Origin of the sequence: Alloalcanivorax marinus, from assembly GCF_016906305.1 — a bacterium.
In the GTDB taxonomy this organism is placed as follows: Bacteria; Pseudomonadota; Gammaproteobacteria; order Pseudomonadales; family Alcanivoracaceae; genus Alloalcanivorax; species Alloalcanivorax marinus.
Genome location: NZ_JADDOL010000011.1, coordinates 57255 through 113364 on the forward strand (window position 1 = coordinate 57255; position 56110 = coordinate 113364).

53 protein-coding genes and 2 tRNA genes (2 of these 55 only partly in view) are annotated in these 56110 nt (G+C 67.5%); 42 read left to right on the plus strand and 13 right to left on the minus strand.

The annotated features are described in order from the left end of the window. The 3 genes from IM760_RS10995 to IM760_RS11005 form a co-directional block, all read right to left on the minus strand. A protein-coding gene (locus IM760_RS10995) for an acyl-CoA carboxylase subunit beta (RefSeq protein WP_204429159.1) crosses the window boundary here: on the minus strand, positions 1 to 48 show its beginning. Its footprint begins 1563 nt before the window's first position; 48 of the gene's 1611 nt are visible here — the first part of the coding sequence; the start codon lies at positions 46 to 48; the stop codon falls past the left edge of the window. 16 nt (positions 49 to 64) lie between these two features. Further along, positions 65 to 934 carry an SDR family oxidoreductase gene (locus IM760_RS11000; protein ID WP_204429161.1) on the minus strand — a complete coding sequence of 290 codons (870 nt, stop codon included), beginning with the start codon at positions 932 to 934 and terminating at the stop codon, positions 65 to 67. A gap of 101 nt (positions 935 to 1035) precedes the next feature. Continuing rightward, positions 1036 to 2829, minus strand: a complete 1794-nt coding sequence (locus IM760_RS11005; RefSeq protein WP_204429162.1) for an acyclic terpene utilization AtuA family protein — start codon at positions 2827 to 2829, stop codon at positions 1036 to 1038. A 133-nt stretch (positions 2830 to 2962) separates the two neighbouring features. On the opposite strand from IM760_RS11005, the gene IM760_RS11010 reads away from it, so the two are divergent. The 10 genes from IM760_RS11010 (at position 2963) to IM760_RS11055 (ending at position 12481) form a co-directional block, all read left to right on the plus strand. After that, positions 2963 to 3553, plus strand: coding sequence for a TetR/AcrR family transcriptional regulator (locus tag IM760_RS11010; RefSeq protein ID WP_204429164.1), 591 nt, complete (start codon positions 2963 to 2965; stop codon positions 3551 to 3553). Further along, positions 3550 to 3753, plus strand: coding sequence for a hypothetical protein (locus IM760_RS11015; RefSeq protein WP_204429166.1), 204 nt, complete (start codon positions 3550 to 3552; stop codon positions 3751 to 3753). The genes IM760_RS11010 and IM760_RS11015 overlap by 4 nt, the downstream gene beginning before the upstream one ends. Positions 3754 to 3840: 87 nt before the next feature. Next, positions 3841 to 3916: transfer RNA gene (locus tag IM760_RS11020), tRNA-Val, on the plus strand. A 36-nt stretch (positions 3917 to 3952) separates the two neighbouring features. Then, positions 3953 to 4029: transfer RNA gene (locus IM760_RS11025), tRNA-Asp, on the plus strand. Positions 4030 to 4702: 673 nt separating this feature from the next. Continuing rightward, a complete protein-coding gene (locus IM760_RS11030; protein WP_204429168.1) occupies positions 4703 to 6076 on the plus strand; it encodes a hypothetical protein in 1374 nt (457 codons plus the stop codon). 156 nt (positions 6077 to 6232) lie between these two features. Continuing rightward, on the plus strand, positions 6233 to 7303 hold the full coding sequence (locus IM760_RS11035) for a cyclic nucleotide-binding domain-containing protein (protein WP_204429170.1): 1071 nt from the start codon (positions 6233 to 6235) through the stop codon (positions 7301 to 7303). A gap of 46 nt (positions 7304 to 7349) precedes the next feature. Further along, positions 7350 to 8240, plus strand: a complete 891-nt coding sequence (locus tag IM760_RS11040; protein WP_204429172.1) for an NAD(+) kinase — start codon at positions 7350 to 7352, stop codon at positions 8238 to 8240. A gap of 149 nt (positions 8241 to 8389) precedes the next feature. Continuing rightward, the gene (locus IM760_RS11045; RefSeq protein ID WP_204429173.1) at positions 8390 to 8674 is read left to right on the plus strand and encodes a DUF1315 family protein; all 285 of its coding nucleotides are present in this window, start codon (positions 8390 to 8392) and stop codon (positions 8672 to 8674) included. Next, on the plus strand, positions 8674 to 11307 hold the full coding sequence (gene pepN, locus IM760_RS11050) for an aminopeptidase N (RefSeq protein ID WP_204429174.1): 2634 nt from the start codon (positions 8674 to 8676) through the stop codon (positions 11305 to 11307). Before IM760_RS11045 ends, pepN begins: the two co-directional genes overlap by 1 nt. Before the next feature lie 169 nt (positions 11308 to 11476). Continuing rightward, the gene (locus tag IM760_RS11055) at positions 11477 to 12481 is read left to right on the plus strand and encodes a quinone-dependent dihydroorotate dehydrogenase (protein WP_204429175.1); all 1005 of its coding nucleotides are present in this window, start codon (positions 11477 to 11479) and stop codon (positions 12479 to 12481) included. Between the two features lie 115 nt (positions 12482 to 12596). Here the strand turns inward: IM760_RS11055 and rmf are convergent, their stop codons facing one another. Continuing rightward, the gene (gene rmf / locus IM760_RS11060) at positions 12597 to 12797 is read right to left on the minus strand and encodes a ribosome modulation factor (RefSeq protein WP_138771230.1); all 201 of its coding nucleotides are present in this window, start codon (positions 12795 to 12797) and stop codon (positions 12597 to 12599) included. A gap of 237 nt (positions 12798 to 13034) precedes the next feature. On the opposite strand from rmf, the gene rlmKL reads away from it, so the two are divergent. The 3 genes from rlmKL to IM760_RS11075 are packed head-to-tail and all read left to right on the plus strand — an operon-like array spanning position 13035 to position 15740. Continuing rightward, complete coding sequence (rlmKL, locus tag IM760_RS11065; protein WP_204429178.1) at positions 13035 to 15149, plus strand: bifunctional 23S rRNA (guanine(2069)-N(7))-methyltransferase RlmK/23S rRNA (guanine(2445)-N(2))-methyltransferase RlmL; 2115 nt, start codon at positions 13035 to 13037, stop codon at positions 15147 to 15149. Then, positions 15136 to 15381 (plus strand): glutaredoxin family protein, encoded by a 246-nt coding sequence (locus tag IM760_RS11070; RefSeq protein WP_204429180.1) that lies wholly within the window; start codon positions 15136 to 15138, stop codon positions 15379 to 15381. Before rlmKL ends, IM760_RS11070 begins: the two co-directional genes overlap by 14 nt. 50 nt (positions 15382 to 15431) lie before the next feature. Then, complete coding sequence (locus tag IM760_RS11075; RefSeq protein WP_204429182.1) at positions 15432 to 15740, plus strand: DUF6482 family protein; 309 nt, start codon at positions 15432 to 15434, stop codon at positions 15738 to 15740. Positions 15741 to 15802: 62 nt separating this feature from the next. Here the strand turns inward: IM760_RS11075 and IM760_RS11080 are convergent, their stop codons facing one another. From IM760_RS11080 to lexA, 3 genes are all read right to left on the minus strand, one after another. Then, complete coding sequence (locus tag IM760_RS11080) at positions 15803 to 16639, minus strand: TatD family hydrolase (protein WP_204429184.1); 837 nt, start codon at positions 16637 to 16639, stop codon at positions 15803 to 15805. Continuing rightward, a complete protein-coding gene (locus IM760_RS11085) occupies positions 16636 to 17022 on the minus strand; it encodes a DUF1499 domain-containing protein (RefSeq protein ID WP_204429186.1) in 387 nt (128 codons plus the stop codon). Before IM760_RS11085 ends, IM760_RS11080 begins: the two co-directional genes overlap by 4 nt. 127 nt (positions 17023 to 17149) lie before the next feature. After that, positions 17150 to 17764, minus strand: coding sequence for a transcriptional repressor LexA (lexA, locus tag IM760_RS11090; RefSeq protein ID WP_204429188.1), 615 nt, complete (start codon positions 17762 to 17764; stop codon positions 17150 to 17152). A gap of 103 nt (positions 17765 to 17867) precedes the next feature. Here lexA and IM760_RS11095 point away from each other — a divergent pair, with 103 nt between their 5' ends. Beyond that, positions 17868 to 18521 carry a cyclic nucleotide-binding domain-containing protein gene (locus IM760_RS11095; RefSeq protein WP_204429190.1) on the plus strand — a complete coding sequence of 218 codons (654 nt, stop codon included), beginning with the start codon at positions 17868 to 17870 and terminating at the stop codon, positions 18519 to 18521. Positions 18522 to 18644: 123 nt separating this feature from the next. Here IM760_RS11095 and IM760_RS11100 read toward each other — a convergent pair whose 3' ends face one another. Next, a complete protein-coding gene (locus IM760_RS11100; protein ID WP_204429192.1) occupies positions 18645 to 19094 on the minus strand; it encodes a universal stress protein in 450 nt (149 codons plus the stop codon). Positions 19095 to 19435: 341 nt separating this feature from the next. Between IM760_RS11100 and topA the strand changes: the two genes are divergently transcribed. The 13 genes from topA to IM760_RS11165 all read left to right on the plus strand — a co-directional run bounded on the left by topA (position 19436) and on the right by IM760_RS11165 (position 34587). Continuing rightward, positions 19436 to 22168, plus strand: coding sequence for a type I DNA topoisomerase (topA, locus tag IM760_RS11105; RefSeq protein WP_204429194.1), 2733 nt, complete (start codon positions 19436 to 19438; stop codon positions 22166 to 22168). Positions 22169 to 22178: 10 nt separating this feature from the next. Next, a complete protein-coding gene (locus tag IM760_RS11110) occupies positions 22179 to 22706 on the plus strand; it encodes a hypothetical protein (protein ID WP_204429196.1) in 528 nt (175 codons plus the stop codon). Positions 22707 to 22757: 51 nt separating this feature from the next. Then, positions 22758 to 23783, plus strand: coding sequence for a CNNM domain-containing protein (locus IM760_RS11115; protein ID WP_204429206.1), 1026 nt, complete (start codon positions 22758 to 22760; stop codon positions 23781 to 23783). Positions 23784 to 23863: 80 nt separating this feature from the next. After that, positions 23864 to 24484: a TetR/AcrR family transcriptional regulator gene (locus IM760_RS11120; protein ID WP_204429208.1), complete on the plus strand. Its 621-nt coding sequence runs from the start codon at positions 23864 to 23866 to the stop codon at positions 24482 to 24484. Between the two features lie 48 nt (positions 24485 to 24532). Next, positions 24533 to 25006, plus strand: coding sequence for a L,D-transpeptidase (locus IM760_RS11125; RefSeq protein WP_204429282.1), 474 nt, complete (start codon positions 24533 to 24535; stop codon positions 25004 to 25006). An 11-nt stretch (positions 25007 to 25017) separates the two neighbouring features. Then, positions 25018 to 26040, plus strand: coding sequence for a beta-N-acetylhexosaminidase (gene nagZ / locus IM760_RS11130; RefSeq protein WP_204429210.1), 1023 nt, complete (start codon positions 25018 to 25020; stop codon positions 26038 to 26040). Further along, complete coding sequence (locus tag IM760_RS11135; RefSeq protein ID WP_204429212.1) at positions 26037 to 27299, plus strand: mechanosensitive ion channel family protein; 1263 nt, start codon at positions 26037 to 26039, stop codon at positions 27297 to 27299. Before nagZ ends, IM760_RS11135 begins: the two co-directional genes overlap by 4 nt. Continuing rightward, the gene (locus IM760_RS11140; protein ID WP_204429214.1) at positions 27283 to 27855 is read left to right on the plus strand and encodes a hypoxanthine-guanine phosphoribosyltransferase; all 573 of its coding nucleotides are present in this window, start codon (positions 27283 to 27285) and stop codon (positions 27853 to 27855) included. The genes IM760_RS11135 and IM760_RS11140 overlap by 17 nt, the downstream gene beginning before the upstream one ends. Before the next feature lies 1 nt (position 27856). Next, the gene (locus IM760_RS11145; RefSeq protein WP_204429216.1) at positions 27857 to 28594 is read left to right on the plus strand and encodes an S-methyl-5'-thioinosine phosphorylase; all 738 of its coding nucleotides are present in this window, start codon (positions 27857 to 27859) and stop codon (positions 28592 to 28594) included. Further along, positions 28591 to 29838 (plus strand): BaiN/RdsA family NAD(P)/FAD-dependent oxidoreductase, encoded by a 1248-nt coding sequence (locus IM760_RS11150; RefSeq protein ID WP_204429218.1) that lies wholly within the window; start codon positions 28591 to 28593, stop codon positions 29836 to 29838. Before IM760_RS11145 ends, IM760_RS11150 begins: the two co-directional genes overlap by 4 nt. Positions 29839 to 29953: 115 nt before the next feature. Further along, positions 29954 to 30763: an enhanced serine sensitivity protein SseB C-terminal domain-containing protein gene (locus IM760_RS11155; protein WP_204429226.1), complete on the plus strand. Its 810-nt coding sequence runs from the start codon at positions 29954 to 29956 to the stop codon at positions 30761 to 30763. Between the two features lie 357 nt (positions 30764 to 31120). Beyond that, the gene (locus IM760_RS11160) at positions 31121 to 33589 is read left to right on the plus strand and encodes a galactose oxidase early set domain-containing protein (protein ID WP_204429228.1); all 2469 of its coding nucleotides are present in this window, start codon (positions 31121 to 31123) and stop codon (positions 33587 to 33589) included. A gap of 26 nt (positions 33590 to 33615) precedes the next feature. Beyond that, complete coding sequence (locus tag IM760_RS11165) at positions 33616 to 34587, plus strand: hypothetical protein (RefSeq protein WP_204429230.1); 972 nt, start codon at positions 33616 to 33618, stop codon at positions 34585 to 34587. 79 nt (positions 34588 to 34666) lie between these two features. On the opposite strand, the gene mfd is transcribed toward IM760_RS11165, so the two are convergent. Next, positions 34667 to 38134, minus strand: a complete 3468-nt coding sequence (gene mfd / locus IM760_RS11170; RefSeq protein WP_204429232.1) for a transcription-repair coupling factor — start codon at positions 38132 to 38134, stop codon at positions 34667 to 34669. 137 nt (positions 38135 to 38271) lie between these two features. On the opposite strand from mfd, the gene tesB reads away from it, so the two are divergent. From tesB to IM760_RS11225, 11 genes are all read left to right on the plus strand, one after another. Next, the gene (tesB, locus tag IM760_RS11175) at positions 38272 to 39147 is read left to right on the plus strand and encodes an acyl-CoA thioesterase II (RefSeq protein WP_204429234.1); all 876 of its coding nucleotides are present in this window, start codon (positions 38272 to 38274) and stop codon (positions 39145 to 39147) included. 126 nt (positions 39148 to 39273) lie between these two features. Next, positions 39274 to 40728, plus strand: a complete 1455-nt coding sequence (locus IM760_RS11180) for a glyceraldehyde-3-phosphate dehydrogenase (RefSeq protein WP_204429236.1) — start codon at positions 39274 to 39276, stop codon at positions 40726 to 40728. 275 nt (positions 40729 to 41003) lie between these two features. Then, a complete protein-coding gene (locus IM760_RS11185; RefSeq protein WP_204429238.1) occupies positions 41004 to 42350 on the plus strand; it encodes a Na(+)-translocating NADH-quinone reductase subunit A in 1347 nt (448 codons plus the stop codon). Between the two features lies 1 nt (position 42351). Next, positions 42352 to 43611: an NADH:ubiquinone reductase (Na(+)-transporting) subunit B gene (locus IM760_RS11190; RefSeq protein ID WP_204429240.1), complete on the plus strand. Its 1260-nt coding sequence runs from the start codon at positions 42352 to 42354 to the stop codon at positions 43609 to 43611. Further along, positions 43611 to 44423 carry a Na(+)-translocating NADH-quinone reductase subunit C gene (locus IM760_RS11195; RefSeq protein ID WP_204429241.1) on the plus strand — a complete coding sequence of 271 codons (813 nt, stop codon included), beginning with the start codon at positions 43611 to 43613 and terminating at the stop codon, positions 44421 to 44423. Before IM760_RS11190 ends, IM760_RS11195 begins: the two co-directional genes overlap by 1 nt. Next, a complete protein-coding gene (locus IM760_RS11200) occupies positions 44423 to 45088 on the plus strand; it encodes an NADH:ubiquinone reductase (Na(+)-transporting) subunit D (protein WP_204429242.1) in 666 nt (221 codons plus the stop codon). Before IM760_RS11195 ends, IM760_RS11200 begins: the two co-directional genes overlap by 1 nt. 21 nt (positions 45089 to 45109) lie before the next feature. Beyond that, positions 45110 to 45730 (plus strand): NADH:ubiquinone reductase (Na(+)-transporting) subunit E, encoded by a 621-nt coding sequence (nqrE, locus tag IM760_RS11205; RefSeq protein ID WP_204429243.1) that lies wholly within the window; start codon positions 45110 to 45112, stop codon positions 45728 to 45730. 15 nt (positions 45731 to 45745) lie between these two features. After that, positions 45746 to 46975, plus strand: coding sequence for an NADH:ubiquinone reductase (Na(+)-transporting) subunit F (gene nqrF / locus IM760_RS11210; RefSeq protein ID WP_204429247.1), 1230 nt, complete (start codon positions 45746 to 45748; stop codon positions 46973 to 46975). 120 nt (positions 46976 to 47095) lie between these two features. Beyond that, complete coding sequence (locus tag IM760_RS11215) at positions 47096 to 48124, plus strand: FAD:protein FMN transferase (RefSeq protein ID WP_204429249.1); 1029 nt, start codon at positions 47096 to 47098, stop codon at positions 48122 to 48124. 1 nt (position 48125) lies between these two features. After that, on the plus strand, positions 48126 to 48362 hold the full coding sequence (gene nqrM / locus IM760_RS11220; protein ID WP_204429252.1) for a (Na+)-NQR maturation NqrM: 237 nt from the start codon (positions 48126 to 48128) through the stop codon (positions 48360 to 48362). A gap of 239 nt (positions 48363 to 48601) precedes the next feature. Continuing rightward, positions 48602 to 49078: an REP-associated tyrosine transposase gene (locus tag IM760_RS11225; RefSeq protein ID WP_204429259.1), complete on the plus strand. Its 477-nt coding sequence runs from the start codon at positions 48602 to 48604 to the stop codon at positions 49076 to 49078. An 81-nt stretch (positions 49079 to 49159) separates the two neighbouring features. On the opposite strand, the gene IM760_RS11230 is transcribed toward IM760_RS11225, so the two are convergent. Then, entirely contained in the window at positions 49160 to 50263 is a 1104-nt protein-coding gene (locus IM760_RS11230; protein WP_239549759.1) for a GNAT family N-acetyltransferase/peptidase C39 family protein, read from the minus strand. 108 nt (positions 50264 to 50371) lie between these two features. Here IM760_RS11230 and IM760_RS11235 point away from each other — a divergent pair, with 108 nt between their 5' ends. After that, entirely contained in the window at positions 50372 to 51511 is a 1140-nt protein-coding gene (locus tag IM760_RS11235; protein ID WP_204429263.1) for a patatin-like phospholipase family protein, read from the plus strand. A gap of 64 nt (positions 51512 to 51575) precedes the next feature. Here the strand turns inward: IM760_RS11235 and IM760_RS11240 are convergent, their stop codons facing one another. Beyond that, positions 51576 to 52316 carry a glycerophosphodiester phosphodiesterase gene (locus tag IM760_RS11240; protein ID WP_204429265.1) on the minus strand — a complete coding sequence of 247 codons (741 nt, stop codon included), beginning with the start codon at positions 52314 to 52316 and terminating at the stop codon, positions 51576 to 51578. Between the two features lie 149 nt (positions 52317 to 52465). Here IM760_RS11240 and IM760_RS11245 point away from each other — a divergent pair, with 149 nt between their 5' ends. From IM760_RS11245 to IM760_RS11255, 3 genes are all read left to right on the plus strand, one after another. Next, complete coding sequence (locus IM760_RS11245; RefSeq protein ID WP_204429267.1) at positions 52466 to 53632, plus strand: sulfotransferase family protein; 1167 nt, start codon at positions 52466 to 52468, stop codon at positions 53630 to 53632. A 70-nt stretch (positions 53633 to 53702) separates the two neighbouring features. Then, positions 53703 to 54860, plus strand: a complete 1158-nt coding sequence (locus IM760_RS11250; RefSeq protein WP_338021393.1) for a glycosyltransferase — start codon at positions 53703 to 53705, stop codon at positions 54858 to 54860. 1 nt (position 54861) lies between these two features. After that, on the plus strand, positions 54862 to 55572 hold the full coding sequence (locus IM760_RS11255; RefSeq protein WP_338021394.1) for a polysaccharide deacetylase family protein: 711 nt from the start codon (positions 54862 to 54864) through the stop codon (positions 55570 to 55572). Here IM760_RS11255 and IM760_RS11260 read toward each other — a convergent pair. Beyond that, positions 55569 to 55739 carry a hypothetical protein gene (locus IM760_RS11260; protein ID WP_204429269.1) on the minus strand — a complete coding sequence of 57 codons (171 nt, stop codon included), beginning with the start codon at positions 55737 to 55739 and terminating at the stop codon, positions 55569 to 55571. The genes IM760_RS11255 and IM760_RS11260 overlap by 4 nt on opposite strands. Positions 55740 to 55867: 128 nt before the next feature. Then, on the minus strand, positions 55868 to 56110 hold the end of the coding sequence (locus IM760_RS11265; protein ID WP_204429270.1) for a LysR family transcriptional regulator. 663 nt of this gene lie beyond the right edge of the window; the window shows 243 of its 906 coding nt (coding positions 664-906); its start codon lies off the right edge, out of view; its stop codon occupies positions 55868 to 55870.

Sequence of the window (56110 nt, forward strand, 5' to 3'; positions counted from 1 at the left end):
TTGATAGGCCTCGCCGTTGGGATCGAGGACGGAGTCGAGCACGGTCATGGCGTGTCCTTGTGGTTCAGTCTTTCAGCACGGCGGGCGTCACGGCCCGGTGGAAGCCGTCGTAGGGCCGCGAATTGCGATGGTCGGGCAGCGGGAACATGGCCACGTTGCCCTGGCTGGCGGCGCCGTCGATGCGCAGCGTATCGCCGCTGATAAAGGCGGCCCCTTCGCAAAGCAAAAAGCAGATCGCCGAGGACACTTCCGCTTCCAGGCCCAGGCGTTTCAGCGGTACCGCGTCGCGCAGGGTCTTGATGGTGCGCTGCATGCTTTCCGGATAGGTGTCCATGCCGGACGAAGCGATCCAGCCCGGCGCCACCGCGTTCACGCGCACGCCACAGCAGGCCCATTCCAGGGCGGCGGTCTTGGTGAAGTTGTCCATGCCGGCGCGGGCGGCGCCGGAATGGCCCATGCCGGGCATGCCACCCCACATGTCGGCGACGATGTTGACGATGCTGCCGCCGCTCTGATTCATGCCCTGGGTGAACACTTCCCGGGCCATCAGGAAACCGCCGGTCAGGTTGGTGCGGATCACCGTTTCCCAGCCTTTCTGGCTGATCAACGCCACCGGCGAGGGGAACTGGCCGCCGGCGTTGTTGACCAGGCCGTCCACCCGGCCCACCGCCTGATAGACGGCGGCCACGGTGTCGCGCACCGTCTCTTCGTCGCGGATGTCGCAGGCGAAGGGCAGCGCCTCGCGGCCGGTGTCCTCGCGGATTTCGTCGGCCACCGCCTGCAGTTTTTCCGGCTTGCGGCCGATCAGCACCACCCGGGCGCCCAGCGCCGCCAGCTCATGGGCGGTGCAGCGGCCGATGCCGGAGCCGCCGCCGGTGACGATCACGGTTTTGTCGGCGAACAGGTCCGGGTGAAACACGGAGCGATAGGGCATTCGGAATATCCTCACTGCAATCGTTCGTTGGGTGGCGTTCGCTGTAGGAGCGGCTTCAGCCGCGATCAAGCGCCTGATCGCGGCTGAAGCCGCTCCTACCACTACTGCGTATTTTTCTCGACCTCTTGGGCGATCTCTTCGCTCACCGGAACCGGAAAGTCCAGCAACTGCTGGGCGAACGCCTTGCCCTGGGGGTCGATGCGCAGGCTGGCGATGCCGCCGCCGCCCAGGGCATGGCGCAGCAGAAAGTTGAAGGCCTGGAAGCCGGGCAGTTCCCAATGGCTGACGCTGCCGGTCTGCGGATCCAGCACATGCTGCATGTAGTCGGCCACGGCGCCGTCGCTGAGCGCGGCGCGCAGGTAGGGCACGTATTCCGGGCGGCGCGCCATCACGCCGATGTTGGCGTGGTCGCCCTTGTCGCCGGAGCGCGCCCAGGCCAGCTTCACCAGCGGCACGCTGACCGGGCCGCCGGCGGTGTCGGTGCCCTGGCTGAAGGGCAGGGTGGTGGGGTCCAGCGGTTCGCCCACCGGCACGCCCACCTCCACCGGCTTTCCTTCCAGGTCCACGGTGGCGGTCACGTCCACCTTCGGCACCAGGGTGGAGAACAGGCGGATGCGCGGCACCGGCTTGGGCCGGCCGCCGACCAGCCCGGACAGGCCCGGCGCCATGCCGGTGGCGGCCTGGGCGATTTCCCGGGCAAACAGGCCCAGCGCCTTGCGGTCATCGTGCAGGGCGGCGATTTTCACCACCACCTCGCGGGTGTCCTCCCGGCGGGCGTGGGCGCCGTAGGTGGCTTCGCTGCCGAGAATTTCCACGCTGGTATCACGGAACGGGGCCAGCCCCAGCTGTTCGAACAGGCGACCGGTTTTGCGCAGGATCGCCTCGGCCACCACCCGGCCCTTGGCGGGGGCGTCCAGCCCGGCCATCAGGAACGACACGGTGATGCGCTGGCCGTCGGGCCAGGTGGCGGACACCTTGTAGGTGTCGGTGGGCGGCCGGCCGCGGGCGCCGCTCACGCGCACCCGGTTGTCGCCGTCCTGCTCCAGGGTCACGCCGGTGAAGTCGCACACCACGTCGGGAAGAATATAGGCACGGGGGTCCCCGATTTCGTACAACACCTGTTCGCCCACCGTGGCCCGGGTGACCAGGCCGCCGGTGCCCGGCGGTTTGGTGACCACGAAGCTGCCGTCGGCGTGGCACTCGGCGATCGGGAAACCCATGTCGTGGAAATCCGGCACCTGGCGCCAGTCGGTGAAGTTACCGCCGGTGCACTGGGCGCCGCATTCGATCACATGGCCGCACAGGGAGCCCTGGGCGAGCTTGTCGTAATCGTCGTCGGCCCATTGGAATTCGTGCATCAGCGGCCCCAGGGCCAGGGCGGAATCGGCGATGCGTCCGGTCAGCACCAGGTCGGCGCCGGCGTCCAGGGCCGCCTTGATCGGCAGCGCCCCCAGGTAGGCGTTCATGGTCACGGTCAGGGGCGGCAGCGGCGCGCCGCTGTCCAGCTCCTTGCAGGCGGCGAACTGGTCGCGCCGGCCGTTCAGATCGTCGCCTTCCACCAGGGCGATTTTCAGGTCCACGCCGGCGGCCTCGAACACCTTGCGCAGGGCGTCGCGGCAGGCCCGCGGATTGACCCCGCCGGCGTTGCTGATCACCTTGATCTTCCGGTCGCGGATATCCCGGGCCAGGGGGGCCATGACCTGATCCACGAAATCGTGGGCGTAGCCGGCGTTCGGGTCCTTCATGCGGGCCCCGGCCATGATCGAGAGCGTGACCTCCGCCAGATAGTCGAACACCAGATAGTCGATGTCCCCCTGGCGCACCAATTGAAAGGCGGCACTGTTGGTGTCGCCCCAGAAGCCGGCGGCGCAGCCGATGCGAACGGGTTCGGTCATGGAAAAGGATCCTGATTGCCGTGGTTCGGATGTTTCCGTAAGCTACCAAGCAAGCGCTTGGTTTGGCAAGCGCCGCGCTTGCAGCCGGTTGGACGCGGCGATTTAATGCGCCCCTGAGTAAGGAGCCCCCACCATGCCCGACAACCCGTCCATTCACGGTATCGACGATTCGCCCCGCGGGCGCCTGCTGAGCGCCGCCGCCCAGCTGTTCCGCGAGAAGGGCTTCGACCGCACCACGGTGCGCGACATCGCCGCCGCGGTGGGCATCCAGAGCGGCTCCATCTTTCATCACTTCAAGAGCAAGGAGGACATCCTCTACTCGGTGATGGAGGAAGTCATCCGCTTCAATACCGAGCGGCTGCGCCAGGCGGTGGCCGCCGCCGACACGCCCCGGGAGCAGCTGCGTCATCTGATCAGCGCGGAGCTCACCGCCACCGTGGGCGATACCCGCGAAGCGATGACGGTGATGGTTCAGGAGTGGCGCTGCCTCAGCGAGGACAACCAGCGCCGGGCGCTGGCCCTGCGCGATGTCTACGAGCGCCTTTGGCTGGATGTGCTGGAGCGGCTGCACGAGCAGGGCGCCTTCCGGGCCGACCCGTTCATCCTGCGGCGGCTGCTCACCGGCATGATCGGCTGGACGCCGAACTGGTTCAGCACCAACCGCCGGCTGTCGGTGGACGACCTGGCCACCCTCATTCTCGAGCGGGTGGTGGGCGAGTCATGATCGGCAACGGCTTCGCCTGGGGCAATGGCTACACCATCATGGAGGAGGGCGAGCTGGACCGGGATACCTGGCAGCTGCGCGTGAGCCATTATCTGGTGGCCGGCCCCGACGGCCGGCCGCTGCCGGGCCGCTTCGCCAGCCTGGAGGCCGCCAAAGCCTTTATCGACGGGCGGGAAGAGGGCGGTCCGGGCAATTTATGAACGAACGGTGTCCGCGGGGTAAAAAAGCCGTTGACACCCGGGGCCCAATCCCTAAAATGGCGCCCACTTCGCAACGCGAAGCCCAGAGGGTGGTTAGCTCAGCTGGGAGAGCATCTGCCTTACAAGCAGAGGGTCGGCGGTTCGATCCCGTCACCACCCACCAGTTTCCCAAGTCGGGCCCAGGCCCGCGGGGAGAGTCGGAGCGGTAGTTCAGTTGGTTAGAATACCGGCCTGTCACGCCGGGGGTCGCGGGTTCGAGTCCCGTCCGCTCCGCCACTTCTTCATGATCTTTTCTCCTTGATAGACATTTTGCAGTGATTTTGGCGCCGGCTGTCTCAGCCGGCGCTTTTTGTTTGTCCGGTGCCCGCCGGGAACTCTTCGCCCCCCGCCCCCTCTAAAACCCCAAGCGGCCAGTGGAACGGCCGTGTTCATCAAACCGTCACGAGCCCGCTTTTAGAATCCCCGGCGAGTAACGGATGAAAAAGAAACAGTGAAAGAGAAAGAAAAGGAGTCCCACCATGGACGAATATCTGGAAGACCAAATCGAAGAGAAGCTGTGGCTGGAAAGCCTCGATGAACTGGACGACGACCTGTGCGACGACGGCGTGGAGCTGTGAGCTCCTGCCCCCGTCGCCTCTGATTTTCCCCTCCGCTTCACCCTTCTCCCCACCCCGTTCCTGAACCGACCTCCACCGAACCGCCGCCGCGCCCCCCGGCGCCGCCACGCGCTTTGCGTTTGGTGATCCGCTTCCTTGTTTTGCCGGCCCGGCGCTGTCTATGCTGCGCCCATCCGCAACGCCGTTCGAACCGACCCGGCCGTGGCGGACCCGCCCCCCGCCAGAAGGGGGAGCGCCGAACAGGGGACTGACCGAAATCGGCAGGGAGTGACATCGGGCGTCACTTCTTCCAATAAAAAACGGCAACCGACAACAGGGAAAGGGAAGGCGTTATGGGGGGCTCGTCCGTCACTTCCGAAGCGATTCTGTTTTTCGAGCGGGACGGCATCGGCAAAAGCATGCTGTTCGCCGATTTCGAAGCGATCCTCGACGGCATGGTGGGGGTGCCTGAATACGCCGGCCGCGAAATGCGTGGCGCCTACTGCGTGGTCAACGGACGCCTGAAGGTCAAGGCCCTGGTGCTGTTTCTGATTGATTTCGATGCCGACGGCATGGCCGATCACACCTGGAATATGCCCTTGCGGCACCTGGCCGAACACGGCGGGCCCGGGCCGGATATGGGCGCCGGACCGATCCGTCTGGCGTGCCGCAGCCAGTGCCCGGTGGCCTGGCACCAGGACCAGCTCTGGGACCCCTCCATGAAACCCGGCGCCAACGACTTCGTGGCGGCCCGGGATCTGCTGCGCCGCCGCGGCGCCAAGATGGGCCTGGAAGTGGACGAGGATCTGCCGCCGGACGGCGAGGTGCCGACCCTGGCCGGCGAGGTCCCCACGGTCCGGCCGGTGCGCGAGGAGGGCGACCCGGAGCGGGTGCGTCTGGCGCGGACCATCAAGGAACTGCGGCTGCGTATCCATACCCTGGAGACCGGGCACAAGGAAGCGCTGGCGCAGTTGCGCTACGCCCGCCAGCAGAAGGAGGAAATCCTCAGCGCCCAGCTGGAAAAAGTGCTCACCCAGTTCAAGACCCTGAAATCCCAGAACACCGCCCTGCGCGAGCAGAACGACTCGCTCAAGGCCCAGGCCGAGGCCCTGCGGAGCAGTCTGGAGGAACAGGCGCGCAGCCTGGAGGAACAGGCCGGCCGCGACGCCGAGCAGGGCAGCCGGCTGGAGCGCCTCGCCGAACAGTACAACCTCAATCTGGAGCAGCGCCTGGACGAGGAGCGCGCCCGGCTGGCCGGCGAGATCCACAGCCGCGAAATGGACGTGCTGAACCGCGACGAGGTGATTGGACAGCTGCGCGCCGAGATCGCCGCGCTCAAGCGGGACCATCTGCAGGTGGCTCACTCCGGTGCCCGCCAGATGCTGGATAAGCTGGAAGACCTGGGTCTCAGCTTTATCGCCTTCCATCCCGGCGCCGGCCATGTGTCGGTGGGTGCCGACCAGATCGCCGATTACATGAACAACCCCCAGGCGTTCGCCGCGCGCAAGTGCCTGGTCACCGAGGACCATTACCGGGCCTGGCTGGCGCACTACGAGAACCCGGTGTGTCAGGTTCCGGTGGGGCCGGAGCAGACCCCGTGCGGCAAGCGGGTGATCCGCGTGGACGTGCCCAACCAGTTCAAGCCCGGCGTGTCCGATTGCAACTCCAACCGGTGCCCGCATTGCCGCTCGGACTCGTCCATCGACAATGTTTTGCGGTTTCGGTAAGGGGTTTTGCGGTTTCGGTAAGGGGTTCTGCGGTTTCGGCAAGAGCCGCCCGCGAGTCCGCCGTGAGGGATTGGTAAGTTTTTTGCAGGGTACGCGGTGAAGCGTATCGAAAAAGAATCCGAAAACAGCCTTTGAAACAGAGGGGAAGGGGTGGTCATGGCCCAATCCATCGACAAGCGCCTGCTGCAGACTTTCGTGCCGGTGAACGCCCTGTCCGGCGATCAGCTCGACTGGCTGCTCGATCAGCAGGAGGTGCGCCGCTACGAAGCCGGCGACATCCTGTTCCGTCAGGGCGACCGGGACAACACCACCATCTACCTGCTCAGCGGCCAGGTGGAGCTGTTCAGCGAGCGCGGCGAACGCAGCGTGGTGAGCGCCGGCGACGGCGCCTCCTGGCACCCGCTCGGCCATTTCCAGCCCCGTCGCGACGATTGCCGGGCACTCACCGAGGTGAGCGTGGTGCGCTTCGACAGCTTCCGCCTGGACACCATCCTGTCCTGGGACCAGTCCGCCGGTTACGTGATTCTCGACATCAACGCCAACGCCGCCTACCAGCACGACCGGGAATGGATGATCCGGCTGCTCAAGTCGAACCTGTTCCACCGGGTGCCGCCCACCAACATTCTGGAGATTTTCCGGCGCCTGCACGCCCGCCGCTGCAAGGAGGGCGAGGCCATTATCCGCCAGGGCGAAGAGGCGGACTGCTGCTACATCATCAAGGAAGGCGTGTGCGAGGTGGCCATCGCCCTGGGTGACGGCAACGCGCCCACCCCGGTGGCGATGCTGGAGGAGGGCCAGTGGTTCGGCGAGGAGGCGCTGCTTTCCGGCAAGCCCCGCAACGCCACCGTCTCCATGGCCACCGACGGCGTGCTGATGCGCCTGGACCGCCAGGACTTCGACGCCCTGCTGCGCGAGCCGGTGGTGCACACGGTCAGCGCCGGGGAGGCGCGCGCCCGCATCGCCGCCGGCGGCCGCTGGCTGGACGTGCGCACCGGCGATGAGTTCGATCAGCAGCACCTGGCCGCCGCCGCCAACATGCCGCTGGGCGCCCTGCGCCTGAAATCCCGGCTGCTCGACCCGGGCCGGGCCTATGTGGCCTACTGCGACACCGGCCGGCGTAGCGCCACGGCGGCATTTTTGTTAAAAAACGCCGGTCTGGACGTGTTCGTGCTGGATGGCGGCCTGAACGCCAATACTGATACCCTGCACGAATACCTCACCGAATAGCCGTTCCCGCACCGCCGGGGCCGGCGCTGGCAACAGGCCCCGGAACGTGACCCAAGAGAAATTCCGCCTGATCGGGCTGATCGCCCGCTCGGAAAGCGAACAGGCGCTGTACTCCATGCGCCAGCTGATCCATTTTCTGCATGGCCGGGATTGCACCGTGATCCTGGAGAAGGGCATCGCCGACAGCCTGCCGGAAATGGGGCTGCAGGCCGCCAGTGCCGCGCAGATGGGCGACAGCTGCGACCTGGTGATCGTGATCGGTGGTGACGGCAGCCTGCTGGGCGCCGCCCGGGCCCTGGCCCGCTACGACATTCCGGTGCTGGGCATCAACCGGGGCCACCTGGGCTTTCTCACCGATATCCTGCCCTCGGAAATCGAATCCCGGGTGGGGCAGGTGCTGGACGGCGACTACACCACCGAGCGGCGCTTCCTGCTCGACATGGAGGTGCGCCGGGGCAAGACCGTGATGGGGCAGGGCAGCGCCCTCAACGACGTGGTGCTGCTGTCCGGTGACAGCGTGCACATGATCGATTTCGAGCTCAATATCGACGGGCACTTCGTTTACGCCCAGCGCTCCGACGGCCTGATCGTGTCCACCCCCACCGGTTCCACCGCCTACGCCCTGTCCGGCGGCGGCCCGATCATGCACCCGCGCCTCAACGCCATGGTGATGGTGCCGCTCAACCCGCACACCCTGACCAGCCGCCCGCTGGTGGTGGACGGCGACAGCGAGATCAAGATCAAGATCACCACCGAGAAGGTGAACCCGCTGGTCAGTTGCGACGGCACCGCCGGCGTCCGCCTCAAGGTGGACGACGTCATCGCCATCCGCAAGAAACCCCATCGGCTGCAGCTCATCCACCCGCCGGGCCACGACTTCTACCAGGCCTGCCGCTCCAAGCTGGGCTGGAGCACGCGCCCGGGCGACGGCCACTGAACCCCCATCGCGACTGAAATCGCTCCCACACCGGAGCAAAGTCGTAGGAGCGGCTTCAGCCGCGATCGGGCCGGCGCGCAAGCCGCGGGCCCTTGCATCCTGTATCCTTACCCCCATCCATAACGCACCGTTTTCGACAGGTATCCGCGATGTCTTCCGCCCCTTCCTTTGACCAGATGATCGATGCCATGACCCTGGAGGTCTGGCACAACATGCGTACCGCGGTGGAAACCGGCCGCTGGCCGGACGGTCGCCAGGTCAGCGACGAGCAGCGTCAGCTTTGCCTGCAGGCGGTGATCGCCTGGGAGGCGCGCAACCTGCCGGAGGAAGAGCGCACCGGCTACGTGCCCAGCCATTGCAAGAGCCAGGACGACGCCGAAACGTCCGAGCAGCCGGTCTCCCTGCGCCCGGCCGGCCGGAAAGGAGAGCACTGATGAGAGATGGACAACCCAACCCGGTCACCCGCCTGGCGGACTACCAGCCGCCGGCGTTTCTGGTGCCCGATACCCGCCTGGACGTGGACCTGCGTGACGGCGAGACCCGGGTCACCGCCCACCTGAAGCTGGAGCGCAACCCGGCCCGGGCCGACCGCCCCGACGAGCTGGTGCTGGACGGCGATCACCTGGACCTGCGCTCGGTGGTGCTGGACGGCCGCGAGCTGGCCCCCGGCGACGACTATCGCCTGGACGGCCCGCGACTGATCATTCCCGGTGTGCCGGAGGCGTTCTCGCTGACCACCGAGGTGCGTATCGAGCCGGAGAAGAACACCGCCCTGGAAGGCCTGTACCGCTCCAACGGCATGTACTGCACCCAGTGCGAGGCGGAGGGTTTCCGCCGCATCACCTTCTTCCCGGACCGGCCGGACGTGCTCAGCCGCTTCACCACCACCATCCACGCGGACAAGGGCGCCTACCCGCTGCTGCTGTCCAACGGCAACCCGGTGGACGCCGGCGACGAGGCGGACGGCCGCCACTTCGCCACCTGGGAGGACCCCTTTCCCAAGCCCTGTTATCTGTTCGCCCTGGTGGCCGGTGATCTGGCCTGCCTGGCGGACACCTTCACCACCGCCTCCGGCCGCGACGTGGCCCTGCGTCTGTACGCCGAGCACCGCGATCTGGACAAGCTGGACCACGCCATGGATTCGCTGAAACGCTCCATGGCCTGGGACGAGAAGGTGTTCGGCCGTGAGTACGACCTGGACATCTTCCAGATCGTGGCGGTGAGCCATTTCAATATGGGCGCCATGGAGAACAAGGGCCTCAACATTTTCAACACCTCCTGCGTGCTGGCCCACCCGGCCACCACCACCGACGCCGGTTTCGAGCGCGTGGAGTCGGTGGTGGCCCACGAATACTTCCACAACTGGAGCGGCAACCGGGTGACCTGCCGGGACTGGTTCCAGCTCAGCCTCAAGGAAGGCTTCACCGTGTTCCGGGACCAGGAATTCTCCTCGGACATGAACTCCCGGGCGGTGGTGCGGGTGGAAAACGTGGATTTCCTGGTCAATCACCAGTTCCCGGAGGACCAGGGCCCCATGGCGCACCCGGTGCGGCCCGCCGAGTACCAGAAGATCGACAACTTCTACACCCTGACGGTGTACGAGAAAGGCGCCGAGATCGTGCGCATGCAGAGCCAGTTGCTGGGCGCCGAGGACTTCCGCCGGGCCACCGACCTGTACTTCGAGCGGTTCGACGGCCAGGCGGTCACCTGCGACGACTTCGTGGCCTGCATGGAGCAGGTCTCCGGTCTCGATCTGGCGCAATTCAAGCGCTGGTACGCCCAGGCCGGCACGCCGGTGCTCACCGTCGAGGACGAGTATGTGGACGGCGAGTACCGGCTCACCTTCGAGCAGCACACGCCGCCCACCCCCGGCCAGCCGGACAAGGCGCCGCTGATGGTGCCGGTGAAGCTGGCGCTGCTGGACGGCGAGGGCCGGGCCCTGCCGCTGGACGACCAGGGCCGCACGGAAACCGTGGTGATCCTGCGCGAGGCCCGTGAGACCCGCGCCTTCCCGGTCCCGGCCCGGCCCACGCCGTCGCTGCTGCGGGGTTTTTCGGCGCCGGTGTCCCTGCGTTACGACTTCGACGAACGCCAGCTCAACACCCTGCTGGCCCACGACAGCGACGGCTTCTGCCGCTGGGACGCGGCCCAGCGCCTCTACTTCGCCGCCCTGGCGCGGGTGGTCGACGGCGGCGAGACGCCGGCGGACCAGGTGGCCCGGCTGACGCCGGTGATCGAACAGGTGATCGCCCGCGCCGACGAGGACCCGGCCCAGGCGGCGCTGCTGTTGACCCTGCCCACTGAGAACGCGGTGGGCGACCGGCATACGCCGCTGCACCCGCAGCGGGTGCACGCCGCGGTGAGCGGCCTGCGGGCGGCGCTGGGCGAGGCCCTGGCGGACGCCTGGTGGCGGCTGGCCGAGGGGCTCCGGGAAAGCGACTACCAGGGCGACGGCGCGGCCATGGGCCGGCGCCGCCTGCGCCAGGTGGCGCTGGGCTACCTGGCGGCCGCCGCCGGCGCCGGCCAGGTGGATCCGGAACCGCTGGTGGCGCATCTCAGCGCCACCCTGGCGGCGCCCACCTGCATGACCGAGGAACTGGGCGCCCTGCGGGCCCTGGTGCACAATCGGCTGCCCGGCCACGACGCCGCCCTCAAGGCGTTTGGCGAACGCTGGAAGGACGAGCCCCTGGTGATGGACCAATGGTTCGGCGTCCAGGCCACGGTACCCGGCGCGGACACCGTGGACCGGGCGGAGGCGCTGCTGGCCCACCCGGCCTTCGAGTGGACCCTGCCCAACCGGGTGCGGGCGGTGATCGCCACCCTGGTGAACGCCAACCCCTCGGCGTTCCATGCCCCGGACGGGAGCGGTTACCGGCTGTTCGCCCGGGCCCTGAAAAAGCTGGACGGCATCAACCCGCAGATCGCCGCCCGGCTGGCCAACGGCGGCGCCCGCCTCAAGCGGCTGGAGCCGGGGCTGGCGCAACAGCTCGGTGACGCCCTGCGCGACCTGCGCCCGGGGGCCTCCGCCAACCTGGCCGAGGTGCTGGATCGCATCCTGGACGCCTGACGGCGCCCTCGCCGTCGGACGACCGCTCCTACATCTGGCTACTGCGCCGTAGGAGCGGTGGTTCCACCGCGATCCGGCGATCGATTCCGGTGGCGGGCCTTTCCACGGCCTGTATCGTGACCGCCGGGCGCCGTATACTCCCCGCGCCGATTCGTCTGGAGCCGCCCCCGTGCTGTACCGCCTAGCCCGCCCTCTGCTGTTTTCCCTGTCCGCCGAACAGGCCCATGACCTGACCCTGGATCTGCTGCGCCGGGGCGCCGGTCGCGCCTGGCCGGCCCGGGTGCCGGCGCGGCCGGTGACGGTGATGGGGCTGTCGTTCCCCAATCCGGTGGGGCTGGCCGCCGGGCTCGACAAGAACGGTGACTGCATCGACGGGCTGGCGGAACTGGGTTTCGGCTTTCTGGAAGTGGGCACCGTGACCCCGCGGCCCCAGCCGGGCAATCCCAAGCCGCGCCTGTTCCGCCTGCCCGAGGCCAACGCCATCATCAACCGCATGGGCTTCAACAACCACGGCGTGGACGCCCTGGTGGCCAATGTGCGCGCCAGCCGCTACCAGGGCGTGCTGGGCATCAATATCGGCAAGAACAAGGACACCCCGGTGGAAAACGCCGTGGACGACTATCTGCTCTGCCAGGAAAAGGTCCACGCCCTGGCGAGCTATCTGGTGGTCAATGTGTCATCGCCGAACACCCCGGGCCTGCGCAGCCTGCAGCACGGCGAGGCCCTGGATGCGCTGCTCGGCACCCTGCGCGAGGCGCAGACCCGACTGGACCAGCAAAACGGCAAGCGCGTGCCCCTGGTGATCAAGATCGCCCCGGACAACAGCGAGGACGAGCTGGCGGCCATGGCGGAGGCGTTCGTGCGCCACGGCATCGACGGGGTGTGCGTGGGCAACACCACCCTGGAGCGGCCCGGTGTGGAGCGGCTGCGCCACGGAGGCGAGGCCGGCGGCCTGAGCGGCGCGCCCCTGCGTCCCATCGCCGACCGGGCCCTGGACACCATGCGCCGGGCCCTGGACGGTCGGCTGCCGATCATCGGCGTGGGCGGCATCCAGAGCGGCGACGACGCCCGCGAGAAGCGGCGCCTGGGCGCGGAGTTGGTGCAGGTTTATTCAGGATTGATTTATCAAGGCCCCGCATTGGTCCGGGAGATTGTGCGGGCGTGGCCCCATTAAAAAGGGCCCTGGAGGGGCCCTGTGGGGTCGACGCGCGAAGCGCCGGCGCTGATCGGTGATCGGGTTTTGTCAGGTCGGTTCCTTTTGTTGCCGGGGGGCGGTCGCTTGAAAGCGTTTAAACCCTGAGAGTGTGTATGCCGGCCACGCCGACCATGCCCTGAATCTGGTCGGTGCGGCCTTCACGCCATCCGCGCATCCAGTTACCGCGAGCCTCCAGTGCGCCGAAAGGGCAGAATTCCCTGGGTCTTCCTCTGAAGCCCGCCTGATAGCCCCGGCTGTAGGCCCGCTCGTCACGGTTGCGTTTTTGTCGCTTCATAGACACTGTCCTCTTTTTCGTCGATCGCAGTGAAAGAACCTGCGCTCGCCGGGACAAACCGCCGTCCCGACCGGCACGTTCTCGAAAGCCTCACCTTGAGTATCCGAGAGCCGAGAGCGCCTGTCGAATAACAACTGGCCATAATGAAAGCGCGTGTTAAGCGCATGACGCATAATGGACACTTTGATGAAATGGGCTGAAAAATCAGCGCCATCAAGCACTTAAAAGGCAAAATCGATGGATTTCGTGATCACCTGTCTGCCCGGGCTGGCCCCGCTGCTCGCCGATGAGCTCGCCGAACTGGGCATGACGGTAACGGACCAGGGCCAGGCCCACGTCGGCATCAGCGGCCGCCAACAGGACGCCCTGCGGGTGTGCCTGTGGTCGCGGCTGGCGGAGCGGGTGTTGCTGCCCCTGGCGGAGCTGTCGGTGCCGCCGGAAGAGGCCCCGGAGAAGCTGGCCGCGGCGGTGGACTGGCGGGCGCTGGTGGCCCCCGGCGGGGCGGTGCACCTGAGCCTGGACCACGCCAAGGGCGTGCGCGGTGACAGCCGCGTCAGCGGCAAGCGCCTGCTGCGGGCGCTGCCGCCGGACATCACGGTCAGCCCCCGGGAGAGCGGCGCCAGCGCCCTGCGCGCGCGGCTGGACACGGACACCGCCCGGCTGTGGCTGGACCTGGCCGGCCAGCCTCTGCACCGGCGCGGTTACCGGCTGGCCGGGGGGCGCGCGCCGCTGCGGGAAAACCTGGCGGCGGCGCTGCTGCGCGCCGGCGACTGGCACCGTGAGGCGCGCCCGGAACTGCTGATGGATCCGTTCTGCGGCAGCGGCACGGTGCTGATCGAAGCGGCCTGGATGGCCGCCGGCGTGGCCCCGGGCGCCCTGCGCAAGGACTACGGCTTCCTCAACTGGCGGGGCTGCCGCCAGGCGCTGGCCGAGGAGGCGCTGCGCGAGGCCGCCGCCAGCCTGGAAAACAAGGCGCGGCTGCCGGCCCTGAAAGGTTTCGACGCGGACCCGGACGCCCTCAAATACGCCCGCCATAACGCGGAGCGCGCCGGGGTGGAGAGCGCCATTCATCTGGAGCGGCGGGAGCTGGGGGCCCTGCGGGCGCGGGATTTCGCCAGCCGCGAAGGCCTGCTGGTGACCAACCCGCCCTGGGGCGAGCGTCTGGATCAGCAGGAACAGGCCGGCTGGCTGTACGCGGGCCTGGGCCGCCTGCTGGGCGAGAAGGCCCCGGCCTGGCGGGCGGTGCTGCTGGGTGCCGAGGTCACCGCCCTGGACCGGGCCGGCATGGACCTGGAGGCGCAGTGGAAAGTGCGCAACGGCGCGCTCACCAACTTTATCCGCCTCAGCCGGCCCCGGGCGCCGCTGCCCCAGGCGCCGCTGCAGGTGGGCGACACGCCCGGTTTCGAACTGCCGGAGCCGGCCTTGCCCTTGTTCAACCGGCTGCGCAAGAACGGCAAGCATCTGCGCCGCTGGATCGACCGGGAAGACATTCAGGCCTACCGGCTCTATGACCGGGACCTGCCGGAATTCAACGTGGCGGTGGACGTGTACGGCGACCAGGTACTGGTGCAGGAGTTCAAGGCGCCGTCCACGGTGGACCCGGACAAGGCCGCCCAGCGCCGCCAGTGGGCGGTAAGCGCCACCCGCGCCGCCCTGGGCGTGCACCGCGAGCAGGTGCACCTGCGCACCCGGGAGCGCCAGAAGGGCCGCAACCAGTACCAGAAACAGGCCACCCAGGGCCGCTTCCGGGTGGTCCGCGAGGGCCAGGCCCGGTTGCTGGTGAACCTGGAGGAGTACCTGGACACCGGTCTGTTCCTGGACCACCGGCCCATGCGCCTGCGCATCGCCGAGGAAAGCGCCGGCAAGCGCTTTCTCAATCTTTTCGCCTACACCGGCGCGGCCACCGTGCAGGCCCTGGTGGGCGGCGCCCGCCGGGCGGTCACCGTGGACACCTCGCGGCGCTATCTGGACTGGGCCGGCTGCAACCTGGCCCTGAACGGTTTCGCCACCGACCGCCACCCGACGGTGCGCGCCGATGCCATGGCCTGGCTGGAGACCTGCCACGAACAGTTCGACATCGTGTTCTGCGACCCGCCCACCTTTTCCAACAACAAGGACCGGGACGACTTCGTGGTTCAGGACCAGCACGGCGAACTGATCCGCCGCATCATGAAACGGCTGGAGCCCGGCGGCGTGCTGTATTTTTCCTGCAATTATCGCCGCTTCGAGCTGGAAGAAAGCCTGCGCCGCTGGTACGCGGTGGAGGACCTGACCGCCTGGAGCCTGCCGGAGGACTTCCGGCGCGGCGGTGCCATTCACCACTGCTTCGCGATCCGCCATGCCCAGGACTGACCCCCCGGAACTGACCCTCTATACCACCCTCGGCTGCCACCTGTGCGAGCAGGCCGAGGAGTTAGTGCGCACGGTGCGTCCGGACGCCCGGCTTCACGCGGTGGACATCGCCGAGGACGATACCCTGATCGCGGAATACGGCGAGCGCATTCCGGTGCTGCGCCGGGGCGAGCGGGAACTGGGCTGGCCGTTTGGATTGCTGGACGTGAGCGCGCTGCTCGCCGACCCCTGATCCGGCGGGCGCGGCGCGGTGACGGCAGCGACTGCTTTTTTGGAGTGAACATGGAAAAGATCACGGTCAAGAAACTGACCAACCGTCATGTGGACAAGGTGATTCTGCGCTCGGTGGTGATTTCCATCTGCATCGTGCAGGTGGAGATCGACGGGGTGCGGTATCAGGTGGTGGACGAAAAAGGCCAGATCGTGCGGTTCAACGGCCCGGAACACGCCAACAACGTGCTCGGCCGCATGACCACCGACCGGGCGGTGCTGCTGCACCAGTCGCCCTACGCGGAGATGGCCGGCCAGCCGGAAGGCGAACCGACGCCGCCCCTGGAAGTGGACTTCAACTGGCGGGCGGACCGCGCCTGAAGAAGGATCGCGACTGAAGTCGCTCCTACGGTCGCTCCTGCGATCACCCGGTAGGAGCGACTTCAGTCGCGATCCGGCGCTGGCAGGTTCAAAAAGCGGCAGGTATTGGCCAGGGTGCGCGCCGCCAGTTCCGCTTCGTCCTCACCGCGCAGCGCCGCCAGCCGGCGGCCGATCCAGGGCAGGTGGCAGGGCTCGTTGCGCCGCTTCACCGCCGGTGTTTCCGGCAGATCCCGGGGCAGCAGATAGGGTGCGTCCGTCTCCACCAGCAGCCGGTCGGCGGGAATGTCCGGCACCAGCGCCGCCAGTTCCTTGCCGCGCCGCTCGTCGCACACCCAGCCGGTGATGCCGATGTAGCAGTCCAGATCCAGATAATCGTAGAGCGGCCGGCGCTGGTCGGTGAAACAATGCACCACGGCGGCGGGCAGCCGGTCGCGCCAGGCGCGCAGCAGGGGCAGAAAGCGCGGGTGGGCATCGCGCTGATGCAGAAACACCGGCAGCTGCTTTTCCGCCGCCAGGGCCAGCTGGCTCTCGAAGGCCTTCTCCTGGTCCGGGCGCGGCGAAAAATCCCGGTTGAAATCCAGGCCCATTTCGCCGGCGGCGGCCACTTCCGGCTGGTCCAGCAGCCCGGCCAGTTCCGCCCGGGCATCGTCGTCGAAGCTGCGCGCGTTGTGCGGGTGCACGCCGGCGGTGGCCAGCAGCCCCCGGTCGGGAAAGTCCCGGCACAGGGCCAGGGCCTGCCGGGATTCCGCCACGCTGGTGCCGGTCAGCAGCATCAATTCGACGCCGGCCTGGCGGGCGCGCTCCAGCACCGCCTCGGCGTCGTCACGAAACTGCCGGTCGCCCAGGTTGACGCCGATGTCCGCCCAGCGGGCGGCCGGGGTGCCTTCCTCGATACTCATGAAGCGGGGCGGGGCGTGGGCTGCAGCCGGGCCTCGAGCTGCTCGCGCAGGTCTTCCACGCGGCGCCGGTTGGCGCCCAGATCCCAGTAGCCGATGCGCGAGGCGGAGCGGACTTCGATCACGCCGTCCTCGTGCACATAGAAGGTGACGTCATCCACGAACCGCAGGATGCGGGTGGTGAACCGGGCCTCCACCCGGGCGGGGCCCACCGCCCGGTGGCTGACCCGGGGCCAGTCCCGCAACACCGCGTCGAGCAGCGCCAGGCTGTCGGCGCGGTTGCCGGCGCCGGGCAGGGGCGCCACCTTGTGGCGGTCGTCATCCGCCAGGCTGGACACGCAATTCGGCGACGACGGACAGGGGGCAAGCAAACGGGTGTCCGACATAGTCGGTCTCTCCACTGACCTTTCAGTATTCTCGGTGCGGGCGTCCTCTGGGGCGCCCCGGCAGCCGGCCACGACCACCATGGCCAGTATCAGCCCGGCCATGCAAAGGGCGGCGGCCCGGTTGTGTCTAGTGACGGTTCGGATCACGGATCAGTCCCACGAAAACGCCCTCGATCATCAGTTCGTCCGCCGGCACCCGGATCGGCTCGTAGGCCTCGTTGGCCGGCAGCAGGGTGGCGTTGGACTTGTTGAGTTTAAGGGTTTTCACCGTGACCTCGTCGTCAATGCGCGCCACCACGATCTCGCCGGACAGGGCGGTCTGGCTCTTGCGCACGGCGATCAGGTCGCCGTCGAAGATGCCGGCGTCGATCATGCTGTCGCCCTGCACCTTGAGCAGGTAGGTGGGGCGCTGCCGGAACAGGCCCTGGGGCACCGGCACGGTACGCTCCACGTTTTCGATGGCCTCGATGGGCGTGCCCGCGGCCACCTTGCCCACCACCGGCAGCTCGTCCTCGTGCTCCAGCGCCGCCTCCAGCAGCTGGATGCCGCGGGAGCGGTCGCTGTGCAGGCGGATGTAGCCCTTGCGTTCCAGTGCCCGCAGGTGATCGGAGGCGGCGTTCTTGGACTGGAAGCCCATGCGCTCGGCGATTTCCGCCCGGGTGGGGGCCATGCCGGTTTCCAGCCGCGAGTCGCGGATGCAGTCCAGCACCTGCTGCTGGCGTGCGGTTAGCGTGCTGCTCATAAGGTTCTCCTGGAGTGTCTCGGACACTGATAATATGAACAGTATTATATGTCCAGTGTTTTTGGAAGTACCATGAGCAGGATTGAGGGGGAGAAAGGGATCAATGCGACAGGCGAACTGGCAGCAAACGGACCGGTCACGGGTGGAAACGCTGCTCGCCGGTGTGCCGTTTTTCAATGAGGTGGCCCGGGACGATCCGGCCCAGCGGTCGCGCTTGCTGGCGCGCACCGCGCTGATCGAGGCGGCCCCCGGCGACACCGTGATCCGCGCCGGCGAGGTGGAGTCCAGTCTGTATTTTTTGCTGCGCGGCCAACTGGTGGTGCTGGACGACACGCCGCCGCACGCGGTGCTTTATTACGTGTCGCCGGGGGAGGTGTTCGGCACCCTGTCGTTGCTGCTGCGGCGTGCCCGCAGCGCCACCATCCAGGTGGCGGACGCGGCCCGGGAGGCGGTGCTGGCCAGGTTGGATTTCAATGATTTCGACGACGATCGCGGCACGCCCTATACCCTGGCCACGCGATTGGCGTTTTTTCACATGCTGGTGCACCAGATTCGCTGGGCGGTGGAGGTGCGGCGCATGCAGAGCCCGGACCCGGCTCTGGCCGCCGACCTGCGCAAGGTGCCGGTGTTCACCGGCGCGCGGGACAGCGCGGCGGAACTGGCCTCGCTGCGGGACCAGGCCCGGGCCCTGGCGGATTTGCTGTACCGGTGGAATCACCGCCCGCCGGGCACCACCGGCAACGCCCAGCTGACCTGAGTGCGGTATCGCGGCTGAAGCCGCTCCTACATCCGTCCGCCCACCGTAGGAGCGACTTCAGTCGCGATGGCTCTCCTCGCCCCACCAACCGGGAAAGGCGGCTTCGGCCCGCGTTGCGGCTTGCTATTCCTTCTTCTTGCGGTCCATTTTCACCGCCAGCACGTCGCAGTGGGCGCCGGGCACCAGACCACGGGCGGTGGAGCCCAGCAGCAGGGCCAGGCCGCTGCGCGTGTGGCTGCCCACCACGATCAGATCGGCGTCCAGGCCGTCGGCCTTGTCGACGATGGTCTTCTCGATGGAGCCCAGCTCCACATGCACCCGTTCCTTGGGCACCTGATACTGGCGCGCGTAGTTGCAGGCGGTTTCCCGCGCCTGCTTGACCAGGCCGCTTTGCAGGTCGGTCACGTCCATGGGCACGTCGGCGCCGTAGGCCAGCGCCAGCGGCTCGATCACATGGATCAGATGCAGTTCGCCCTCGGTGCCGGCGATCACGCCGGCGGCGCGGGCCAGCACTTCCGCGGACTCGTCGCTGCAGTCGATGGCCACCAGGACCTTGCGATAGGGTGCGGACACGATGTTTCTCCAGTGGCTCGGTGTCGTTTCCGAGTATAACTTGCCCGGCGCCCGCCGCCAGCCCGTCGTTGGAAGGCCCCCGGCGAGGGCGGCAAAGCCTTGTCTGGCGCGGCTTCGGCGGCTCCGTCGGCGGCCGCCGACGGCCACCCCGGCGGGGCCCGCCGGGCGGTCCGCGCTTGACCGGACAATACCGGCGCTGTCTAAATAGGCGCCCGCCGGGGCCGTGAAGGCCGCCCGGCGGCACCTCCGGACACGTAGGCCGGCACGGCGATCCCGATGCGGCCCACGGGTTTTACGGAGGTTTCTTTTGGATATCCGCATCATGATCGGGTGAGCAACGAATGGGTAAGTCCCTTGTAATCGTGGAGTCGCCGGCCAAGGCCAAGACCATCAACCGCTATCTGGGCGACGACTTCGTGGTCAAGTCCAGTGTCGGCCATGTGCGCGACCTGCCGGTGAGCGGCGGCGCCAAGAAGACCACGCCCAAGGAGCGTGCCAAGGAGGCCGCCTACACCCGGTCGCTGCCCAAGGAAGAACGGGAAGCCTATAAAAAGAAGAAGGCCCACGCCCAGCTGATCAACCGCATGGGGGTGGACCCGGACCACGACTGGGACGCCCATTACGAAATCCTGCCCGGCAAGGAAAAGGTCATCGACGAGCTCAAGCGTCTGGCCGCCAATGCCGACCGCATCTACCTGGCCACTGACTTGGACCGCGAAGGGGAGGCCATTGCCTGGCACCTGCGGGAAGTGATCGGCGGCGAGGGCGAGCGGTTCGACCGGGTGGTGTTCAACGAGATCACCAAGAAGGCCATCCAGGCCGCCTTCGAAAAACCCGGCAAGCTGGACATGAGCCGGGTGGAGGCGCAGCAGGCGCGCCGCTTCCTGGACCGGGTGGTGGGCTTCATGATCTCGCCGCTGCTGTGGGAAAAGATCGCCCGCGGCCTGTCCGCCGGACGTGTGCAGTCGGTGGCGGTGGAGCTGGTGGTGGAGCGCGAGCGCGAGATCCGCGCCTTCACCCCGGAAGAATTCTGGGAGCTGCACGCGGACACCCACAGCACCGCCAGGGCCAGTGACGAGATCCGCCTGCAGGTGACCCGCCACAAGGGCGAGAACTTCCGCCCCAACAACGGCGACGACGCGGAGAAGCACCGCGCCGCCCTGAAGGCCGCCGGCCAGCTGACCATCACCCAGCGCGAGGAACGGCCCACCCGCTCCAAACCGCCGGCGCCGTTCATCACCTCCACCCTGCAGCAGGCGGCCAGCACCCGGCTGGGCTTCGGGGTGAAGAAGACCATGATGATGGCCCAGCGTCTCTACGAGGCCGGCCACATCACCTACATGCGGACCGACTCCACCAACCTGAGCGCCGACGCGGTCAGTGAGTGCCGCGCCTGGATCGACGACAAGCTGGGCAGCCAGTACCTGCCCGAGAAGCCGATCAGTTATTCCAGCCGCGAAGGCGCCCAGGAAGCCCACGAGGCGATCCGCCCGTCCGACGTGAAGCGCGAAGCCAGCGCCCTCAAGGACATGGAGCGCGACGCCCAGCGCCTCTACGAGCTGATCCGCCGCCAGTTCATCGCCTGCCAGATGCCGCCGGCGGAGTACCTGAGCACCACCATCACCGCCGAAGCGGACGGCTATGAGCTGAAGGCCCGCGGCCGCATTCTCAAATTCGACGGCTGGACCCGCATCCAGCCGCAGGCCTCGCGCAAGGGCCAGGAAGACACGGTGCTGCCGGACCTCAAGCAGGGCGACGTGCTGGCCGTGGACGACATCGAGGCCACCCAGCACTTCACCAAGCCGCCGGCCCGCTACACCGAGGCCAGCCTGGTCAAGGAACTGGAAAAGCGCGGCATCGGCCGCCCGTCCACCTACGCGGCGATCATCTCCACCATCCAGGATCGGGGCTATGTGCGGCAGGACAACCGCCGTTTCTACGCCGAGAAAATGGGCGACATCGTCACCGACCGGCTGGTGGAAAACTTCCCCCATCTGATGGACTACAACTTCACCGCCGAGATGGAGGAAACCCTGGACGAGATCGCCGAGGGCAAGCGCGGCTGGCGCGACGTGCTCGACGAGTTCTACCGGGATTTCCTGGCCAAGCTGGAAGCCGCCCAGGGCGAGGGCAGTGGTAAGCAGGCCAAGGGCGGCATGCGCGCCAACCTGCCCACGGACACCGACATCGAATGCCCCAAATGCGGCCGGCCGATGCAGATCCGCACCGGCTCCACCGGCGTGTTTCTCGGGTGCTCCGGCTACAGCCTGCCGCCCAAGGAACGCTGCACCGCCACGCTCAACCTGCTGCCCGGTGAGGAAGCGGTGCGCGCCGACGACGACGAGGAAGCGGAAACCAACGAGCTGCGTCGCAAGAAGCGTTGCCCGAAATGCGGCACCGCCATGGAATCCTATCTGATCGACGAGAAGCGCAAGCTGCACATCTGCGGCAACAACCCGGACTGCGACGGCTACGTGGTGGAACCGGGCGAGTTCCGCATCAAGGGCTACGACGGCCCGACCCTGGAGTGCGAGAAGTGCGGCAGCGAAATGCAGCTGCGCACCGGCCGCTTCGGCAAGTTCTTCAAGTGCACCAACGACGACTGCGGCAACACCCGCAAGCTGCTCAAGAATGGTGAGCCGGCGCCGCCCCGCGCCGACCCCATCGACATGCCGCACCTCAAGTGTGAAAAGGTGGACGACCACTATCTGCTGCGCGACGGCGCCTCCGGCCTGTTCCTGGCGGCCAGCCAGTTTCCCAAGAACCGGGAAACCCGGGCGCCGCTGGTGGAGGAAATCCAGACCGTCGCCGACAAGCTGGATCCCAAGCACAAATACCTGGCCGAGGCCCCCGCCGAGGACGGCAAGGGCCGCAAGGCGGTGCTGCGCTACAGCCGCAAGGCCAAGGAGCAGTACGTGATGACCGAGGAGGACGGCAAGCCCACCGGCTGGTACGCCTTCTACCGCGACGGCCACTGGGACGTGGAAGAGAAGAAAACCGCGCCCAAGAAAAAAGCGGCGGCCAAGAAGAAAAAGGCCGCGGCGAAGAAGAAAGCCGCGTCACGACGCGGCTGAGGGCCTGACCATGTCCCGAATGGTACGAGAAAGCGAGATCAGCGGCCTGCGTGAGCGGTTGTTCTTCGCTCGCAGTCTGCTCAAGACCCTGAACGCCGACCCGGACGGGGCGGTGGGGCCGCGGCTGGCGTTGCGCGGCGGCGTGGTGTTTCACCTGTACTCGGTGCTGGTGGGCATCGCCCGCCAGGCGGCGCGCAGCTATCAGGTGCGCGGCTACGAGGATCTGATCAGTCTGGCGGCCCTGGAACAGGCGTTCGCCGCCGCCGCCGTGCAGGCGCCGGAGATCGGCCTGCTGGCCCGGGCCCGGGCGGACCGCGCCGACCCGGTGTGCTGGCTGGACCAGGAGATGCGCGCCGCCGTGGGCGCCGCCGGCCTGGCCCGGCGACCCACCGCCCCGGAGGAACGGGACGCCCTCAGCCTGCGCGCCGAGGACCCCTACGCGCCGCTGGCCCAGGGCGACCTGGCGCGGCTGGCCGGCGCCGCCGACCGGGTGGCGGAACTGATTGAGCAGTGCGCTGCCTACATGGAAGAATGGTAATCCCGCGCCACCGGTCAAAATAGTGGTGCCCCCTGGCCACGCCAACTTGTAATGACACTGCTGATTGTTTTTGCCGCCGTCGCCATCGGTTTTTCTTTTCTGTGTTCCATTCTTGAAGCCGCCCTGTTGTCCATCACCCCCAGCTACATCGCCGGGCTGAGGGACGAGAAGCCCGTTCTGTTCCGCCGCCTGCGCCGTCTCAAGGACGACATCGACGACCCGCTGGCGGCGATTCTGACCCTCAACACCGTGGCCCACACCGCCGGCGCCACCGGCGTCGGCGCCCAGGTGGCGGTGGTGTTCGGCGAAGCCTACCTGGGCGTGGCCTCGGCGGTGATGACCCTGGTGATCCTGATCTTCTCCGAGATCATCCCCAAGACCATCGGCGCCAAATACTGGCGCTCCCTGGCGCCGGCGCTGCCGCCGCTGCTGCGCGTCATGGTGCTGGTGCTCAAGCCGTTCGTGTGGCTCTCCAAACTGGTCACCCGCCAGTTCGGCACCGGCGAGCCGGACACCGACATCCGCGCCGAACTGAAGGCGATGGCGGAGATCGGCCGCGACCAGCAGGCCCTGGACGAGGACGAGCGCCGGGTGATCACCAATATCCTCAACCTGCACGAGATCAAGGTCGGCAAGGTGATGACCCCGCGTACCGTGGTGCGCAGCCTGCGCCCGGACGACACCGTGGACCAGGTGCGCCAGCGGCTGGTGAACCAGCCGTTCTCCCGCTACCCGGTGATCAATGAGCACGACGAAGCCCTGGGCTACGTGCACAAAAGCGATCTGCTGGACGTGGAAGGCGGCCGCAAGATCGGCGAGGTGATGCGCGGCGTCACCCCCTACCGGTCGACCATGAACATCGAATACGTGTTTGGCGAAATGCTGCGCCAGCGTCAGCACCTGGGGATGGTCTACGACGAACTGGGCACCTGGGTGGGGCTGATCACCATGGAGGACGTGATCGAGACCATTCTTGGCCAGGAGATCATGGACGAGACCGACAACGTCTCCAACCTGCGCCGTTACGCCCGGCAGCGATGGAGCCGCCGGTTGCGCAAGCGGGACGGGTCGGCCTGACGGCGTACCGGGTTGACGGCGAGCGGGGGCAAACGTATGTTTCAAACGTTTGTTTACCGACCTGTCCGGCGCGAGGTGCCATGTCTCAGTCCGATACCGTCCAGCGCATCCTTGACGCGGCGGAAGTGCTGTTCGCCCAGAAGGGGTTCGCCGAGACCAGCCTGCGCGCCATCACCAGCCGGGCCGGCGTCAACCTGGCGGCGGTGAACTATCATTTCGGTTCCAAGGAAGCCCTGATCCAGGCGGTGTTCGAGCGTTACCTGACGCCGTTCTGCCAGGCCCTGGACGCCAAGCTCCAGGAGCTGGAGGGGCAGGGCGCCGCCGACCTGGAGAAGCTGTTCGGCGTAGCCTCGCGGCTGGCGCTGGGCTCCCACGGCGACGAGCCGCGCCGGGCGATGATCTTCTTCCGGCTGTCCGGCCAGGCCTACAGCCAGCCCCAGGACCACCTGCGCGCCTACCTGCGCGAGCATTACGGCGCCGTGTTCCGGCGCTTTCTCGCCCTGCTGCGCACGGCGGTGCCGGAGGTGCCGCCCATGGAGCTGTTTCTGCGCGTGCACTTCAGCCTGGGCGCGGTGATCTTCACCCTGTCCGGCATGGAGTCCCTGCAGACCATCAGCAAGAAGGACTTCAACACCGACATCACCGCCGCCCGCATCACCCAGCAGTTGCTGCCGTTCGTGGTCGGCGGCATTCGCGGCTAAAGCCGCTGCCCGTTCCCGCGATGACGGGGATTGCTGTATCGTTGCGCCATGCGCATCCTCGTCTCTCTTTCCGATCAGACCCTGACGCTCGAAGACGCGGGCGGCACCACCGTTTACCCGGTGTCCACCGCCGCCGCCGGCGCCGGCAGCCACCAGGGCAGCAATGCCACGCCACTGGGCCGTCATCTGGTGCGCGCGCGCATCGGCGACGGCCTGCCGCCGGGGGCGGTGTTCCGCGGGCGCCGTTTCCACGGCGAAGTCTATGACCCGGCCCGGGCCGCCGAGGCCCCCGGCCGGGACTGGATCCTGAGTCGCATTTTGTGGCTTGGCGGCCTGGAACCGGGCCGCAATCAGGGCGCGGACGTGGATAGTTTCCGGCGCTTTATTTATATTCACGGCACGCCGGACAGCGAGCCCATGGGCGAGCCGGCGTCGCACGGCTGCATCCGCATGCGCAACACGGATGTGATCGCACTCTTTGCCCGGGTGCCGGTGGCCACGCCGGTGACCCTCGTCGAATAAAGACCTATTGCATGCAACCACACAACGAGATCCAGCCTCTGCTGATGCTGGACCTGGAAGGCCTTACCGTCACGGACCAGGAGCGCGAGCTGCTGCGTCATCCGGCGGTGGGCGGCCTGATCCTGTTCAGCCGCAACTATCAGGCGCCGGACCAGCTGCACCAGCTGGTGCGCGCGGTGCGTGCCGAGCGCCCGGACATCCTGATCGCCGTGGACCAGGAAGGCGGCCGGGTGCAGCGCTTCAAAACCGAATTCACCCGCCTGCCGCCGATGGCCAGCCTGGGCCGGTACCTGGACCGCGATCCGGAGGCGGCGCTGGCGGCGGCGGACCTGCTCGGCGAACTGATGGCCGATGAGCTGCGCGGCTTCGACATCGACATCAGCTTCGCGCCGGTGCTGGACCTGGACCACGGCCACTCGGCGGTGATCGGCGACCGCAGTTTCCATGCCGATCCGCGACAGGCGGTGACCCTGGCCGGCGCTTTCATGGACGGCATGGCGCGCGCCGGCATGGCCGCCACCGGCAAGCATTTCCCCGGCCACGGCCACGTGGCCGCCGACTCCCACCTGGAACTGCCGGAAGATCCCCGCGACTGGGACGCCCTGCAGGACGACCTGTGGCCGTTCCGCGCCCTGGCGCCCCGGCTCGACGGCATCATGCCCGCCCATGTGCGTTACCCGGCGGTGGCCCCGGAGCCCGCCGGTTTTTCCCGCCACTGGCTGGGCCAGGTGCTGCGCGCCGAATACGGCTACCGGGGCGTGATCTTCTCCGACGACCTGGCCATGGCCGGCGCGGCGGCGGCGGGCGACTACCCACGGCGCGCCGAGGCGGCCCTGGGCGCCGGCTGCGACATGGTGCTGGTGTGCAACGACCGGGCCGGCGCCGTGCAGGTGATGCAGTGGCTGGAGACGCAATCGTTCCAGGGCCGCGTGCCCGCCGCCGCCCTGCGTGGCCGGCCCCGGGCGCCGATGGCCCTGAGCCGCCGCCACCAGGCCGGTGACGTGGCGGACCTGCTGATGAAGGACGCGCCATGAACTGGCAGGCCCTGACCGATTGGCGGCAATTGCTGGAGTGGCCCGGCCCGGACACCGATACCGTGGTCTGGCTGACCCAGGTGTTCGCCGTGGTGTTTCTCACCGTGGCCACCAATTTCATTCTGATGCGCGTGATCGACATCATCGACCACTTCAGCAGCAAGACCGAGAACCTGTGGGACGACGCCCTGCTGGAAGCGGCCCGGGTGCCGGTGCGCCTGCTGCTGTGGGTGGTGGGGCTGTCGGTGGCGGCGGAGATGCTGCAATCGGTGTCCGAAAGCGCCATCTTCGAGTACGTGGCGGAAGTGCGCCGGGTGGCCTTTATCGCCATCATCGCCTACTTCCTGACCCGCCTGGTCACCAACATCGAGACCAATCTGGTCGACCCGGACCGGGTCAAGAAGCCCATGGACAAGACCACCGCCAACGCGGTGGGCAAGCTGCTGCGCATTTCGGTGCTGATCACCGCGCTGCTGATCATTCTGCAGGCCCTGGGCTACAGCATCTCCGGGGTGCTCGCCTTCGGCGGCGTGGGCGGCATCGCCGTGGCCTACGCGGCCAAGGATCTGCTGGCCAACTTCTTCGGCGGCATGATGGTGTACCTGGACAAGCCGTTCAAAGTGGGTGAGTGGGTGCGCTCTCCGGACCGCTCCATCGAAGGCACCGTGGAACACATCGGCTGGCGGCTGACGCGCATTCGCACCTTCGATCAGCGGCCGCTGTACGTGCCCAACTCCCTGTTCACCACGGTGGTGCTGGAAAACCCGTCACGCATGCTCAACCGCCGCATCAACGAGAAGATCGGTATCCGCTACGACGACTGGCAGGTGATGCCGGATATCGTGGCGGCGGTGCGCAAGATGCTGATCGACCACGAAGACATGGAAACCGACTACCGGACCCTGATCGTCAACTTCGATCACTACGGGGATTCCTACATCGAGTTCTTTATCTACACCTTCACCAAAACCACCGACTGGGTGCGGTATCACGAGATCAAGCAGGACGTGCTGATGCGCATCATGCACATCGTGAACGACCACGGCGCGCAATTCGCGTTCCCCACGCGCACCCTGCACATGCACACCGACGCCCTCCCGCGGCAGGAGGACGACGGCGACGACGAGCCGGGCGACCACGACGACGGCCAGGCGCCGTCGCGGCGCGCCGCCCGGGGCACCAACCGCAACCGGCGCGACCGCCGCCAGGGCTGGAAAGGCGAACAGGATCAGGAGACAGGCGATGACGACGGCGAGTGAGCTTAAGGACGAACTGATGCGGGTGCGCCGCGACGCCCGCGAACTGCATTCCCACGATGACGTTCAGGCGGCCATCGGCCGGGTGGCGGTGCAGCTGACCACCGACTATTCCGAGCGCTTCCCGGTGTTCGTGACGATCATGAACGGCGGCATCGTGTTCGCCGGGCAACTGCTGACCCGGCTGGATTTCCCGCTGGAGGTGGACTACCTGCACGCCAGCCGGTACCTGGGCGAAACCAGCGGCGGCGACGTGCAGTGGATCGTCACCCCCACCGCCAGCCTGGCCGGCCGCGACGTGGTGATCCTCGACGATATTCTGGACGTGGGCAACACTCTGCTGGCCATCATCGAGGCCTGCAAGGCCCAGGGCGCCGCCACCGTCAGCACCTGCGTGCTGGTGGACAAGGTCCACGACCGCAAGGCGCGGCCCGGCCTGAAAGCCGACTACACCGCCCTGGAGGCGGAAGACCACTACCTGTTCGGCATGGGCATGGACTACAAGGGCTACTGGCGCAACGCGCCGGGCATCTTCGCCCTCGACGCCGAGGAAGGCTGACATGCTGGCGTTCATCGGCGGTACCGGCCTGACCCGCATCGAGGGCCTGACCCTGCGCAAGCAGCACGCCATCACCACCCGCTTTGGCGAGGCCTCGGCGCCGGTGGCGGAAGGGGAGCTGAACGGCGCGCCGGTGCTGTTTCTGGCCCGCCACGGCGACCCCCATGTGCGCTTGCCCCACCAGGTCAACTACCGGGCCAATATGCTGGCCCTGAAGGAGGCCGGCGCCACTGAGATCGTGGCGGTGAACGCGGTGGGCGGCATCAGCGTCGATACCGGCGCCCTGGTGCTGCCCGAGCAGATCATCGATTACACCTGGGGCCGCGACGGCACCTTCTTCGACGATCCGGACGAGCCGCTGGTGCACGTGGATTTCAGCTGGCCCTTCGACGCCGCCCTGCGCGAGCGTCTGAAAGGGGCCCTGGCCGCCGCCGGCGCCCCCTGGGTGGACGGCGGCTGCTACGCCGCCACCCAGGGTCCGCGCCTGGAAACCGCCGCCGAAATCCGCCGCCTGGAGCAGGACGGCAACACCATCGTCGGCATGACCGGCATGCCCGAGGCGGTGCTGGCCCGGGAACTGCAGCTGCCCTACGCCATGCTGTCGCTGGTGGTGAACCCGGCCGCCGGCAAGGCCGACCGGGAAATCACCATGGCGGAAATCGAGGCGGTGCTGCACGGCGGCATGGCCCGGGTGCGCGCGGTGCTGGCGGCCCTGGCCGCCCATCACCCGCGCCCATGACCGAACACTACGACGTCATCGTCCTCGGGGCCGGGGCGGCGGGCCTGATGTGCGCCGCCACCGCCGGCTACCAGGGCCATTCCGTGCTGGTGCTGGACCACGCCAACAAGCCGGGCAAGAAGATCCTCATGTCCGGCGGCGGGCGCTGCAACTTCACCAACCTGAACACCACCCCCGCCCATTTCACCTCCGCCAACCCGCATTTCTGCAAGTCGGCGCTGAACCGCTATTCCCCCTGGCACTTCCTGGAGCTGGTGGAGCGCCACGGCGTGGAGCACGTGGAGAAAGCCCCCGGTCAGCTGTTCTGCGCCGGTTCCAGCAAGGAAATCCTGCAGGTGCTGCTCACCGAGTGCGATTGGGCCGGCGCCGAGGTGCGTCTGAACACCTCGGTGACCCACGTGAATGACCGGCCAGTGGCCGGCGCGGACGGCGGCGAAGGGCAGGGCGCCGATCCGGCCCTGGTGGCAAGCGCCGCCGACGGCTTCCGGCTGCGCACCGCCGGTGGCGAGCTGCACGCCCGCCGCCTGGTGGTGGCCACCGGCGGCCTGTCCATTCCCACCCTGGGCGCCGGGCCCTTCGGCTACCGCCTGGGGGAGCGCTTCGGGCTCACCGTGCTGCCCACCCGGGCCGGCCTGGTGCCCTTCACCCTGCAGCCGGCGGACAAGGCGTGGCTGGCGGAGCTGGCCGGAGTCAGCGCCGAGGTGGCCGCAGAGGCCGGCGGGCGCCGCTTTCAGGAGCCGTTGCTAATCACCCACCGGGGACTGTCCGGGCCGGCCATGCTGCAGGTCTCCAGCTTCTGGCGGCCCGGCGACGAGGTGGCCGTGGACTGGCTGCCGGCGCTGGCGGACCCGGCGGCGGCCCTGCGCCAGGCTCGCGCCGAGCAGCCCGCCGCCGGCGTGGAGAAATGGCTGCGCGGCTTCTTCTCCCAGCGCCTGGCCGCCACCCTGGCGGAACACTTCGGCTGGCGCGGGCCGCTGCAGCACCAGAGCAACGAGCGGCTGGCGCAGATCGCGGCGGTGCTCAAGGGCTGGCGCTTCAAACCCGCCGGCACCGAGGGCTACCGCACCGCCGAGGTGACCCTGGGCGGCCTGGACACGGACGCGGTGTCCTCCAAGACCTTCGAGGCCAAGGCGGTGCCGGGCCTGTTCTTCATCGGCGAGGTGCTGGATGTCAGCGGCGAACTGGGCGGCTTCAATTTCCAATGGGCCTGGGCCAGCGCCCACGCCGCCGGCCTGGCGCTCTGACCGCGCCGCCCGGTCGCTCCTACGGCATCCTTCAACCGCCAATTGCGCACCACTACCGGGCACCGCCGTGTCGCCGCCGGTTAAAATGGCCCACCACTCACAGCAGGACGTGAATATGCCGGACAGCCCTCTGTTTGAATCGCTGAAACGCGCCGCCGACGATCCGGCGGCGCGGCCGGAATTCTACCGCCGGCTGCTGGCCGCCGAGGTCTTCGTGATCGGCCATGGGGACGGCCCCGGCGAGGGGAGGAGCACGGTGCCGGCGGGCGCCCATCTCTCCATCCAGCACTGGCAAAACGCCGAGGGTGAATCGGTGATCCCGTTCTTCACCGATCTGGAGGCATTGCGGCGGGCCATCGATGAGGAGAAGAGCTACCTGGGGTTGCCGGCGCGCAGCCTGTTCGAGATGACCGCCGGCACCCGGCTGGTGCTCAATCCCCGGTCCGATTACGGCAAGGAATTCCACCCGGAGGAAATCCGCTCGCTGCTGGACAACGGCAGCAACCAGACCCCGCAAACCCGCCGGGCGGAAGCCGACACCGATGTACTGCTCGGCCAGCCCTCGGATTACCCCACCGCCATGGCGGAAGCGCTCCAGCGTTTGCTGCCTGGCTACCCGGAGGTGGAGGCCGCCTATCTGTGTCTGATGCAGGAGGGCGGGGACGCGCCCCGGCAAAGCCTGCTGGTGGGGCTGCGCGGCGATGGCCTGGCCCGCGCCCGCCACGCCGCCGGTTCGGTGATCGCCGACACCGCTCCGGAGGGCCGCGCCGTGGATCTGATCGAGATCGAAGACGGCGTGGGGGAGGGCGGCGTGGCCGGCTACCTGTATCACCAGACCCGGCCGTTCTATGAACGGGACCGGCCCGTCGGGGCGGCGCCGGAGGCGCCCAAGCGCCCCTGGTGGCGCCGCGTGTTTGGTGGCTGATCGCGACTGAAGTCGCTCCTACAAAGAGAGATGTTGTAGGAGCGACTTCAGTCGCGATCCGGCGACCGGGCGGCGCACCGCTTCAGTCGCGATCTCCGACAGGGTGGCACCATCGTTCCTATAACCCTCTGATTCCCCTCAACAAATCCCCGTCGTTTTGTTTGCCTCGTCGTCGCCGCGTGAAACTTTTGCGGTAGTTCGGTAAGCCGCTTTCTCCCATCGGTATGGATGCGTCGGAGTGTGGTAATTCCGTGCCTGAATACTCACGACGCCCGCCGCGCTCCCGGCGCAGACTCGATCCATCGCGGCCCGACCGCGACGCCAATGACATAACAATGCACAGCCGGAGAGAGCATCATGGGACATCTGGAACGGCTTATCGGTTTGAGTCTGCTGGCCGGCGCGCTGGCCGCCTGTGGCGGCGGCGGAGGCGGCGGTGGTGGTGACACGGCGGTGTCCGGCGGCGGTGACGGGCCAGTGGACGAGGGCACGCCCCGCGCCGAGGACCCGATGGATCCGGCGCCGCCGCCCCGGGGCGCGTCCTTCGCCGGCCGCGAATACCGGTGCCAGGGCGACGAATGCCAGGTGGGCCAGTTCGCCGGCCCGTTCGCCGAGCCCACCATCCGCTACAGCGACGCCAGCACCGGCGACAACCTCAAGGTGGTGACCACCGACGACAAATGCCTGGAAGACAGCGAGGGCGACCTGCGCTGCAAGCCGGCGGCGGGTTCCATCGCGTTGCTGCCGGATAACCGGCTGGTCTACTTCAACGCCCTGGAAGGCACCGAGAACGTGGAGTTCTCCATCGTCGCCGAGTTCGGCTTCGTGGCGGTGAACGACCAGACCCGGGTGCTCAACCTGGGCCCCGCCGGTCCCCGGGACAGCATCAGCTGGGAGCGGCCCTCGCCGGTGCGCGGCGGCGCCAACGTGGACGGCAACGACAGCGACACCCTGCTGCCCGGCAAGGAGCTCACCGACGCGGAAAGCACCCCGGGCAACGACGGCGCCCTGTTCTGCGCCGACGTGATCCAGCTGGCCGACGGCCGCATCATGGCGGTGGGCGGCACCGACTATTACACCGAGCCGTCCCTGGGCTCGGTGTTCCCCCAGGCCCGCGACGTGCTCGGGTCCATCGACAACGAGATTCCCCTGCCCAGCAACTTCGGCGAGATCAGCGTGCCCGACGACATCGGCGTGGTGGAGCTGGAGGGCCTGAAGGACGCGCGCATCTTCGATCCCACGGACAACAGCTGGACCCAGACCGGCTCCATGAACCACGGCCGCTGGTATCCCAGTCTGGTGACCCTGCCGGACGGCGACATCTTCGTGGCCAGCGGCGTCACCAAGCTGCTCAAGCCGGTCTACACCGGCGCCCTGATCGGCGGCGAGAGCAGCGGCCTGCGTGAACTGCTGCAGTCCGCCGACAACGTGCGCGCCAGCGAAACCTACGACCTGGAAAGCGGCACCTGGAGCGAGAACGGCGAACGCCCCCTGCCGGGCCTGGACAGCACCGCCGGCAAGCCCCTGCCGCTGTACCCGCGCCTGCATCTGCTGCCCAACGGCCAGGTGTTCTACAACGCCGCCGGCCAGGCCTTCAATCCGTTCGGCCAGTCCTACAACCAGGCGCAATGGAACTTCGTGTCCGCCTATGACCCGGAGCAGGAGCTGTGGACCGATCTGGGCTACGCCGGCCTCAATGTACAGCTCGACGAGCTCGGCCTGGAGCGCATCACCAGCGCCCTGACCCTGACCAGCCCGAATCTGCTGGAAGACCTGATCGGCACCGGCGAGGGGCTGCTCACCGGTCTGCTGGGCGATCCCCTGGGCAGTCTGGAACAGGTGCAGAACCTGCTCGGCGACGTGGCCGATCCGGAGATGGCCAACCGGCTGCTGGGCGCCGGCTTCCGGGGCTCCACCTTCTCGATCATGATGCCGCTGCGCCAGAACGGCGCCGGTGAGTACGACACCGCCCGGTTCCTCACCGCCGGCGGCGTGGTGGGCGCGGTGGCCGCCACCAGTCCGGGCAGCTATCTGGCGGTGCCCAATGCCCGCATCGACACCGTGGAAGTGAACGTGCCGGACACCGAAAGCGGCATGCGCTATTCCTCGGAAATCGTCGGCAACCTGAACGGCCCGCGCTGGTATTCCACCGCCGTGCTGCTGCCGGACGGCTCGGTAATGGCCTTCAACGGCGCCAACCGGGACGAGGTGGTGCTGCCGGGGTCCGCCAATCCGGTGCAGGTCACCGAGCGGTTCGATCCCAACACCAGAACCTGGACGCCCATGGCCAGCTCCCTGAACCCGCGCACCTACCACAACACGGCGCTGCTGCTGCCGGACGGTCGGGTGCTGGTGGGCGGCCACGCGCCGATCAACACCGCCTACCTGTTCAGTCTCAATCTGGAAGAGCTGGGCTTCTCGCCCAACGATGGCCGCGACCCGTCCTTCGAAATCTACAGCCCGCCCTACGTGTTCAAGGACCGCCCGGAGATCCTGTCCGCGCCCGCGGAGGTGTCCCACGGCGAGGCCATCGACATCCAGGTGGACGACGCCGCCGCCATCAACGAAGTGCTGTTGGTGCGGCGCACCAGCCTGACCCACCTGGTGGACGGCGATCAGCGCACCGTGGTGCTGCCGCACACGGTGAGCGACGGCCAGGTCAGCGTCACCATTCCGGGCAACGCGGCGGTGGCCCCCGCCGGTCATTACCTGCTGTTCGTCAACCGGGTGGCCAGCGACGGCTCCGCCATGGTGGTGCCGTCCACCGCCGCCTCGGTGCAGGTGCTGTTGCCGGACGCGGCCCCGGCCCTGTTGGTTCGACAATAGCTGGCCCGGCAATGAGGAGCGCGACCATGACCGTTCGATTCCGTTTTGCCGGCCTGCTGGCCCTGGCCGGCCTGCTGCTGGCCGGCGCCGCCGGCGCCCACGGGCCGGAAGCCAAGGCCGTGAAGGCCCGGCTGGACCCGCTGCCGGCGGCCCTGGCCGGCGTGGAGGCCCAGGTGCAGACCACGGTGGCGCCGCAGCTGGTGGTGGCCAACGACAGTGACCGCACCCTGGCCATTCTCGATGGGGAAGGGCGCGCCTTTCTGCGCATCGACCGGGGCGGGGTGCTGGCGGACCTGGCCAGCCCGGCCTGGTACCGCAGCCAGACCGCCGCCCGTGGCGTACCGCTGCCGGACGGCGTGGCCCAGGACGCGGCGCCGCGCTGGGCACGGGTCAGTGACCGGCCCCACTGGGGCTGGTTCGACCCGCGCCTGCGCACCGACGAGGTGGCCGTGCCCCACGAGCTGGAACACGCCGGCCGGCCGGCGCGGCTGGCGGAGTGGCGGGTACCGGTGCGGCGGGATGGCGAGGCCGCCGCCCTGGCCGGGGCGTTCCGCTACGAACCGCTGCCGCCGGGGCGCTTTCTGTCCCGGCTCACCTCCGACCCGGCGCTGACCGAGGGGGTCACCGTGACCCTGGCGCCGGGCACGGTGCCGGCGCTGCACCTGCACAATCAAGGGGAGAAGCCGGTGACGGTGGCGGACGCCCGGGGCCGGCCCTGGCTGCGCGTGGGGCCCGGCGGCAGCTTTCTGAACGCGGCGCCGGAGGCCGCCGAGGCGAAATGGGTGAAGGTGGCCGGCGGACCCCGCTACACCTGGACCGAGCCCCGCGCCGCCTACGGCGAGCGCTGGCCGTCGGCGGCGGTGCTGGACGCCGGCGAGCGGGCCCGGGTGAGCACCTGGACCCTGCCGGTGACGGTGGGGGATATGCCGGTGGCGGTCACCGGCGAGGTGTTGTGGGTGCCGGGTGAGCGGGTGGCCGACAGCGGCCACCATCATTAGCGTCGATGACGATCGCGACTGAAGTCGCTCCTACAACACCTCTCCGACAGCTGTAGGAGCGACCGGGCGGCGTTCCGCTTCAGTCGCGATGGCTCCCACCCCCCGACAGCCGCGCCAACACCCCTTCCACCACCTCGAAGCGCTCGGCGGCGGTCTCCGACTCCAGCTCGAAGCGCAGGGTGCTGGCGCCCTCCAGCTTGTAGAGATTGGGCCCGGACTGCACCAGTTTGACGATGGTCAGCGGGTCCACCGGGGTGCGCTCGGCGAACTCCAGCTTGCCGCCGCGCCCGTGGGCGTCCAGCCGGACGATGCCCAGGGCCTCGGCGCGCTGGCGCAGGGCGGTGACCCGGAACAGGTTCTTGAGCGGGTCCGGCAGCAGGCCGAAGCGGTCGATCATTTCCACCTGCAGCTCTTCCAGTTGCTCCGTGGTCTTGCAGCCGGCGATGCGCTTGTACAGCGTCAGCCGCGTGAACACGTCCGGCAGGTAATCCTCCGGGATCAGCGCCGGGATGCGCAGGTTCACCTCCGGCCCGCCGGACAACGGCTTGGCGGTGTCCGGCTGCTCGCCGTTCTTCAGGGCTTCCACCGCCTGCTCCAGCATTTCCATGTACAGCGAGAAGCCGATCGCCTCCATGTTGCCGTGCTGTTCCTCGCCGAGCAGCTCCCCGGCGCCCCGGATCTCCAGGTCCTGGCTGGCCAGCACGAAGCCGGCGCCCAGGTCGGTGGCCTGCTCGATGGCCTCCAGGCGCTTGAGGGCGTCCTTGGTCATGGCCCGCGGGCTGGGGGTGATCAGGTAGGCGTAGGCCTGGTGGTGGCTGCGCCCGACCCGGCCGCGCAACTGATGCAGCTGGGCCAGGCCCAGCTTGTCGGCGCGCTCGATGACGATGGTGTTGGCGCTGGGCACGTCGATGCCGGTTTCGATGATGGTGGTGCACACCAGCACGTTGAAGCGGCGGTGGTAGAAGTCGCTCATCACCGCTTCCAGCTCGCGCTCGCGCATCTGCCCGTGGGCGATGCCGACGCGGGCGTCCGGCACCATTTTGCGCAGCTCCTCGGCGGTGCGCGCCATGGTGTCGATGTCGTTGTGCAGGTAATAGACCTGGCCGCCGCGCAGCAGCTCGCGCAGGATCGCCTCCTTGATGGCGGTGTCGTTTTTCTGCTGCACGAAGGTCTTCACCGACAGGCGTTTCTGCGGCGGCGTGGCGATGATGGAAATGTCGCGCATGCCACTCATCGCCATGTTCAGGGTACGCGGGATGGGCGTGGCGGTGAGCGTGAGAATGTCGCACTCGGCGCGCAGCTCCTTGAGCCGTTCCTTGTGGCGCACCCCGAAGCGGTGTTCCTCGTCGACGATGATCAACCCCAGGTTGGAGAACGACACCGACTCCTGCAGCAGCTGATGGGTGCCGACGATGATGTCCACCTTGCCGGCCTTGAGCCGCGCCAGCACCTCGCTTTTTTCCTTGGCGCTGCGGAAACGGGACAGCACCTCGATGTTCACCGGCCAGTCGGCGAAGCGATCGACGAAGGATTCGTAGTGCTGCTGGGCGAGCAGGGTGGTGGGCACCAGCACCGCCACCTGGGTGCCGCTCTGCACCGCCACGAAGGCGGCGCGCATGGCCACCTCGGTCTTGCCGAAGCCCACGTCGCCGCACACCAGCCGGTCCATGGGCTTGGCCAGCTGCATGTCGCTGATCACGGCGCGGATGGCCGCTTCCTGGTCCGGGGTTTCCTCGAACGGGAAGCCGCTGGCGAAACGCTCGTAGTCCTCCGATTCCACGCCGAAGGCGCGGCCCTGGCGGGCTTCCCGGCGGGCATAGGTGTTGAGCAGCTCGGCGGCCACGTCGTTGATCTTCTCGGCGGCTTTCTGGCGCGCCTTGCTCCATTGTTCCGTGCCCAGCCGGTTCAGCGGCGGGCTGTCGCCGCCGCCGTAGCGGCTGATCAGGTGCAGGGAGGACACCGGCACGTACAGCTTGTCGCCGCCGGCGTACTCCAGCAGCAGAAATTCGTGCTGCTGGCCGTGCACCGCCATGTGCACCAGGCCCTGGTAGCGGCCCACGCCGTGGTCCAGGTGCACCACCGGCGCGCCGATGCTGAGCTCGCCCAGGGAGCGGATGCCCAGTTCGTTGCCACTGTCCTCGCTGGTGCGTCGGCGGCGGCGTTGCATCACCCGCTCGCCGTACAGCTCGCTTTCGCTGACCACCAGCAGCTGGTGGTCCGGGGCGTAGAAGCCCGCGTCCAGCTCGCCGCGGGTCAGGTTCCAGCGTTGCGGATCGGCCAGGAAGTCCGCCCAGCCGTCCTTCAGGGAGGGCTGGATGCCGATCTTCTGCATCAGCTCCAGCAGCGCCTCCCGGCGGCCGGCGGTTTCCGCCACCACCAGGATGCGCAGGTCCGGCCGGGCGTCGGCGAACGCATACAGCGGCGCCAGCGGATTGCCGGCGCGCGGGTCGGCGGCCACCTTGGGCGCCGCTGCCACGCGGAACGACACCGCCTGGTCGCCGTCGCGCTGGCGGGCGCGGGGCAACCGCCGCCAGGCGCCGTCCAGTTCGTCCGGGCGCAGGAACAACCGCGCCGGCGGCAGCACCGGGCGGTGAATGTCGTGGCGGCGCTGTTCGTAGCGGGCGCTGACTTCGTCCCAGAAGTGCGCGGCGGCTTCCTCGCAGCCGGCCATTTCCAGGGCGCGGGCGTTGGCGGGCAGATAGTCGAACAGGGTGGCCAGGCCGTCGAAGAACAGCGGCAGGTAGTATTCCAGCCCGGGCGCGGCGATGCCCTCGGACACCTCCTGGTAGAGCGGCACATGGCGCGGGTCCAGGTCGAAGGTGTCGCGGAAGGCGGTGCGGAAGCGGCGAATGCCCTCGGCGCTGAGCGGGTACTCGGCGGCCGGCAGCAGGTTGATCTCCTCCACCTGACCGGTGGAGCGCTGGGACTCCGGGTCGAACAGGCGCAGGGATTCGATGTCGTCGTCGAACAGCTCCACCCGGAACGGCTGGGCGGTGCCCATGGGGAACACGTCCATGATCGCCCCGCGCACCGCGAACTCGCCGTGCTCGTAAACGTTGTCGCGCTGCCGGTAACCGCAGTCCACCAGCCGCGCGCGGGTGGTCTCCATGTCGAACGGCTGGCCGACCCGCAGCATGAAGCTGTTGCCGGCGATGTGCGACGGCGGCGCCAGCCGCTGCATCAGGGTGTTGATCGGCACCACCAGCACGCCGTGGCGGGCGCTGCCCAGCCAGTTGAGTACGCGGATACGGTCGCTGACGATGTCCTGGTGCGGGCTGAACAGATCGTAGGGCAGGGTTTCCCAGTCCGGAAACAGCATCACCGGCAGGTCCGGCTGATCGTCGGCGGCGCCCGCCAAATAGAAGCCCAGGGCGTCGGCCAGCTGCTGGGCGCGGCCGCTGCCCGGGGCCGCCACCAGCAGCGGGCCGTCCAGGGAGCGCGCCACCTGGGTGAGCACCGCCGCCAGGCTGCCGTCGGACAGGCCGCGCCAGTCCTTGAAGTGCTCGTTGCCGGCGGGGAACAAGGGAGTATCGGGTAACAGGGTCATCGTGCCTCCATCGGGGGCGCGCATTGTAACGCAGGCGCGTGACGGGTTCATGAGGGCCGCGCCCCCATCTCCCGTAGGAGCGGCTTCCGCCGCGATTGTGATAGCATCGCGCCGCTCGGTATACGCAGAGGCCAACAATGAAAGAATCGGTTCGGGAATTGATGCAGCGCTTCAACCTGGAGCCCCTGGAGAACAACCTGTTCCGGGGCCAGAGCGAAGCCAACGGCCAGCGCAGCATCTTCGGCGGCCTGGTGGCCGGTCAGGCGCTGCTGGCGGCCTCCATGACGGTGCCGGAGGATCGGCCGGTGCATTCGCTGCACGCCTACTTCCTGCGCCCGGGCGATATCCGCCGACCCGTGATCTACGACGTGGACCGGATTCGCGACGGTCGCAGCTTCACCACCCGCCGGGTGAACGCCATTCAGCACGGTCGTCCGATTTTCAGTCTGTCCACCTCCTTCCAGGTGGAAGAGGAGGGCGCCCGCCACCAGACGCCGATGCCCGAGGTGCCCGCCCCGGAAGAGCTGGAAAGCGACGAAAGCGCCCGGCTGGCCATGGCCGAGCGGATTCCCAAGCAGTTCCGTGATGACTTTCTGCGCGAGCGGCCGCTGACGTTCCGACCGGTGACCCCGCGCAATGTGTTCGAACCGGAAAGCCGCGAGCCGCTCAAGCAGTTCTGGTTCAAGGTCGCCGACCAGGTGGAGGCCGACCGCATGACCCATCGGGCGCTGCTCGCCTATTGCTCCGACTTCGGTTTCATGGGCACCGCCATGCAGCCCCACGGCATGACTTTCTGGCAGGGCAACATGCAGTGCGCCAGCCTGGACCACGCCATGTGGTTCTACGACGATTTTCGTATCGATGACTGGCTGCTCTACCACTGCGAAAGCCCCGGCGCCGCCGGCGCCCGCGGACTCACCTTTGGCCACATCTACCGCCGCGACGGCGTGCTGGTGGCCTCGGTGGCCCAGGAGGGCCTGATGCGCCTGCGCCCCGGCGAAGAGCCGGTCTGATCCGACGACCCCCGGGTCGCGGGGCCGCTGGATGCGGCGGGCGATTGGCGCTATCATGCGCGCCCCCAGGCCCGTCCCCCTGGCGGCCCGGACCCCGACCTGCAGACCCTGACTGAGAGGCGCCCCGTGAACAAACTGGAAGACCACTTCGGACGCTGGAAAAACCGCGAAGAGATCGCCGAAGCCATGATCCCCATGATTGGCCGGCTGTATCGGGAGAAGAATGTGACCACCCAGGTCTACAGTCGCTCCCTGGTCAACAAGTCCGTGATCCAGATCCTCAAGGATCACCGTTTCGTCAAGCAAATCGAGGCCAGCCTCTCCGAAAACGGCCTGTCCGTGGTCGACTCCTTCCCGATCCTGCAGGAAGTGGCCAAGCTGGACATCGGCCCCAGCCGCATCGACATCGGCAAGCTGGCGGTGGCCTACAAGAAGGACGACAAAGGTCTGTCCCTGGAAGAGTACGTGCGCCAGGAACTGGCCGAAGCGGTGGACCAGAAGGTCGACCTGCCCGGTCAGAAGGACGTGGTGCTGTACGGCTTCGGCCGCATCGGCCGCCTGCTGGCCCGCCTGCTGATCGAGAAGACCGGCTCCGGCGACGGCCTGCGCCTGAAGGCCATCGTGGTCCGTGAGTCCGGCAAGGAAGACCTGCAGAAGCGCGCCAGCCTGCTGCGCCGCGACTCCGTGCACGGCCCGTTCGCCGGCACCATCGCCGTGGATGAGGAAGAAAACGCCATCATCGCCAACGGCAACTACATCAAGGTGATCTACGCCAACGATCCGTCCAAGGTGGATTACACCCAGTACGGCATCCGCGACGCCATCCTGGTGGACAACACCGGCAAGTGGCGGGACCGGGAAGGCCTGTCCCAGCACCTGCAGTGCCCGGGCGTGGCGCGCGTGATCCTGACCGCCCCCGGCAAGGGCGACCTGAAGAACATCGTGCCCGGCGTCAACCACGACATGGTGGAAGACTCCGACACCATTCTGTCGCTGGCCAGCTGCACCACCAACGCCATCGTGCCGCCGCTGAAGGCGCTGAACGACAAGTTCGGCATCGAAGTGGGTCATGTGGAAACGGTGCACTCCTACACCAACGACCAGAACCTGCTGGACAACTTCCACAAGGGCCCGCGCCGGGGCCGCGCCGCGCCGCTGAACATGGTGCTCACCGAGACCGGTGCCGCCACCGCCGCCGCCAAGGCGCTGCCGGATCTGGCCGGCAAGCTCACCGGCAATTCCATCCGGGTGCCGACCCCGGACGTGTCCATGGCGATCCTGAATTTGACCCTGGGCAAGGAAACCACGCTGGAAGAGTTGAATGATTACCTGCGCTGGGTGAGCCTGCACTCCCCGCTGCAGCGTCAGATCGACTTCATCAGCAGCCCGGACGCGGTCTCCACCGACTTCGTCGGCTCCCGTCACGCCGCCGTCATCGACGCCGAGGCCACCATTGTCAACAATGGCCGCCACTGCGTGCTGTACGTGTGGTACGACAACGAATTCGGGTACAGCTGCCAGGTGGTGCGCCTCCTGCAGCAACTGTCCGGCGTGGAATATCCGCGTTACCCGAAAGACTGACCGGTCAGTGGAAAAAGCCCGCCTCAGCGGGCTTTTTCTTGCGAACATTTGGGGAATACCCACAAGGTCAATCCTGGCATCCGGACCGTGCGGTCATTATAATGTCGCGCGCCGGCCCCGGCCGGCGTCTCCGGAGCTGGGTGCCCGGTACCTCCCGAACGGGTGTTCCTGACGCTTTCTACCGGTTTTCGCGCGCCTTCCCGCCTCCCCGCCAACCGCGGTCCCCGGGGAATGCGCCGCTCGACTTCAGCAACACGCAACGTGGGCGAGACACTATGATCAAAATCAAGAAGGGGCTTGACCTGCCTATCGCCGGCGCACCGCGCCAGGCGATCGAGGAAGGTCATCAGGTCCGTTCTGTCGCTGTTCTTGGCGGCGACTACGTGGGGATGAAACCGACCATGGAGGTCCGCGAAGGCGACACGGTGAAGAAAGGGCAATTGCTCTTCACCGACAAGAAGACCGACGGTGTCCGGTACACCGCGCCCGCCGGCGGCAAGGTCCTGGCCGTGAACCGCGGCCACAAGCGCGTGCTCCAGTCCGTGGTGATCGAGATCGCCGACCAGGAAGAGGAAATCACGTTCTCCGCCCACGCCCCCGACGCTCTGGGTGGCCTGGACCGCGAGGCGGTCCAGCAGCAGCTGGTGGAGTCCGGTGAATGGACCCTGCTGCGCACCCGGCCCTTCGGCAAGGTGCCGGCGCCGGGCAGCGCCCCCAACTCCATCTTCGTGACCGCCATCGACACCAACCCCCTGGCCCAGGACCCGGCGGTGGTGATCAAGGAAAACGAAGACAGCTTCCGCCACGGCCTCACCGTGCTGACCCGTCTCACCGACGGCCCGGTATGGGTTTGCAAGGCGCAGAAGGGCGATCTGCCGTCCTTCGCCCAGGGTCAGGTGCGCGAAGAAACCTTCGCCGGCAAGCACCCGGCGGGCAACGCGGGCACCCATATCCATCACCTGGATCCGGTGAGTCTGAACAAGACCGTCTGGACCCTGGGCTATCAGGACGTGATCGCCATCGGCAAGTTGTTCGTCGACGGCCGCATCAGCTCCGACCGCGTGGTGGCCCTGACCGGCCCGCAGGTGAAGACCCCGCGGCTGCTGCGCACCCGCGTCGGCGCCAGCCTGGAAGACTTCACGCGCGGTGAACTCAAGGAAGGCGACAATCGGGTGATCAGCGGCTCCGTATTCAACGGACACCACGCCCGTGGCCCGATGCTGTTCCTGGGCCGCACCGCCAACCAGGTGACCGTGCTGCGTGAAGGCCACGAGCGCGAACTGCTGGGCTACATTTCCCCCGGCGGCAACCGTTTCTCGGTGATGAACATCTACCTGTCCAAGCTGATGCCGGGCAAGCGCTTCAACTTCACCACCACCACCAACGGCAGTGAGCGGGCCATGGTGCCGATCGGCGCCTACGAGGAAGTGATGCCCCTGGACATCCTTCCCACCCAACTGCTGCGCTCGCTGATCGTCGGCGATACCGACTCCGCCATGGCGCTGGGCGCCCTGGAACTGGTCGAGGAAGACCTGGCCCTGTGCACCTTCGTGTGTCCGGGCAAGTACGAGTACGGGCCGATCCTGCGCGACAACCTGACCACGATCGAGGTGGAGAGCTGAGATGGGTCTGAGAAACTACATCGACGACAAAATCGCCCCGCATTTCCACGAAGGCGGCAAGTTCGAGAAGTACTACGTCTTCTTCGAAATGTTCGACACCATGTTGTACAGCCCGGACTCGGTGACCCGGTCCGCGGCCCACGTGCGTGACGGCATCGACCTGAAGCGGATCATGATGACCGTATGGTTCGCCACCTTCCCGGCGATCCTGTTCGGTCTCTACAACACCGGCTACCAGGCCAACCTGCAGATCACCGAGTTCGGCTACGACGCCATCCCCGGCTGGCGCGCGGACCTGGTGATGGCGCTCACCGGCTTCGACTACCAGAGTTTCTGGGCCAACATGCTGCACGGCCTGGTCTACTATGTGCCGATCCTGGTCGCCGTCTACCTGACCGGTTTCTTCTGGGAGGCCCTGTTCGCCTGGAAGCGCGGCCACGAGGTCAACGAAGGCTTCTTCGTCACCGGCATCCTGTTCACCCTGATCCTGCCGCCGGCCATTCCGCTGTGGCAGGTGGTGCTGGGCGTGTCCTTCGGCGTGGTGATCGGCAAGGAAGTGTTCGGCGGCACCGGCAAGAACTTCCTCAACCCGGCGCTGGTCGGTCGTGCCTTTCTGTACTTCGCCTACCCGGCGCAGATGTCCGGTGACTCCGTGTGGACCGCCGTGGACAACTTCTCCGGCGCCACGCCGCTGAGCCTGGCCGCCTCCGGCGACCTGAACTTCTCCGCCGGCCTGGCCGAGAACGCCCTCAACGCCGGCGCCAATGGCGCCACCCAGAGCCTGGCCTGGATGGACACCTTCCTGGGCGGCATCCAGGGCTGTATCGGCGAAACCTCGGTGATCGCCATCGCCCTGGGCGCGGCGTTCCTGCTGTTCACCAAGATCGCCTCCTGGCGCATCATGCTCGGCGTGCTGATCGGCATGGTGGCCATGAGCGGCCTGTTCAACGTGCTGGGCAGCGACTCCAACCCGATGTTCGCCATGCCCTGGTACTGGCACCTGACCGTGGGCGGCCTGGCGTTCGGCCTGGTGTTCATGGCCACCGACCCGGTTTCCGCCTCCATGACCAACACCGGCAAGCTGATCTTCGGCGCGCTGATCGGCGTGATGACGGTGCTGATCCGGGTGGTCAACCCGGCGTTCCCGGAAGGCATCATGCTGGCGATCCTGTTCGGCAACCTGTGCGCCCCCCTGATTGACTACTTCGTGACCCAGGCGAACATCCGTCGTCGTCTGCGTCGCACCGGCGGAGCGGTGTAATGGCTGGAAGCAAAGATAGCGTAGCAAGAACCCTCACGGTCGCGTTCCTGGTCTGTCTGGTGTGCGCGGTGGTGGTGGCCACCGCCGCGGTGAGCCTGCGCCCCGTGCAGCAGAAGAACCAGACCCTCGACCGTCGCGTGAACATCCTGCAGGCCGCCGGTCTGTATCAGCCCGGCATGGACGTGGAAGCGGCGTTCAAGACCATCGACCGCAAGTTCGTCGATCTGGAAACCGGTGAGTACGTGGACAAGCCGGCCTCCTACGACCAGCTCAAGGCGGCCAAGGACCCGGAGCAGAGCGAGCGTCTCGACCCCGAGGATGACATCGCCGGGATCAAGACCCAGGCGGACGTGGCCGAGGTGTTCCTGGCCCGCGACGACGCCGGCAACCTGACCCGCATCATCCTGCCGGTGCGCGGCTACGGCCTGTGGTCCACCCTGTACGGGTTCATGGCCCTGGAGGCCGACGCCAAGACCATCGCCGGTCTGGGCTTCTACCAGCACGGCGAGACCCCGGGTCTCGGCGGCGAGGTGGACAACCCGGCCTGGAAGGCGCTCTGGGAAGGCAAGAAAATCTATGACGAGGACGGCGATATCGCCATCCAGGTCATCAAGGGTACCGTGGACAGCGGCACGCCCAACGCGGAAAACAAGGTGGACGGCCTCGCCGGCGCCACCCTGACCAGCAAGGGCGTGAGCCACCTGGTACGGTTCTGGGTCGGCGCGAAAGGTTTCGGCCCCTACCTGGAACGCATGCAGAACGGCGAAGCCGGCGACGGTTCCGAGGCCGGCGAAACTGGAGGAGAGGCGTAATGGCGGAGAAGACCAAGGACCTGTTGTTCGGTCCGATTTTCGACAACAACCCCATCGCGCTGCAGATCCTGGGCATCTGCTCCGCGCTGGCGGTGACCAGCAACCTGAGCACCACCGTGACCATGTGTATCGCGCTGACGTTGGTGACCGCGTTCTCCAACTTCTTCGTGAGCACGGTGCGCAACGTGATCCCGTCGAGCATCCGCATCATCGTGCAGATGACCATCATCGCGTCGCTGGTGATCGTGGTGGACCAGTTCCTCAAGGCCTACGCCTACAGCATCTCCAAGCAGCTGTCGGTGTTCGTCGGTCTGATCATCACCAACTGCATCGTGATGGGCCGCGCCGAAGCGTTCGCCATGAAGAACGCGCCGATCCCGTCCTTCATGGACGGCGTGGGCAACGGCCTCGGCTACTCCGTGCTGCTGCTGACCCTGGGCTTCGTGCGCGAACTGTTCGGCGCCGGCAGCCTGTTCGGCATCCAGGTGCTGCCGACCACCGCCGACGGCGGCTGGTACGCCACCAACGGCCTGCTGCTGCTGCCGCCGAGTGCCTTCTTCCTGATCGGCTTCTTCATCTGGGCGGTACGCGCCTGGAAACCGGAGCAGGTGGAAGAAGACGACTTCAAGATGAAGCCGCACAGCCGCGTCAGCGACGCGTTTTAACGGCGAGAACGGGAGCTCATCATGTTTGAACATTACGTCAGCCTGTTCGTCCGCGCCGTTTTCGTGGAGAACATGGCGCTGGCCTTCTTCCTGGGGATGTGTACCTTCATCGCCATCTCCAAGAAGATCGGCACCGCCATCGGTCTGGGTATCGCGGTGATCGTGGTACAGACCATCACCGTGCCGGTGAACAACCTGATCCTGCACTATCTGCTCAACGAGGGCGCTCTGTCCTGGACCGGCATCGACGCGCTGGCCAACCTGGACCTGCGCTTCCTGGGCCTGCTCAGCTACATCGGCGTGATCGCGGCGATCGTGCAGATCCTGGAAATGACCCTGGATAAGTACGTGCCGAGCCTGTACAACGCGCTGGGCATCTTCCTGCCGCTGATCACCGTGAACTGCGCCATTCTGGGTGCCTCCCTGTTCATGGTGGAACGCGACTACAACCTGGGCGAATCCGTGGTCTACGGCATCGGCGCCGGCACCGGCTGGGCGCTGGCCATCACGCTGCTGGCGGGCATCCGCGAGAAGCTGAAGTACAGCGACGTTCCCGACGGCCTCAAGGGGCTGGGCATCACCTTCATTACCGTGGGTCTGATGTCGCTCGGGTTCATGTCCTTCTCCGGCGTGCAACTCTAAGGGGAGAGCGAGAACATGGGTTTTGAAATCATTCTCGGCGTGGTCATGTTCACCGCCATCGTGCTGGCGCTGGTGGCGGTGATCCTGATGGCCCGCTCCCGCCTGGTGACCAGCGGTAACGTGCACATCGACATCAACGGCGAAGCCGACAAGGGCATCGACGTGCCCGCCGGTGGCAAGCTGCTGGGCACCCTGGCGGACCAGGGCATCTTCCTGTCCTCCGCCTGTGGCGGTGGCGGCACCTGCGCGCAGTGCAAGTGCCAGGTGCTGGACGGTGGCGGCGACATCCTGCCCACCGAGGAAGGCCACTTCACCAAGGGCCAGATTCGTGACGGCTGGCGCCTGAGCTGCCAGGTCAACGTCAAGCAGGACATGAAGATCAAGGTGCCCGAGGAATTCTTCGGCGTGAAGAAGTGGGAATGCGAAGTCGTTTCCAACCCCAACGTGGCCACCTTCATCAAGGAACTGACCCTGAAGCTGCCGGAAGGCGAGAACGTGGACTTCCGCGCCGGCGGTTACGTGCAGTTGGAATGCCCTCCGTACGATATCGATTTCTCCAATTTCGATATCGACGAGGAATTCCGCGGCGACTGGGAGAAGTTCAAGTTCTTCGATCTCAAGGCGAAGAGCAACGAGACCGTGGTGCGCGCTTACTCCATGGCCAACTATCCGGAAGAGAAGGGCATCCTCAAGTTCAACATCCGGATCGCCACGCCGCCCCCGGGCGCCAAGGACATTCCGCCGGGCCTGATGAGCTCCTACGTGTTCAACCTGAAGCCCGGCGACAAGATCACCGTGTTCGGGCCCTTCGGTGAGTTCTTCGCCAAGGAAACCGACGCGGAGATGGTGTTCATCGGCGGTGGCGCGGGCATGGCCCCCATGCGCAGCCACATCTTCGACCAGCTCAAGCGTCTGCACTCCAAGCGCAAGATCAGCTTCTGGTACGGCGCCCGCTCCATGCGCGAGACGTTCTACTCCGAGGAGTACGATCAGCTGGCGGCGGAGAACGACAACTTCGAGTGGCATCTGGCGCTGTCCGATCCGCTGCCCGAGGACAACTGGGAAGGGCCCACCGGGTTCATCCACAACGTGGTCTACGAGAACTACCTCAAGGACCACCCGGCACCGGAAGACTGCGAGTACTACATGTGCGGTCCGCCGATGATGAACGCCTCCGTGATCAAGATGCTCGAGGACCTGGGCGTCGAACCGGAGAACATCATGCTGGATGACTTCGGTGGGTGATTGAACGTCATCGCGGCTGAAGCCGCTCCTACAGGTCAATGTAGGAGCGGCTTCAGCCGCGATCCGGCCGACGATGGCCCCCGCCACCTCTCCGACATCCTCCACCCGATCAACACACCCATGCCAATCCCTCTGTTCCGCCTCTTCCCCCTCCTGGCCCTCCTGGCCCTGCTCGCCGCCTGCGACGACACCGCCGACCGCCTGTCCGCCCTCAACGGGCCCACCATGGGCACCACCTGGTCGGTGAAATTCACCGGCACCCCCACGGACGGCGTGCCCGCGCTGCGACAATCCATCGAGGCGGCCCTGGAGCAGGTCAACGCGGACATGAGCACCTACCGCGAGGACGCCACCATCAGCCGCTTCAACCGGGCCGAGGCGGGCCGGGCGGTGACCGTGTCCGACGATTTCGCCCGGGTTCTGAACGAAGCCCTGGCCATCTCCGAGGACACCGACGGCGCCTACGACGTGACCATTGGACCGCTGGTCAATCTGTGGGGGTTCGGCCCGGACCCGGAACGCTTCGAGCCGCCGCCCCAGGCGGAGGTGGACGCGGCCCGGGCCCGGGTCGGCTGGCAGAAGCTGACCCTCAACGGGGATCAGCTGACCCAGCCCGGCGGGGTGTATCTGGATCTGTCGTCCATCGCCAAGGGCTTCGCCGTGGACAAGGTGGCCGGCCTGATGGAACAGGCCGGCATCCGTAACTATCTGGTTGAGATCGGCGGCGAACTGCGCGCTTCCGGCGGCAAGCCCCAGGGCCAGCCCTGGCGCGTGGCGGTGGAGCGGCCGATCCCCGGCGTGCGCCAGATGGACAAGGTGATCGCCCTGCGCGACCTGTCCATCGCCACCAGCGGCGACTACCGCAACTTCTTCGAGGTCGACGGCAAGGTCTATTCGCACACCATCGACCCGCGCACCGGCTACCCGGTGGGCCACCAACTGGGGTCGGTGACCGTGTTACACTCCAGTTGCATGGTCGCCGACGGCCTGGCCACGGCCCTCACCGTACTGGGGCCGGAAAAGGGGCTGGCGTTCGCCCGCGCCCGTGAACTGCCGGTGCTGTTCATTGTCCGAGGTGACGACGGTCCCGAGGAAATCATGACCGACGCCTTCCGCCGTATTCTGGAAGGCGAAGCAGGAGGAAACTGACATGTTGGGTACCATTCTGGCCGCGTTCGTCGTGCTGGCCCTGCTGTTCGCCGGCATGGCCATTGGCGTGATCCTGTCCAACAAGCCGCTGAAGGGCTCCTGTGGCGGTTTGGCCGCGCTGGGCATGAAGGACGGCTGCGAAATCTGTGGCGGTGACAAGGATGCTTGCGAGGAAAACACCCGCCAGGTCAGCGCCAAGCGCGCCGCCGAACTGGGCCGCGACGTCCTCAAAACCTGATCGCCCATCGCGACTGAAGTCGCTCCTACAACCCCTTTTCCGTAGGAGCGACTTCAGTCGCGACCCACCCCCGGGTCCGTTCGCCGTAGGACCGACCGGGCGGCGCACCGCTTCAGTCGCGATAACCGCCCGCTCCAGGCAGGTAAGCCTCCACTGACAATAAGCGTGTCCGATCACCTACCTCGAACCGGGCACCTGACTGATCCCGCTCCCACTCACACTCCGCCATGATCGGAGGGATGAAAACGCCGCCGCGACAGCACGCGCTCAGAACAGGGCGGGTCTCCCTTCCACACCAGGTCTACCTGATCACCACGGTGACCCGGCGCCGCGCGCCGGTGTTCAGCGATCTGTCCGCGGGGCGGGCACTGGTGAGACAGCTCCAACACCACCATCGTCGCGGTGAGGCGGAGACGCTCGCTTATGTGATTATGCCCGATCACCTTCATTGGATGTGCCGGCTGCGGGCCGCGTCGCTGTCCCGAACCGTGCAAACACTGAAAGGCGCCAGCAGTCGGGCGATACCGGCGTTGACCTGGCAGGTCGGCTTCCATGACCAAGCGGTGCGGGATGAGCGCCTGTTGAGAGCGTATGCCCGTTACATTGTCGCCAACCCCCTGCGGGCCGGGTTGGTGGCCCGGATCGGCGATTACCCGTTGTGGGACGCGGTTTGGCTGCAGGCGGATACCGAGGCGGATTGGGATTGGTGCGGGTAGGTATGGGTGTGACGGCTGGACGGTATCGCGACTAAAGTCGCTCCTACAAACCCTTTTCCGTAGGAGCGACTTTAGTCGCGATCAAGGGCGGCCGACGATGACGGCGGTGCGCAGGCGGGACTGGCCGTAGCGGATCATTTTTTCGAAGCGGTCCCGGGTGATGGGCACGTGCTGGCAATCCAGAGGCACCTGGTCGTCCGCCGGGTCCGGGTCGTGGATGTAGAAACACTCCCGGTCCGCGCCGCTCACCACCACCCAGTGGGGCGCCTTGCGCCCGTCCAGCCGCCAGGTGCTGATCAGCACGATGGCCACCTCGCCCTGCTTCAGTGCCTTGTCCAGGCGCGCCGCGGTGAGTTCCCGGTAGCGCACCGGAATGCCCCGTTCCCGCACCTCTTCCTCGAAATGTTCGTGCACCGTCTCGATCACCCGCTTCTTGTTCTCGTCGCGCACCGAATCCAGAAACAGGGGGCCGCGCTGGTTGCAATAGACCTGGGCGGTGAGGCCCCGGGCCTCGGCGGCCAGGGCCAGGCCCAGCGGGTGGCAGCCGCCGTGGCCGGCGGTCATGAAAATGGTGGTGGCCTCGCGCCAGATCAGCAGCTCTTCCCGTTCCCGGGGGGCGCGCTGGAGCAGGGCGGCCAGGGCCATTTGCAGGCAGGCGGGCCCGCAGGTGAATTCGGTGCTCTGGCGCACCCACGGGATCTCGCGGCCGGCGTGGCGCTCCGGCGTATAGTGCAGGCGCTTCTGGTAGCGCAGCGCGTCCTCGTGGTCCTCGTAGTAATCCGGCGTGTACCCGAACAGCTTGTAGCCGCGCCGCTCGTAGAGGCGGATGGCGCCGGCGTTGTCGCGGCGCACCTCCAGACGCAGGTAAAGCCGCTTTTCCTCGTGGGCGTATTGCTCGGCGGCGTCCATCAGAGCGTCGCCCAGACCCTGGCCGCGCCAGGCCGGGTCGGCGGCGATGGAATAGAGCCGTGCCAGGCGCGTGCCGCGCTGCAGGATCACCAGAGCATAGCCGGCCAGGCTGCCGTCCGGCGCCAACGCCAGGATCAGGCCGGAATGGGCCTGGCGGATCCAGTGGCGAAAGCTGCGCCGGGACAGGCGGTCGCTGTCGAAGCAGCGCCGCTCCAGGGCGGTCAGGGCATCCAGATCGTGGGGCAGGGCGGGGCGCAGGGTAAAAATGGAATTCATGAGGTCATCCGGGGAGTTCGGCACCAGCATAAAGCCCCGCGGGGCGGCGATGCCAGTGCTTTTCCATGCCCGGCCGCATCGTCATAATGGCGCGATAAGGAGATCGAAATGCCCGTATCACCCGCTCCCTCACGGGGGCTGATTCTGTCCGGCGGTGGTGCCCGCGCCGCCTATCAGGTGGGCGTGCTGAGCGCCATCGCCGACATGCTGCCGCCCACCGCCAGCAACCCCTTCCCGATCATCTGCGGCACCTCCGCCGGCGCCATCAACGCCGCCGGCCTGGCCGCCGGTGCCCACGACTACCGGCTGGCGGTGCGCGGGCTGGAGCAGGTGTGGGCGAACATGACCGCCGAGCAGGTCTACCGCACCGACATCGGTGCCTTCCTGCGCAGCCTGCTGCGCTGGATGTTCAGCTCCGCCGCCGCCGGCCGGGGCACCACCCGCAGCGCGCTGCTCGACAACACGCCGCTGAAACGGCTGCTGCGTCTGGTGATCAACTTTCAGCGCATCGGACAGAGCATCGACCAGGGCCACCTGCGGGCGCTGTCGATTACCGCCTCCAGCTACGCCTCCGGGGAATCGGTGGCGTTCTTTCAGGGCGCCGACGATCTGCAGGAATGGAACCGGGCGCGGCGACTGGGCCGGCGCTCCACCATCGGCGTGCAGCATCTGCTGGCGTCGGCGGCGATTCCGCTGCTGTTCCCGGCGGAGAAGGTGGACGGCCGCTACTACGGCGACGGCGCCGTGCGCCAGCTGGCGCCGGTGAGTCCGGCGCTGCATCTGGGCGCCGACCGGCTGCTGGTGATCGGCGTGTCCGGCAACCCCACCGCCGAGCACCAGCGGCAACTGAGCGGCTACCCGTCCCTGGCCCAGGTGCTCGGCCATGTGCTCGACAGCGTGTTCGTGGACACCCTGGAAGGGGACGTGGAGCGGCTGGAACGCATCAATCGCACGGTCCAGGCGATCAGCCCGCGGGCCCGCAACCAGCATGAAATCCAGCTGCGTCAGGTGGAGGTGCTGAAGATCTATCCGTCCCAGCCGCTGGACGAGATCGCCGCCGAGCACAACAAGGAACTGCCGCGTACCCTGCGCTTCTTCCTGCGCGGCGCGGGCGCCACCCGCTCACCGGGGGCCTCGGCGCTCAGCTATCTGCTGTTCGAGCCGGGGTTTACCGGGCGGTTGATGTCGCTGGGCTACCAGGATGCCAAGGCCCGGGAAGAAGAGATCCGGGCGTTCCTGGAGGATTGAGGCATCGCGACTGAAGTCGCTCCTACGCCGTAATTAGGTGGTGTAGGAGCGGCTTCAGCCGCGATCAACGGCGCTTATTGAAATGGGCGATAAAGCTGGTGGGGAAGTCGGTGATGATGCCGTCCACCCCCAGCCCGGCCAGCCGCTGGGCCTGGCCCAGATCGTTCACGGTCCAGGTGGACACCTTCAGCCCGCGCCGCCGGGCGCGCCGCATCAGCCCCTCGTTGACCAGGGTGTGCTTGGGCATCAGCCAGGTGCAGCCCAGCGCCGCCGCCCGGCGGGTGGGCTGCTGGTAGCGGTACTCCGCCACATAGCCGCGCTCGATGCGCGGCGTCATGCCGCCCAGCATGCGCAGAAAGCCGGTATGGCTGGAGGTCACCACCACCCGCTCGTGCAGGCCCTGTTCGTCGATCAGCCCCACCAGCTGGTGGGCCAGGCGGTGCAGCAGCGGCGACTCGGCGCCCTTGACCTCGAACTGGAAACGCATGGTCGGCCCGCACAGGGCCACGACCTCGCGCAGGGAAGGGATGCACACCGGGCTGTGCCAGCCCGGCGTATTCTGGCGCGCATCCAGCACGCCCAGCTGCGCCAGGGTGTAGTGCTGGGCCTTGCCGCGCTCGCCGGTGGTGCGGGTGACGTTGCGATCGTGCACCACGATCAGGTGGCCGTCCCGGGACAGTCGCACGTCCAGTTCCACTTCCGTGACGCCGGCTTCCAGCGCCACCTGAAAGCCCGCCAGGGTATTTTCCGGGGCCTCGCCGCGGGCGCCGCGATGGCCGACGATGGTGGGAAGGGCTCTGCTCATGGTCTCGTATCGTTGCCGGCCCGATCGCTGGTTCGCCGCGCATTGTGCCGAAGTGGCCGGGATGGCATCAATAGGCAGGGCGCCATTGTCATGGAAGAGTCATGTTTGGCCTGCTAGGGTTGGCCCACCGCGAACCGCCGGAGACCGGGATGGGGTCCCTTATCAAGGCATACGCGGTGCTGTTCGCGCGTTCCTGGAACCCGGATTACGACGGCACCGTAAGCGGCGTATCGCCGCGCCGCTGGCTGGTGATGGCCGCCTTCTGGCCGCTGTTCCTGCTGGTGCAGTTGATCAACGGCGCCTTTTTGCTGCTCGATCATCTGCTGTTTCCGGACTTTCGCCGCGTGACGGTGCGCGCGCCGGTGTTTGTGGTGGGCGTGCCGCGCAGCGGCACCACCTTCCTGCACCGTCTGCTGGCCGGGGACCGGGAACGGTTCACCACCACCGCGCTGTGGGAGCTGATCTTCGCGCCGTCGATTTGCCAGCGCCGTCTTTGGCGGGGAGTGGGGCGGCTCGACGGCCTGGTCGGCCGGCCCCTGGAGCGTCTGCTGCACGGTCTGGAACGGCTCGCTCTGGGCGGGCTGGACGACGTGCACCAGACCGGCCTGCGCGACCCGGAGGAAGACTACCTGGCGTTGCTGCCGGTGCTGGGCTGTTTTCTGCTGGTACTGGCGGTGCCCGACCCGCGCCTGTGGCGGCTGACCTTTGCCGACCGGGACCTGCCGGACGCGGAGAAGCGCCGCCTGATGGCCGCCTACCGACGCTTCGTGCAGCGTCATCTCTACGTGCACGGCGACCGCCTCACTTTCCTGTCCAAGAACCCCTCGTTCACGCCGCTGATGGCCACCCTGGCGGCGGAATTTCCGGACGCCCGCTTTATCGGCTGCCTGCGCAACCCCACCGAGGCGGTGCCCTCGCAGATCAATTCCATCGTCATCGGCGCCCGCGTGTTCGACGGCCGGGACACCGCCGGATACTGGCGGGAGGGCTTTCTGGGCATGCTCGATTACTACTACCGGCATTTGCTGGACGAACTGGACCGGCTGCCCCCGTCCCGCCGCGCCCTGTCGCGCATGGAAGAGCTCTCGGCCCGGCCGCTGGCCACGGTGGAAGGCTTCTACGCGGCGTTCGGGCTGACCCTGTCGCCGGCCTATCGGGCCTGGCTGGCCGAGCGGGACGAAAAAGCCCGCCGCTACCAGAGCGGCCACCACTATTCGCTGGAAAACCTGGGCGTGGCGCCACAACGACTGCGCGACACCTTCGGCTGGGTGTACGAAAAATTTGCTTACCCTTTGCCGGAGGATGAACGCCCGTGAGGTTTTCCTTGTCACAAATTGGACATAAGTGGTACTCATACTGCCTGCTATGAATACAAACGAGCTGCGCGTGCTTTTTGTCGTGGACGCCATGAAGGGCCGCAACGGAGTAGGCGCCTACTTTCAGGATCTGGTCGCCCACCTGGACGGCAAGGTGGCCCGGGCCGAGCTGGTCTGTCCCAGCCTGGAGGAGCCCCATCCCTGCCAGGGGGTGTCCATGCCGATCCCCGGTGACCCCACCCAGCGGCTGTTCTTTCCCAAGATGCGCGAACTGACCGCGCTGGTCTGGGAAATGAAACCCCATGTGATCGTGATTCCCGGCCCGGGCATCTTCTCCCTGGGCGCCTACTGGGTGGCCCGCAAACTGGGCATTCCGGTGTGCGTGACCTTCCAGACCGACTACGACCGCCTGGTGCAGCTCTACTGGGGCCCGCGCCTGGCGAAGCTGGCCGGCGGCCTGCTCAACTGGCTCAACCGCACCCTGTTCCGGGGTTCCAGCGCGGTGGCCACCATCTGTGAAAGCATGATCGCCGACGCCCGCGCCGCCGGCGCCCGCCACCCGCAGCTGGTGGGCACGCCGCTGGGGCCGGAGTTCGTCAACCGCGCGCCGGCGCCCCTGGCGGAACCGCTGGACTCGGTGCTGTACGTGGGCCGGCTGGCGGCGGAAAAGAACCTGGAGCGGTTTCTGGCCATGGCCGAGCAACGGCCGGACTGCCGCTTCACCGTGGCCGGCGACGGCCCGCTGCGGCCGCTGGTGGAAGAGCACGCCCGCCGTTTGCCCAACCTGCACTTTCTGGGCTGGTGCAGCCGGGAGCGGGTGGTGGAACAGCTGGACGCCCACCAGGTGCTGGTGCTGCCCTCGTCGGTGGAAGCCTTCGGCACCGTGGCCCTGGAAGCCCTGGCCCGGCAGCGGCTGGTGATCACCACGCCGGTGTGCGGCATCAACCAATGGCCGCCGCTGGCCCGGGTGCTGGCGGTGGCCGGACCGGAGGAAAGCCTGGCCGATACCCTGGCGCGCCTGCGGGCGCTGACGCCGGCGGCGCGCCGGGAGCGCGCCGAGGCCGGTCGCCGGGCCGCCCTGGCCATGAACCAGGACGCCGTGGACGGCTGGCTGCAGGTGCTGCACGGCTGCGCCCGGCAGGGCGCGGTGCTGCCCAAGCCGCGCCGCTCGCCCACCGTGGCGGTGCTGCGCCGGCTGAGCACCCATCAGGCGCGGCCCGGGCTCTGACGTGTCCCTGGCCGGTCTGGTGTCGATCCACGATGTGATGCCGGAGACCCGTGAGCGGGTCGCCGACCTGCTCGAGCGGCTGGCCGCCGTGCCGCCCGAGCACGTCACCCTGCTGGTGGTGCCGGGCAAGGCCTGGCGCGACGAGGACCTGGACTGGCTGCGCGACCTGGCCGCCCGAGGCTATCCCCTGGCCGGCCACGGCTGGCGCCACCGCTGCGATCCGCCGAAAAGCCTGCATCACCGCCTGCACAGCGCGCTCATTTCCCGCGACGTGGCCGAGCATCTGTCCCTGGACGCCACCGGCATCGCCGCCCTGGTCCGGGATTGCCACCGCTGGTTCGTCGAGCACGGCTTGACCCCTTCCCCCCTGTACGTGCCGCCGGCCTGGGCGCTGGGCGCCATCGACCGCCGTGCCCTGGCGGCGCTGCCGTTCCGTTACTTCGAGACCCTGGGCGGCGTATACGACGCCCGCGAGCGGCGCTTCCACCGTCTGCCGCTGGTGGGCTTCGAGGCGGACAACACCTGGCGGGCGGCCAGTCTGACCGTTTTCAATCACTGGAATCTGGGGCTGGCGCGGGCTTTCGGCCGGCCTTTGCGGGTGTCGATTCACCCCGGGGATCTGTCGCTGAAACTGGGCGGGCAGGTGCTGCCCTGGGTAGGAAGGCTGGCGCGCACGGAAGGTTATCCGGATCTCGCCCCGGAGGCCGCCTAGCCTCGAATGGCGGTGGGGCGTCGGGCTTCGGAACCGCTGCTGGTGTCCACTTCCGAACGGGTCGTCTGGCTCTGGCCGTCCTGGCTGTCACTGGCCGCGCCGGAACCGGGCATGTAGAACATGGCCACCATCAGCAGCAGACCGCGGGTCGCGATTCTTCTTCTCATTGTCTGGCTCCGCCCGTGTGTGGTCCATCAACAGCGGCAAGTGGCGTAATGCCATGATGGCGGAGGCCAGCTTAGGGCGGAGCACGTGAAGGACCCGAGAGGAACGGCGGGATCGCGGTGGCAAAGGCTTAGCCCGCCTGCTCCAGCCGATCCGCGTTCTCCTCGATGAAGTCCACGAACGCCCGGGTCTTGGCCGGAATCAACTCGCGACCGGCGTACACCATGTAGAAGTCCAGGTCCGGGGCCCGGTATTCGGGCAACAGCCGAACCAGCTCGCCATTGTCGAGCTGGCTCTGAATGTCGGAAAGGCTTTTCAGGGCGATACCGCGGCCCTCCAGCACCCACTCGCGCAGCGTCTCGCTGTTGTCGGT

What these genes read in the sequence shown, in the direction of transcription:
- IM760_RS11000 (WP_204429161.1), bottom strand. Translation starts at nt 934, where the DNA reads ATGCCCTATCGCTCCGTGTTTCACCCGGACCTGTTCGCCGACAAAACC.
- IM760_RS11005 (WP_204429162.1), bottom strand. Translation starts at nt 2,829, where the DNA reads ATGACCGAACCCGTTCGCATCGGCTGCGCCGCCGGCTTCTGGGGCGAC.
- IM760_RS11010 (WP_204429164.1), top strand. Translation starts at nt 2,963, where the DNA reads ATGCCCGACAACCCGTCCATTCACGGTATCGACGATTCGCCCCGCGGG.
- IM760_RS11015 (WP_204429166.1), top strand. Translation starts at nt 3,550, where the DNA reads ATGATCGGCAACGGCTTCGCCTGGGGCAATGGCTACACCATCATGGAG.
- IM760_RS11030 (WP_204429168.1), top strand. Translation starts at nt 4,703, where the DNA reads ATGGGGGGCTCGTCCGTCACTTCCGAAGCGATTCTGTTTTTCGAGCGG.
- IM760_RS11035 (WP_204429170.1), top strand. Translation starts at nt 6,233, where the DNA reads ATGGCCCAATCCATCGACAAGCGCCTGCTGCAGACTTTCGTGCCGGTG.
- IM760_RS11045 (WP_204429173.1), top strand. Translation starts at nt 8,390, where the DNA reads ATGTCTTCCGCCCCTTCCTTTGACCAGATGATCGATGCCATGACCCTG.
- pepN (WP_204429174.1), top strand. Translation starts at nt 8,674, where the DNA reads ATGAGAGATGGACAACCCAACCCGGTCACCCGCCTGGCGGACTACCAG.
- rmf (WP_138771230.1), bottom strand. Translation starts at nt 12,797, where the DNA reads ATGAAGCGACAAAAACGCAACCGTGACGAGCGGGCCTACAGCCGGGGC.
- rlmKL (WP_204429178.1), top strand. Translation starts at nt 13,035, where the DNA reads ATGGATTTCGTGATCACCTGTCTGCCCGGGCTGGCCCCGCTGCTCGCC.
- IM760_RS11070 (WP_204429180.1), top strand. Translation starts at nt 15,136, where the DNA reads ATGCCCAGGACTGACCCCCCGGAACTGACCCTCTATACCACCCTCGGC.
- IM760_RS11075 (WP_204429182.1), top strand. Translation starts at nt 15,432, where the DNA reads ATGGAAAAGATCACGGTCAAGAAACTGACCAACCGTCATGTGGACAAG.
- IM760_RS11080 (WP_204429184.1), bottom strand. Translation starts at nt 16,639, where the DNA reads ATGAGTATCGAGGAAGGCACCCCGGCCGCCCGCTGGGCGGACATCGGC.
- IM760_RS11085 (WP_204429186.1), bottom strand. Translation starts at nt 17,022, where the DNA reads ATGTCGGACACCCGTTTGCTTGCCCCCTGTCCGTCGTCGCCGAATTGC.
- lexA (WP_204429188.1), bottom strand. Translation starts at nt 17,764, where the DNA reads ATGAGCAGCACGCTAACCGCACGCCAGCAGCAGGTGCTGGACTGCATC.
- IM760_RS11095 (WP_204429190.1), top strand. Translation starts at nt 17,868, where the DNA reads ATGCGACAGGCGAACTGGCAGCAAACGGACCGGTCACGGGTGGAAACG.
- topA (WP_204429194.1), top strand. Translation starts at nt 19,436, where the DNA reads ATGGGTAAGTCCCTTGTAATCGTGGAGTCGCCGGCCAAGGCCAAGACC.
- IM760_RS11110 (WP_204429196.1), top strand. Translation starts at nt 22,179, where the DNA reads ATGTCCCGAATGGTACGAGAAAGCGAGATCAGCGGCCTGCGTGAGCGG.
- IM760_RS11115 (WP_204429206.1), top strand. Translation starts at nt 22,758, where the DNA reads ATGACACTGCTGATTGTTTTTGCCGCCGTCGCCATCGGTTTTTCTTTT.
- IM760_RS11120 (WP_204429208.1), top strand. Translation starts at nt 23,864, where the DNA reads ATGTCTCAGTCCGATACCGTCCAGCGCATCCTTGACGCGGCGGAAGTG.
- IM760_RS11125 (WP_204429282.1), top strand. Translation starts at nt 24,533, where the DNA reads ATGCGCATCCTCGTCTCTCTTTCCGATCAGACCCTGACGCTCGAAGAC.
- nagZ (WP_204429210.1), top strand. Translation starts at nt 25,018, where the DNA reads ATGCAACCACACAACGAGATCCAGCCTCTGCTGATGCTGGACCTGGAA.
- IM760_RS11135 (WP_204429212.1), top strand. Translation starts at nt 26,037, where the DNA reads ATGAACTGGCAGGCCCTGACCGATTGGCGGCAATTGCTGGAGTGGCCC.
- IM760_RS11140 (WP_204429214.1), top strand. Translation starts at nt 27,283, where the DNA reads ATGACGACGGCGAGTGAGCTTAAGGACGAACTGATGCGGGTGCGCCGC.
- IM760_RS11145 (WP_204429216.1), top strand. Translation starts at nt 27,857, where the DNA reads ATGCTGGCGTTCATCGGCGGTACCGGCCTGACCCGCATCGAGGGCCTG.
- IM760_RS11150 (WP_204429218.1), top strand. Translation starts at nt 28,591, where the DNA reads ATGACCGAACACTACGACGTCATCGTCCTCGGGGCCGGGGCGGCGGGC.
- IM760_RS11155 (WP_204429226.1), top strand. Translation starts at nt 29,954, where the DNA reads ATGCCGGACAGCCCTCTGTTTGAATCGCTGAAACGCGCCGCCGACGAT.
- IM760_RS11160 (WP_204429228.1), top strand. Translation starts at nt 31,121, where the DNA reads ATGGGACATCTGGAACGGCTTATCGGTTTGAGTCTGCTGGCCGGCGCG.
- IM760_RS11165 (WP_204429230.1), top strand. Translation starts at nt 33,616, where the DNA reads ATGACCGTTCGATTCCGTTTTGCCGGCCTGCTGGCCCTGGCCGGCCTG.
- mfd (WP_204429232.1), bottom strand. Translation starts at nt 38,134, where the DNA reads ATGACCCTGTTACCCGATACTCCCTTGTTCCCCGCCGGCAACGAGCAC.
- tesB (WP_204429234.1), top strand. Translation starts at nt 38,272, where the DNA reads ATGAAAGAATCGGTTCGGGAATTGATGCAGCGCTTCAACCTGGAGCCC.
- IM760_RS11185 (WP_204429238.1), top strand. Translation starts at nt 41,004, where the DNA reads ATGATCAAAATCAAGAAGGGGCTTGACCTGCCTATCGCCGGCGCACCG.
- IM760_RS11190 (WP_204429240.1), top strand. Translation starts at nt 42,352, where the DNA reads ATGGGTCTGAGAAACTACATCGACGACAAAATCGCCCCGCATTTCCAC.
- IM760_RS11195 (WP_204429241.1), top strand. Translation starts at nt 43,611, where the DNA reads ATGGCTGGAAGCAAAGATAGCGTAGCAAGAACCCTCACGGTCGCGTTC.
- IM760_RS11200 (WP_204429242.1), top strand. Translation starts at nt 44,423, where the DNA reads ATGGCGGAGAAGACCAAGGACCTGTTGTTCGGTCCGATTTTCGACAAC.
- nqrE (WP_204429243.1), top strand. Translation starts at nt 45,110, where the DNA reads ATGTTTGAACATTACGTCAGCCTGTTCGTCCGCGCCGTTTTCGTGGAG.
- nqrF (WP_204429247.1), top strand. Translation starts at nt 45,746, where the DNA reads ATGGGTTTTGAAATCATTCTCGGCGTGGTCATGTTCACCGCCATCGTG.
- IM760_RS11215 (WP_204429249.1), top strand. Translation starts at nt 47,096, where the DNA reads ATGCCAATCCCTCTGTTCCGCCTCTTCCCCCTCCTGGCCCTCCTGGCC.
- nqrM (WP_204429252.1), top strand. Translation starts at nt 48,126, where the DNA reads ATGTTGGGTACCATTCTGGCCGCGTTCGTCGTGCTGGCCCTGCTGTTC.
- IM760_RS11225 (WP_204429259.1), top strand. Translation starts at nt 48,602, where the DNA reads ATGAAAACGCCGCCGCGACAGCACGCGCTCAGAACAGGGCGGGTCTCC.
- IM760_RS11230 (WP_239549759.1), bottom strand. Translation starts at nt 50,263, where the DNA reads ATGAATTCCATTTTTACCCTGCGCCCCGCCCTGCCCCACGATCTGGAT.
- IM760_RS11235 (WP_204429263.1), top strand. Translation starts at nt 50,372, where the DNA reads ATGCCCGTATCACCCGCTCCCTCACGGGGGCTGATTCTGTCCGGCGGT.
- IM760_RS11240 (WP_204429265.1), bottom strand. Translation starts at nt 52,316, where the DNA reads ATGAGCAGAGCCCTTCCCACCATCGTCGGCCATCGCGGCGCCCGCGGC.
- IM760_RS11245 (WP_204429267.1), top strand. Translation starts at nt 52,466, where the DNA reads ATGGGGTCCCTTATCAAGGCATACGCGGTGCTGTTCGCGCGTTCCTGG.
- IM760_RS11260 (WP_204429269.1), bottom strand. Translation starts at nt 55,739, where the DNA reads ATGAGAAGAAGAATCGCGACCCGCGGTCTGCTGCTGATGGTGGCCATG.